Source organism: Methylobacterium variabile, from assembly GCF_001043975.1.
Classification (GTDB): Bacteria; Pseudomonadota; Alphaproteobacteria; order Rhizobiales; family Beijerinckiaceae; genus Methylobacterium; species Methylobacterium variabile.
Window position 1 is genome coordinate 1 of record NZ_LABY01000143.1, and the last position, 41,958, is coordinate 41,958.

General features: G+C 67.2%; 54 protein-coding genes and 2 pseudogenes. 51 read left to right on the forward strand and 5 right to left on the reverse strand.

From position 1 onward, the window contains the following. The 3 genes and pseudogenes from VQ02_RS19725 to VQ02_RS34800 all read right to left on the reverse strand — a co-directional run. Nucleotides 1-473 (reverse strand): annotated as a pseudogene (locus VQ02_RS19725) (hypothetical protein); the annotation flags it as partial. Next, the gene (locus VQ02_RS19730; RefSeq protein ID WP_048445922.1) at nucleotides 473-772 is read right to left on the reverse strand and encodes a hypothetical protein; all 300 of its coding nucleotides are present in this window, start codon (nucleotides 770-772) and stop codon (nucleotides 473-475) included. The gene VQ02_RS19730 and the pseudogene VQ02_RS19725, both read right to left, overlap by 1 nt. 78 nt (nucleotides 773-850) lie before the next feature. Continuing rightward, nucleotides 851-1,522: a LexA family transcriptional regulator gene (locus VQ02_RS34800; RefSeq protein ID WP_053080452.1), complete on the reverse strand. Its 672-nt coding sequence runs from the start codon at nucleotides 1,520-1,522 to the stop codon at nucleotides 851-853. An 88-nt stretch (nucleotides 1,523-1,610) separates the two neighbouring features. Here VQ02_RS34800 and VQ02_RS37320 point away from each other — a divergent pair, with 88 nt between their 5' ends. Next, entirely contained in the window at nucleotides 1,611-1,850 is a 240-nt protein-coding gene (locus tag VQ02_RS37320) for a hypothetical protein (protein WP_157080719.1), read from the forward strand. 141 nt (nucleotides 1,851-1,991) lie between these two features. Here the strand turns inward: VQ02_RS37320 and VQ02_RS19740 are convergent, their stop codons facing one another. Next, nucleotides 1,992-2,252: a hypothetical protein gene (locus VQ02_RS19740; RefSeq protein ID WP_048445923.1), complete on the reverse strand. Its 261-nt coding sequence runs from the start codon at nucleotides 2,250-2,252 to the stop codon at nucleotides 1,992-1,994. Between the two features lie 113 nt (nucleotides 2,253-2,365). Between VQ02_RS19740 and VQ02_RS19745 the strand changes: the two genes are divergently transcribed. From VQ02_RS19745 to VQ02_RS39340, 38 genes are all read left to right on the forward strand, one after another. After that, a complete protein-coding gene (locus tag VQ02_RS19745) occupies nucleotides 2,366-2,692 on the forward strand; it encodes a hypothetical protein (RefSeq protein ID WP_048445924.1) in 327 nt (108 codons plus the stop codon). A gap of 1 nt (nucleotide 2,693) precedes the next feature. After that, entirely contained in the window at nucleotides 2,694-2,831 is a 138-nt protein-coding gene (locus tag VQ02_RS37325; protein WP_157080720.1) for a hypothetical protein, read from the forward strand. Next, on the forward strand, nucleotides 2,828-3,247 hold the full coding sequence (locus VQ02_RS19750; RefSeq protein WP_048445925.1) for a hypothetical protein: 420 nt from the start codon (nucleotides 2,828-2,830) through the stop codon (nucleotides 3,245-3,247). Before VQ02_RS37325 ends, VQ02_RS19750 begins: the two co-directional genes overlap by 4 nt. A gap of 10 nt (nucleotides 3,248-3,257) precedes the next feature. After that, entirely contained in the window at nucleotides 3,258-3,422 is a 165-nt protein-coding gene (locus tag VQ02_RS37330) for a hypothetical protein (protein WP_157080721.1), read from the forward strand. Between the two features lie 261 nt (nucleotides 3,423-3,683). After that, on the forward strand, nucleotides 3,684-4,094 hold the full coding sequence (locus VQ02_RS19755; protein WP_048445960.1) for a hypothetical protein: 411 nt from the start codon (nucleotides 3,684-3,686) through the stop codon (nucleotides 4,092-4,094). A gap of 249 nt (nucleotides 4,095-4,343) precedes the next feature. Continuing rightward, nucleotides 4,344-4,694, forward strand: coding sequence for a hypothetical protein (locus VQ02_RS19760; protein ID WP_048445926.1), 351 nt, complete (start codon nucleotides 4,344-4,346; stop codon nucleotides 4,692-4,694). 41 nt (nucleotides 4,695-4,735) lie between these two features. Next, complete coding sequence (locus VQ02_RS19765; RefSeq protein WP_048445927.1) at nucleotides 4,736-5,689, forward strand: DUF2303 family protein; 954 nt, start codon at nucleotides 4,736-4,738, stop codon at nucleotides 5,687-5,689. Between the two features lie 56 nt (nucleotides 5,690-5,745). Further along, complete coding sequence (locus tag VQ02_RS19770) at nucleotides 5,746-6,126, forward strand: VRR-NUC domain-containing protein (RefSeq protein WP_053080453.1); 381 nt, start codon at nucleotides 5,746-5,748, stop codon at nucleotides 6,124-6,126. Between the two features lie 3 nt (nucleotides 6,127-6,129). Then, nucleotides 6,130-6,558, forward strand: a complete 429-nt coding sequence (locus tag VQ02_RS19775) for a hypothetical protein (protein ID WP_048445928.1) — start codon at nucleotides 6,130-6,132, stop codon at nucleotides 6,556-6,558. Next, nucleotides 6,549-7,226 carry a hypothetical protein gene (locus VQ02_RS19780; protein ID WP_048445929.1) on the forward strand — a complete coding sequence of 226 codons (678 nt, stop codon included), beginning with the start codon at nucleotides 6,549-6,551 and terminating at the stop codon, nucleotides 7,224-7,226. Before VQ02_RS19775 ends, VQ02_RS19780 begins: the two co-directional genes overlap by 10 nt. Nucleotides 7,227-7,231: 5 nt before the next feature. Then, a complete protein-coding gene (locus tag VQ02_RS19785; protein ID WP_048445930.1) occupies nucleotides 7,232-7,489 on the forward strand; it encodes a hypothetical protein in 258 nt (85 codons plus the stop codon). Further along, entirely contained in the window at nucleotides 7,486-8,580 is a 1,095-nt protein-coding gene (locus VQ02_RS19790; RefSeq protein WP_048445931.1) for an ATP-dependent DNA helicase, read from the forward strand. The genes VQ02_RS19785 and VQ02_RS19790 overlap by 4 nt, the downstream gene beginning before the upstream one ends. Beyond that, nucleotides 8,577-9,155, forward strand: coding sequence for a hypothetical protein (locus tag VQ02_RS19795; protein ID WP_048445932.1), 579 nt, complete (start codon nucleotides 8,577-8,579; stop codon nucleotides 9,153-9,155). The genes VQ02_RS19790 and VQ02_RS19795 overlap by 4 nt, the downstream gene beginning before the upstream one ends. Then, nucleotides 9,152-10,573, forward strand: coding sequence for a primase-helicase family protein (locus VQ02_RS19800; RefSeq protein ID WP_157080722.1), 1,422 nt, complete (start codon nucleotides 9,152-9,154; stop codon nucleotides 10,571-10,573). Before VQ02_RS19795 ends, VQ02_RS19800 begins: the two co-directional genes overlap by 4 nt. Nucleotides 10,574-10,851: 278 nt before the next feature. After that, the gene (locus VQ02_RS19805; protein WP_048445933.1) at nucleotides 10,852-11,271 is read left to right on the forward strand and encodes a Ros/MucR family transcriptional regulator; all 420 of its coding nucleotides are present in this window, start codon (nucleotides 10,852-10,854) and stop codon (nucleotides 11,269-11,271) included. 159 nt (nucleotides 11,272-11,430) lie between these two features. After that, nucleotides 11,431-12,180 (forward strand): KOW domain-containing RNA-binding protein, encoded by a 750-nt coding sequence (locus VQ02_RS19810; protein ID WP_048445934.1) that lies wholly within the window; start codon nucleotides 11,431-11,433, stop codon nucleotides 12,178-12,180. Nucleotides 12,181-12,385: 205 nt separating this feature from the next. Next, nucleotides 12,386-12,649: a hypothetical protein gene (locus VQ02_RS19815; RefSeq protein WP_048445935.1), complete on the forward strand. Its 264-nt coding sequence runs from the start codon at nucleotides 12,386-12,388 to the stop codon at nucleotides 12,647-12,649. Further along, complete coding sequence (locus tag VQ02_RS19820) at nucleotides 12,646-13,887, forward strand: terminase large subunit domain-containing protein (protein ID WP_063838498.1); 1,242 nt, start codon at nucleotides 12,646-12,648, stop codon at nucleotides 13,885-13,887. The genes VQ02_RS19815 and VQ02_RS19820 overlap by 4 nt, the downstream gene beginning before the upstream one ends. Beyond that, the gene (locus VQ02_RS19825) at nucleotides 13,884-15,449 is read left to right on the forward strand and encodes a DUF1073 domain-containing protein (RefSeq protein WP_048445936.1); all 1,566 of its coding nucleotides are present in this window, start codon (nucleotides 13,884-13,886) and stop codon (nucleotides 15,447-15,449) included. Before VQ02_RS19820 ends, VQ02_RS19825 begins: the two co-directional genes overlap by 4 nt. Nucleotides 15,450-15,455: 6 nt before the next feature. Beyond that, entirely contained in the window at nucleotides 15,456-15,956 is a 501-nt protein-coding gene (locus tag VQ02_RS19830) for a hypothetical protein (protein WP_048445937.1), read from the forward strand. Between the two features lie 138 nt (nucleotides 15,957-16,094). Beyond that, a complete protein-coding gene (locus tag VQ02_RS39330; protein ID WP_048445938.1) occupies nucleotides 16,095-16,370 on the forward strand; it encodes a hypothetical protein in 276 nt (91 codons plus the stop codon). Nucleotides 16,371-16,576: 206 nt separating this feature from the next. Beyond that, entirely contained in the window at nucleotides 16,577-16,873 is a 297-nt protein-coding gene (locus tag VQ02_RS39335) for a hypothetical protein (protein WP_245239793.1), read from the forward strand. Between the two features lie 79 nt (nucleotides 16,874-16,952). Further along, nucleotides 16,953-17,762: a phage head morphogenesis protein gene (locus tag VQ02_RS19845; protein ID WP_245239794.1), complete on the forward strand. Its 810-nt coding sequence runs from the start codon at nucleotides 16,953-16,955 to the stop codon at nucleotides 17,760-17,762. Nucleotides 17,763-17,849: 87 nt separating this feature from the next. Further along, nucleotides 17,850-18,575, forward strand: coding sequence for a hypothetical protein (locus VQ02_RS38760; protein WP_209437037.1), 726 nt, complete (start codon nucleotides 17,850-17,852; stop codon nucleotides 18,573-18,575). A 21-nt stretch (nucleotides 18,576-18,596) separates the two neighbouring features. Beyond that, nucleotides 18,597-19,997, forward strand: a complete 1,401-nt coding sequence (locus VQ02_RS35855) for a DUF2213 domain-containing protein (RefSeq protein WP_167350773.1) — start codon at nucleotides 18,597-18,599, stop codon at nucleotides 19,995-19,997. A 27-nt stretch (nucleotides 19,998-20,024) separates the two neighbouring features. Next, a complete protein-coding gene (locus VQ02_RS19855; protein ID WP_048445941.1) occupies nucleotides 20,025-20,537 on the forward strand; it encodes a structural cement protein Gp24 in 513 nt (170 codons plus the stop codon). A 26-nt stretch (nucleotides 20,538-20,563) separates the two neighbouring features. Next, nucleotides 20,564-21,664, forward strand: coding sequence for a major capsid family protein (locus VQ02_RS19860; protein ID WP_053080455.1), 1,101 nt, complete (start codon nucleotides 20,564-20,566; stop codon nucleotides 21,662-21,664). 2 nt (nucleotides 21,665-21,666) lie between these two features. Then, on the forward strand, nucleotides 21,667-22,149 hold the full coding sequence (locus VQ02_RS34805) for a hypothetical protein (protein WP_053080456.1): 483 nt from the start codon (nucleotides 21,667-21,669) through the stop codon (nucleotides 22,147-22,149). 9 nt (nucleotides 22,150-22,158) lie between these two features. After that, the gene (locus VQ02_RS19870) at nucleotides 22,159-22,791 is read left to right on the forward strand and encodes a hypothetical protein (RefSeq protein ID WP_048445942.1); all 633 of its coding nucleotides are present in this window, start codon (nucleotides 22,159-22,161) and stop codon (nucleotides 22,789-22,791) included. Between the two features lie 2 nt (nucleotides 22,792-22,793). Continuing rightward, the gene (locus tag VQ02_RS19875) at nucleotides 22,794-23,231 is read left to right on the forward strand and encodes a DUF4054 domain-containing protein (protein WP_048445943.1); all 438 of its coding nucleotides are present in this window, start codon (nucleotides 22,794-22,796) and stop codon (nucleotides 23,229-23,231) included. A gap of 1 nt (nucleotide 23,232) precedes the next feature. Continuing rightward, the gene (locus VQ02_RS19880) at nucleotides 23,233-23,676 is read left to right on the forward strand and encodes a hypothetical protein (protein WP_048445944.1); all 444 of its coding nucleotides are present in this window, start codon (nucleotides 23,233-23,235) and stop codon (nucleotides 23,674-23,676) included. Between the two features lie 2 nt (nucleotides 23,677-23,678). Next, nucleotides 23,679-24,083, forward strand: a complete 405-nt coding sequence (locus VQ02_RS19885; protein ID WP_048445945.1) for a hypothetical protein — start codon at nucleotides 23,679-23,681, stop codon at nucleotides 24,081-24,083. After that, on the forward strand, nucleotides 24,080-24,805 hold the full coding sequence (locus tag VQ02_RS34810) for a phage neck terminator protein (protein WP_053080458.1): 726 nt from the start codon (nucleotides 24,080-24,082) through the stop codon (nucleotides 24,803-24,805). The genes VQ02_RS19885 and VQ02_RS34810 overlap by 4 nt, the downstream gene beginning before the upstream one ends. A 9-nt stretch (nucleotides 24,806-24,814) precedes the next feature. Then, a complete protein-coding gene (locus VQ02_RS19900) occupies nucleotides 24,815-26,788 on the forward strand; it encodes a DUF3383 family protein (protein WP_053080459.1) in 1,974 nt (657 codons plus the stop codon). 26 nt (nucleotides 26,789-26,814) lie between these two features. Beyond that, nucleotides 26,815-27,243, forward strand: coding sequence for a phage tail fiber protein (locus VQ02_RS19905; RefSeq protein WP_048445946.1), 429 nt, complete (start codon nucleotides 26,815-26,817; stop codon nucleotides 27,241-27,243). Between the two features lie 10 nt (nucleotides 27,244-27,253). Then, nucleotides 27,254-27,736, forward strand: coding sequence for a hypothetical protein (locus VQ02_RS19910; RefSeq protein WP_048445947.1), 483 nt, complete (start codon nucleotides 27,254-27,256; stop codon nucleotides 27,734-27,736). Between the two features lie 8 nt (nucleotides 27,737-27,744). Further along, a complete protein-coding gene (locus VQ02_RS39795) occupies nucleotides 27,745-27,867 on the forward strand; it encodes a hypothetical protein (protein WP_280818954.1) in 123 nt (40 codons plus the stop codon). Between the two features lie 245 nt (nucleotides 27,868-28,112). Next, the gene (locus tag VQ02_RS39340) at nucleotides 28,113-30,530 is read left to right on the forward strand and encodes a phage tail tape measure protein (RefSeq protein ID WP_048445948.1); all 2,418 of its coding nucleotides are present in this window, start codon (nucleotides 28,113-28,115) and stop codon (nucleotides 30,528-30,530) included. A 7-nt stretch (nucleotides 30,531-30,537) separates the two neighbouring features. Here VQ02_RS39340 and VQ02_RS37345 read toward each other — a convergent pair whose 3' ends face one another. Then, a complete protein-coding gene (locus VQ02_RS37345) occupies nucleotides 30,538-30,945 on the reverse strand; it encodes a hypothetical protein (protein WP_157080723.1) in 408 nt (135 codons plus the stop codon). A gap of 53 nt (nucleotides 30,946-30,998) precedes the next feature. Between VQ02_RS37345 and VQ02_RS19920 the strand changes: the two genes are divergently transcribed. The 12 genes and pseudogenes from VQ02_RS19920 to VQ02_RS19975 form a co-directional block, all read left to right on the forward strand. Continuing rightward, the gene (locus VQ02_RS19920) at nucleotides 30,999-31,766 is read left to right on the forward strand and encodes a hypothetical protein (protein ID WP_048445949.1); all 768 of its coding nucleotides are present in this window, start codon (nucleotides 30,999-31,001) and stop codon (nucleotides 31,764-31,766) included. A gap of 5 nt (nucleotides 31,767-31,771) precedes the next feature. Then, entirely contained in the window at nucleotides 31,772-32,089 is a 318-nt protein-coding gene (locus tag VQ02_RS19925) for a phage baseplate plug family protein (protein WP_048445950.1), read from the forward strand. 234 nt (nucleotides 32,090-32,323) lie between these two features. Beyond that, nucleotides 32,324-33,064, forward strand: a complete 741-nt coding sequence (locus tag VQ02_RS19930) for an antA/AntB antirepressor family protein (RefSeq protein ID WP_083469328.1) — start codon at nucleotides 32,324-32,326, stop codon at nucleotides 33,062-33,064. A gap of 64 nt (nucleotides 33,065-33,128) precedes the next feature. Then, a complete protein-coding gene (locus VQ02_RS19935; protein ID WP_048445951.1) occupies nucleotides 33,129-33,992 on the forward strand; it encodes a baseplate hub protein in 864 nt (287 codons plus the stop codon). Then, nucleotides 33,989-34,666: a hypothetical protein gene (locus VQ02_RS34815; RefSeq protein WP_053080461.1), complete on the forward strand. Its 678-nt coding sequence runs from the start codon at nucleotides 33,989-33,991 to the stop codon at nucleotides 34,664-34,666. The genes VQ02_RS19935 and VQ02_RS34815 overlap by 4 nt, the downstream gene beginning before the upstream one ends. Next, nucleotides 34,666-35,016: a contractile injection system sheath initiator gene (locus tag VQ02_RS19945; RefSeq protein ID WP_048445952.1), complete on the forward strand. Its 351-nt coding sequence runs from the start codon at nucleotides 34,666-34,668 to the stop codon at nucleotides 35,014-35,016. The genes VQ02_RS34815 and VQ02_RS19945 overlap by 1 nt, the downstream gene beginning before the upstream one ends. Before the next feature lie 9 nt (nucleotides 35,017-35,025). Beyond that, the gene (locus VQ02_RS19950) at nucleotides 35,026-36,462 is read left to right on the forward strand and encodes a baseplate J/gp47 family protein (protein WP_048445953.1); all 1,437 of its coding nucleotides are present in this window, start codon (nucleotides 35,026-35,028) and stop codon (nucleotides 36,460-36,462) included. Continuing rightward, nucleotides 36,459-37,469 carry a baseplate wedge 1 family protein gene (locus VQ02_RS19955; RefSeq protein ID WP_053080462.1) on the forward strand — a complete coding sequence of 337 codons (1,011 nt, stop codon included), beginning with the start codon at nucleotides 36,459-36,461 and terminating at the stop codon, nucleotides 37,467-37,469. The genes VQ02_RS19950 and VQ02_RS19955 overlap by 4 nt, the downstream gene beginning before the upstream one ends. A gap of 2 nt (nucleotides 37,470-37,471) precedes the next feature. Continuing rightward, the gene (locus VQ02_RS19960) at nucleotides 37,472-38,665 is read left to right on the forward strand and encodes a hypothetical protein (RefSeq protein WP_048445954.1); all 1,194 of its coding nucleotides are present in this window, start codon (nucleotides 37,472-37,474) and stop codon (nucleotides 38,663-38,665) included. A gap of 8 nt (nucleotides 38,666-38,673) precedes the next feature. Then, nucleotides 38,674-39,087, forward strand: a complete 414-nt coding sequence (locus tag VQ02_RS19965) for a hypothetical protein (RefSeq protein ID WP_048445955.1) — start codon at nucleotides 38,674-38,676, stop codon at nucleotides 39,085-39,087. An 8-nt stretch (nucleotides 39,088-39,095) separates the two neighbouring features. Next, entirely contained in the window at nucleotides 39,096-39,758 is a 663-nt protein-coding gene (locus tag VQ02_RS19970) for a hypothetical protein (RefSeq protein WP_048445956.1), read from the forward strand. A 7-nt stretch (nucleotides 39,759-39,765) separates the two neighbouring features. Next, nucleotides 39,766-41,958, forward strand: a pseudogene (locus VQ02_RS19975) (collagen-like protein); the annotation flags it as partial.

Sequence of the window (41,958 nt, forward strand, 5' to 3'; positions counted from 1 at the left end):
GCGGCGGCCCTGGCGGCGGCCGCATCGCGCTTCGCCGCTTCCAGTGGCCCGCGGACGGACGGCGTCGCGGCGAAATCCGTGATATCCGGCAGATTGGCGAGCGCGTCAGCCTGGGCGGTCAATCCGGCGAGCCGCAGCCATGCGGGGGTATGAACCCTCACCATCCAGTCGGCGGCCATCGTGGCGCGGCGATTGGCGAGCGCGTCGGATCCGCGGGTGCCGACCGTCCTTGGCACGAGGGGCAGCAGCAGAACGGTCCGCTCGTCGTCGGGGAGGTCGTCGTTCCAGGAGCGCATGAAGGCGCCGATGACCGGGCAGACGCACTCGGGATGATCTGACCAGGGCTCGCCAGCGATATACGCGGCCATCTCCATGGCGCAGGCGCCGTCATCGGGCGTGTCGTGCGAGCCCTTACCGAGAACGGTGAAGCGATCGAGCCGGCTGGGATCGATGAGGGGGTTGAGGGCAGCCATCACAGCACACCCCCGACGTACAGGGCGACAACCCGCACCGCCGCGCCGAGCCCGACGACGCCGCCCACGGCAGCGGTCGCAACCGCGGCGTCCGAGATGAGGCGGTCGAGCCCGCGGATCAGCGCGTTGCGCGCCTCACGCCGGCGGGCGGCGGCGTCGATGTGGGGGATGCGGTCGCGGCGGTCGCGCTGGGCCCGGGCGTCCTGCAGGTCGAGGTGCGGGAGCGGGCCGTTCAGGCCGGCGTGGAGCGAGCGGTAGCGGGCGAGGTCGGCGTCTTGGGCTGCGAGGATGTCGGGCATCGGCGGTGCTCCATCGGGAACACCGCGAACGTAGGCTAACGCCTACCGACCGTCAATCCTGAAATTGGCTATCGCCTATCAGAGTGGCGAGTATCGTCCTACGACCAACCCGACGATCTCCACGCTGTCGTAGCCGTCGGCGTTGGGGTCGCGCGGGATCACGATCGGCTCTTGGAATTGCGGATCAGTGGAGCGCGGCGTGAGGTGGATTTCGGTTAGCCGAACCACAACCTCTTTGACCGTTAGTTCAACCAAGTCTCCGTCGCGCTGCCGCTGGACCACGACAAGATCAGCATCCTGGATGCCGACACGGGCCTGCCAATAAGGGACGGTAATAACGAAATCGCCGTCCTCGATCCGCCGACGATTCATCGACGGGCCGGACACTTTGTACGCCGTTTGTTCCAAATCGGGGTAGCGACAAGGGACGTAAGGCACTGGCTCTGATTCGACCTGCGGGGGAGCGTCTGCCGAGAACCATAGGCCGGCGGCAACGGTTCCCGCAACCCGTGCGAGTCTGACCTCCGCAGGCTGTGGTTGAGCGCTCGATGTCGCGCGACCCAACAGTATCTCGTCCAACGACAGGTCGTGCTTGCTCGCCAGCTTCTGAAGGGTTGAGGCCTGCGGGTCCTTCCCTTTCACGATCTGCTGAACGGCAGCCGCATTCAAGTCGGCGCTGAGCGACGCCGATTTCATATTCAGGCCCTTCGCCACCAAGGCGGCGTGCAGCCGTTCGCGCCAGTTATCCATAGCCTCGTGATGGCGCTGGGGTCGCCTACTGGCAAATGAGCGGACGCCTATTGACCTCGGTAGGCTAAAGCCTATTATTGCCCCCGCCATGACGACCTCTCACGATATCCTGGCCCTGATCCGGGCCGAAGCTGAGCGCATCGGCATCGCGCCGAGCACCCTTTGCCAGCGCGCAGTCCGGAACGCCGGGCTCGTGCGCAGGCTCGAAGCTGGCAAGTCGGTGACGGTGGACGTCGCCGCACGCCTCAAGTCATGGGCGGCCGATCAGCCGTCCGGCAGTGGCAATGGTCGCAAGCCGGCCGTGGATACGGCGGCGGTCGCGCCATGATCCGCCTCCTCCTCTCCTGGCTGGATCGGCGGATCGATGCGCGGATTGCCACTGCCCGGGCTGGGGGCGCGAGTGAATGCGCTCCCCAGTGCGAGATGGATGCGCCGGTTCAGTCCGGCCCCGTTGATGAGATCGGCCGCGTCAAGTTCGGTCGAGAGCTTCGTACTGATCGTTCGACAGCTTCCAGCCCGCCGTCTCCTGGCCGATTTCGGAGGCAATGACATGCAACATGTGTCTTGCCGCGCGAACAGCGTCGACATCGGAAATCGCGTTCTCAATCTTGAGCTTCGCGATGATGATGCCCTGACCTGTGTCGATCTCAAACTCGACCTCGCGCCCAGGGTAAGAGGGCTGGACGTTAGCTCGCGGCCCCATGGACTTGAGCCTGATAACGTTTTCCATTGTGTATTCTCGCCTTCCATCAGCGCCTCGACAACTCTGATGGTAGCGGCTCCGGTCGGCTTGTCCATGACAGGTCGACCGGACGCCTGCGCTTTCTTGACGGGAGCCGCGGCATGACCCGCCCCCACCCCACCACCGACCGCGGCACCTACATCGGCCTGTCTCGCACCGCGGCGGCCGACATGAACGCCCCCTCCGGAACACTCGCCAGAGCCCAGGACGAAGGGCTGCCGGTGCGAGCCCGGAACGACGAGGCTGAAGACGCGGCTGGAGGGGGCCAAGGCTTCACCGCGCAAGCCTCGGCATTCGTCACGGCGTCCGGAGCGGGGGAGGCGGTACCGGCCTACGATCCCGCTTCGGCGCCGGACGGCCGCCTCATCCTTCCGCCCGGCTGGCGCCTGAGCGCCGACGGCGACCGCCTCTCCCCGCGGAAGGCCTGAGATGCGCCTCGCCGCCATCCTCGTCCTTGGCGCCATTGCGCTCGGGCTCATCGCCTCCGCCGGGTGCTTCTCGAAGCGGGCCAGCGTGCCGAACCCGGCCAACGGGCAGGCGCGGGCGCTGTCGGAGGTGGCGCGATGAGCCGGCCCTGCTCCTACGATCACGACGCGGCGCGTGCCTGCGTCGCGGCTGGCGAGACCTACGCCCAGGTCGCGCAGCGCTTCGGCGTCACGCGATCGTCGATCAGCTGGCTGTTCCGGAAGGAGCCCATCGGCCGCCGACATCCGAGCCGGGTGAGTGACCGCGGCAACCGGCGCCTGCTCGCCGCGCTCGGCGTCGACGGCCGCGACCCGGTCCGCGTCGCACGTGAAGCTGCCGTGTCGGCCCGAGTCCGCGCCCTGCGTGCCGAGGCGCGCACCGGTGGAGCGCTTCTCGTCGGCCCGCTCACCATCGCCGCCGCCCACGCCGCCGGCCTGACCCTCGACGACATCGAGGAGGTCTTTGCGGTCCCGCCGGCCGAGGCCGCCCGCGTGATCGCTGCACACGGGGTCCGCTGAGATGGAGAAGATGACCTTCGCCATCGGCATCTTCGTGCTCTTCGTGACAGCCATCGGTGTCGCGGCCTCGCCGCCCCGCGGCGGCTTGCGGACTGCCGCTATCGGTGGTGCCGCTCTCGTGGCGCTGCTGATCTGGCTCTTCGTGTTCCGCCTGCTGTTCGGGGCCGCCGCATGAGCGCGGCCCGCCCGATTCCTCTCCCCGCCGCCAGCCCCCGATGGCTGCGGGCGAGGGCCGCCGACGCTCATCGCACCCTTCCGGGACTGCGTCGGCGGTCTTCCCTCTCGCGCGATCGTCTCCGCCTGCAAGCAGCCGACCGCGCCTGTGTAGTTCTGCGTATCTCCGTCCACCTCCCACATCTGCACCGCTCCCTTGCTGCCCCTAAGGAAAGCATGGGATTTTTTGCAGATGTGCAAAAAGTGTTTGCGGGTGACGCAAATGCCTGAAGCCGATGTGCTGCGCGCTCGTTCGATGGCCTCCGACCTCCTTTCCTGGGAGACGCGCGGCCCGGGCGACACCGCCAACGCCATGCGCCGGATCGCGACCCGGTACGGCGTCCCCTACAGCGCCCAGTGGGCGCTCCGGTACCGCCCGCCGAAGCGCGTGTGGTCCGACATCCTGAAGACCCTCCAGGCCGCGCACGCCGCCGAGCGGGAGCGCCAGTTGAGGAAGCTCGCCCATGACGTCGAGATCACCGCCCGGGTCGCCGGGGCTGATCACCCTGCGGTGGCTGCGGCTGAGGCTGCTCTTCGCGCGAGCGATGCGCCCGCCAGAGTGGATGCGCAGGCTCTGGACCCGCGAGCGCCGGCCCGAGGCCGCGGAACGGCGGAGGCGGTGAGCCGTGGCTGAGCCCTATTCCATCGACACCCGCGTCGAGGCCGTTCCGCTCGGCCTCGTCGTCGAGACCTCGACCGTGCCGGCGACGATCTCGCTGATAGCCGAGCCCGACAGCGTGATCCTGGCCGTCAGCGGCCCGGGTTCGCGCACGACTACCGGCTGCCGCTCTGGGCGCTCGAGCACTTGGAGCAGCAGGGCGCGCGGGCGGAGGCCGAGGCGCTCGCGTCAGCCGACGCCCCCTGATCAACCGAAGGAGCACACATGTCCCTGAAGCCGATACGCTCGTTCACCGACCTCGTCACGGTGCTCAACCGCGGCCGGTTCTCCGAAAAGCTCGACGAGCATCTGACGCACGCCGTCGAGACCCTGGAAGCCCTGCCCGATCAGAAGGGCAAGGCCACGATCACCATCACCCTGACGGTTGCCTACCAGGAGGGCCGGATCGAGGTGGTGCCCAACGTCAGGTCGAAGCTGCCCGAGGACAAGGGGTTCAGCGGCACGCCGTTCTGGGCCGTCGAGGGCGGGTTCTCCGTCCAGCATCCGAGTCAGTCCGACATGTTTGCCGGCCCCCGGGGCGTGAATGCCCGCGAGCGCGACCGCGACGTCGGCTGATCCGGTCCCGGCCCTCAACATCACCATCAGGAGAGCGCACCATGGCATCGATCCAAGGAACCCCCACCCTCGTTTCCGGCGAAGCCGAAGCCATCCAGAAGGTCGCCGATCTGGCGATCGCCGGCACCAAGCCGGAAATCGTCATGGTGCCGACGTCTGGGCTCGGCGACGGACTTCCGGCCCAGGTGCCGGCGCTGCTTAAGCCGGCGACTCCCGGTGGGCAGCCGGGGGCGCTTCTGCCGGTCCGCGACCTGATCGAAGGCTACCGCCTCGGTCCGGCCCGCCGCACCGGCACTGCCCGCGTCACGACCCTCGACGCTTTCATCGCGCTCGTGAATCGCCACAAGGACGCCGGCTCGGTCATCTTCGCGAAGACCGATTGGCCGAACCCGGCGCTCACCGCCATCATCGACTATCACTCTGAGACCAACGCACCCCGCCACGGCGAGCACCGCATCGCCTACGCCTTCCCGGTGACGCCCGAGTTTCAGGCCTGGATCGCCGCCAACGGCACGAAGATGGGCCAGGGCGAGTTCGCCCAGTTCCTCGAGGAGCACGCCGCCGAGCTGGCGGCCCCCTACGACGCCGAGGTCGTGACCTACGAGCGCCTGTTCAAGGCGAAGTTCGCGACGCCTAACGAGCTGATCGACCTCGCCCGCAGCCTCGAGATCCATGTCAACGCGCAGGTCAAGAACGCCGTCCGGCTGCAGAGCGGAGAGGGCGAGGTCGTGTTCCGCGAGGAGCACGTCAACGGCGCCGGCGAGAAGGTGACGGTGCCGGGCGTGTTCATGATCAGCCTGCGCAGTTTCGTGGACGGCGAGGCGGTTCGGATCCCGGCGCGGCTGCGCTACCGGGTCTCGGGCGGCGCGATCACGTGGTCCTTCCAGCTCTACCGCTGGGAGGACGAGCTGCGCGCGCGGGTGCAGCACGATCTGATGCGGGCGGCCGACGAGACAGGGCTGCCGTCCTTCGAGGGTGCGCCCGAGGGGCGCTGAACCCATCGCGGGCGGTTGTTGCACCGCCCGCCTCTTCCCCAGGCCGGAAGCTCCGCATGACCCGCCGCCGTCCCGAGCACGACATCCAGGTCAAGATCGTCAATCGCCTCCGCGGCGAGTTCGATGCGGTGGTGGCGGCCGTCCCGAACGGTGGTCGCCGCGGCAAGCTCGAGGCGGTCTCGCTGCTGGAAGAGGGTGTCGAGCCGGGGCACCCGGACCTGATCGCTTACGGCCGCGAAGGGCGAACGCTTCTGCTTGAGGTGAAGGCGCCGGGCGGCAGCTTGAGCCCGGTGCAGCGCCGCCTGATCCCGGACCTGCGCGAGCGCGGCTTCCCGGTTGCGGTGGTGCGCGGCGTCGCCGAGGCGGTAGCGGCGATGCGGGAGGCCGGGTTCGGCCCCCGCCGCGCCCCCACGCCCGAGCCGATGACGGAGTTCTGACGCATGGCCGCGCCGCAGACCCACGCCGCCGCACGCCGCCGAGCCGTCCCGCACCAAGCCGCCCTGCCGCTGTCGAGCGGCGAGCGGAAGCTGCGCGAGGACGAGCAGCTGTCGAAGCTCTACCGCGCCTACAAGCGGGCGCAGATCCAGGCGCTCCTCGACGGGCCGTTCGGCACGCAGGTGCGCGAGCTGGACCGGTTCATGCGCCGGATGGAACTGCAGGACGGGCCGAAGCTCGTCGAGCGCTTCCGCGAGGCCTTGGGCTGGATCGGGCTCATGGACATGGACAGCCGGTTCAGCCTGCTGCGCCTCGCCAGCCGCCGGATCGTCGCGCTGCGCGAGCGGCACGGGCTCGAGCCGTTCAACGACGGCGTCGTGGGCGACCCGCCGCGGACCTTCCACATCATCAAGGATCTTCTCGGATGCCGGTGAGAGCCGCGGGCCACACGGCCGTCATGGCAAGCCGGCGCGAGCCGCCGGACAGCCTTGAGTTCTTTCCCACCCCGCCCTGGGCGACCCGGGCGCTTATGCGCCACGTGCTGCCGGCGTGCCTCAGCGGTTTCCATGTCGCCTCAGTCTGGGATCCGGCTTGCGGCGAGGGCCACATGGTCGAGGTGCTGCGAGAGGAGATCGCGTTCGTCCAGGCGAGCGACATATTCGACTACGGTCGAGGCTACCCGGTGGCCGACTTCCTCGACGTCGGCACGGCCACCAGCACGCCTGTCGACATGATCGCGACCAACCCACCGTTCCGGCCGGCTGCCGCCTTCGCGACGAAGGCGATGACCCTGGCGCCCGTGGTCGCCCTCCTGCTGCGCACCGCCTGGATTGAGGGCGTCGAGCGCTACGAGACCCTGTTCCGCGACCGGCCGCCGACCCTCTTCGCCCCGTTCGTCGAGCGCGTCCCGATGACCAAGGGGCGGTGGGACCCGAAGGCCAGCACTGCGACCAGCTACGCGTGGTTCGTGTGGGTGCGTGATCGGCATCCGCTCGCGCCGTTCTGGATCCCGCCCGGCTGCCGGCAGGCCCTCACCCACACCAGCGACGCCGTGCGCTTCGGCGCTCGCGCGCCGGCCCCGCTCCTCTCGGCCGCGGAGTGAGCACCATGCGCACCTTCCGCGACCTCATCATCTTCAACCCGGGCACCGCCGGCATTTTCACGATGGGCGGGGACGCCGTCCGGCTGACGGCTGCGATCAAGGCCGTCCCCGGGGCGCGCGAGGCTGCGGTGGCCCTCGGCGACCCGTTCAACCGCGCCCGGCGCGAGCGGGCCCTTGCGATCCTCGAGGCGCTGCCAGCGCGGCAGCAGGAGAAGATCCTGTCGGCCTATCGGAAAGCGAAGCGCGACGAGGTGGCCGCATGACGTGGTCGCCGCAGCAGGACGACGCGCTGAAGGCCGTCGGCGCCTGGCTCAAGAGCAAGAGCAAGGCGCCGTATTACCTCGGCGGGTTCGCCGGGACCGGCAAGACCACGCTCGCGCGTCATCTCGCCGAGGGGGTGAAAGGCGACGTGCTGTTCGCCGCGTTCACCGGCAAAGCCGCGCTGGTGATGCAGAAGAAGGGGTGCCTCGGCGCCTCGACGATCCACAGCCTGATCTATCGGCCGAAGCCCAAGCGCGACGGCGGGGTGACCTTCGTCCTCAACGAGGACAGCCCGGTGGCTGAAGCGGCCCTCGTCGTGGTCGACGAGTGTTCGATGGTGGGACCGGAGCTCGGCCACGACCTGATGAGCTTCGGCCGCAAGGTGCTGGTGCTGGGCGATCCCGCGCAGCTCCCACCCGTCGACGGCGCCGGCTACTTCACCGGCCGTGACCCGGACTTCATGCTGACCGAGGTCCACCGCCAGGCCGCGGACAACCCGATCATCCGCATGTCGATGCAGGTGCGCGAGGGTGGCCGTCTCGACCTCGGCAGCTACGGCGAGAGCCGGGTCATTCCCCGCGGTGCGCTCGGGCGGAAGGTGGTGCTCGACGCCGACCAGATCCTGGTCGGGCGCAACCAGACCCGGCGCGGCGTGAACGCGAAGGTGCGCACGCTGCTCGAGCGCAACCCCGCTGGTCCGGAGGTCGGCGACCGCCTGGTCTGCCTGCGCAACAACAAGGACAAGGGCCTACTGAACGGTGGGCTTTGGGACGTGGCCGAGACCGGGGCCGATGACGGCGTAACGGTCGAGATGGCGGTGACGTCCGAGGACAAGCCGGACTCGGACCCGCTGCCGGTCGAGGTCCGGACCGAGTTCTTTCACGGCCGCGAGGACAGCCTGACCCCGCGCGAGCGCCGCGGCCTCGACGAATTCACCTACGGCTACGCGCTCACCGTCCACAAGAGCCAGGGATCGCAGTGGGACCGCGTCGTGCTGTTCGACGAGGGCGACGCGTTCCGCGAGCACCAAGCGCGCTGGCTCTACACCGGGGTGACCAGGGCGGCCGAGCAGGTCGTGGTGGTGCGGTCATGATGCGCGGCTACGAAATCCTCGAAGAGCAGCGCCGCGGGCAGTTCCCGACCCAGGAGCACGTCGAGTGGTTCGCGAGCCGCGGGATCGCGTCCATGGACATGTTCATGACGTGGGACGGGTTTGCGCATCCCCTGCGGCTCGACCGCGTCGTGTTCCTGCGCAACGGCCGGTTCGAGTTCGAGCGCCATCTGCGTCGCGATCGCGAAGGCGTCGTCACGGCCTACACGGTCGTGATCCGGAACGACCGCGGGTTCGTCGCAGACATCGCGGCGTGGCACCCGAAATCCGACAGGCTGGCGACCTGGCTCGGGCGCTGCGCGATGCTCGGCGAGGACGACCTGTACGCGGCGCGGCTGCGCGAGGCGCTACGGGTGCACCTGGACCCGATCGGATGGTTCAGGGAGCGGCGACAGGGCGTCGTGATCGTCAACGAGGCCGCAGCGCGCCCGCTGCTGCTCCAGGCCGGGCCGCTGCACACCGCCTCCGTCGGGCACGGCCGCGCGTTGCTCGCCATGCTGAGCGAGGTCCGACTCCCGACCGTCCTGGCGGACGACACGACGGAGGATGCGGCATGAATAAGAGTGTCGTCCGTGTACTTCCGACAGGCAAGGTCAAGTCGGCTGATGGAGAACCGCGACATCTCGGGTTCGACATCGTGACCATGAACGAAGAATACGCTCTCATTTTAATTGGATCAAAGTCGCTCGTAATGCATCAACTGCCGGATGCACCCGCCGATCAACGTGTTCGTATCCTCTCGATGAGCGCATTTCAGGATTGGTTCTCGAACAAGTTCACGGAGGTACGGACGGCCGACGGCGACGTGAAGATGGTGACCTGGGCCAACGCGTGGCACCGAAATCCCGATCGGCGGCAGTATCGCGGTATTGAGTTTCATCCGAACCCGGACGGCGTTGCCGGCACGGCGGGCTACTACAACACGTGGCAGGGATTCGCGCACAGGCCGGTGGCGAAGCCGCATGGCTACGGCGTGTTTCGCGATCACCTCCTCACCAATGTCTGCGGCGGTAATCAGAAGCTCTACGACTGGGTGTTCGCATTTTTCGCCCACATGTTTCAGCGCCCACGCGAGCGCATCGGCGTTTCGCTCGTGTTCCGGGGCAAGATGGGCTCGGGCAAGACCAAGGTCGGCGAGGTATTCGGATCCCTGCTCTCGGTTCATTACCTCCTTGTAGACAGCCCCCGCTATCTCGTTGGGCAGTTCAACGCGCACATGACGTCTCTGCTCTTGCTGCAAGCGGACGAGGCGGTCTGGGCCGGGGACAAGAACGCCGAGGGTCGCCTGAAGAGCCTCGTCACCAGCAGCGTGCAGATGATCGAGGCGAAGGGCGTCGACCCGATTCCGATGAAGAATTTCGTGCGGCTGATCCTGACCTCGAACGAGGATTGGGTGATCCCGGCCGGCAAGGAGGAGCGGCGATTCTGCGTCCTCGATGTCGGCGACCGCTGCATGCAGAACAGCACCTACTTCGCAGAGATGGATGCCGAGCTCGACAACGGTGGCCGAGAGGCCCTGCTGTCGGATCTGCTCTCGTTCGACCTCTCGAAGGTGGACCTGCGACACATCCCCAAGACCGGCGCGCTTCTCGAGCAAAAGATCCACTCGCTCGATCCGGTCGACGCGTGGTGGCTCGACCGGCTCGCATCCGGATCGCTGCTTGAAGATGATGGCGAATGGCTGACCGAGGTCGGATGCACGGCCCTCTATCGCAGCTACATCGCGGCAGCCGATCGCATCGGCGTGAAGCGCAAGAGCGACCCCAACGCTTTCGGCACCCGGCTGCACAAGCTCGTTCCCGGCCTGGCAAAGCGACGGCCCCGCGCTGTCGCGCCGCGGTGGAGAGACGAGGAAGATGGGGGAAGCAAAAGACCATGGCTGTATGTCATGCCATCCTTGGCGCATTGTCGCGAGGCCTTCCAGGACCAGGTTGGCCAAGCCGTCGAGTGGCCTGACGAAGATAAGCCGCCCTGATTGGTCCAGGCGATCTTGGACCGGGCTCAACGGCTTGGACCAGATAAGTCATTGAAAACAAAGGGTGGTCCAAGCGGTCCAAGCGGTCCAAGCAAAAAACGCCCCCGCGCGCGTGCGCGCAACGGATCGGCCGCATGCATGCTGCCTGCAAAAATCCGGAAAACCGTTTGGACCGTTTGGACCGCCTGGACCTCTATTTAATATCAATGACTTATCTGGTCCAATCAAAAAAATATAGATTGGACCACTTGGACCACTATCGAACCAGGAGCACACCGATGCCCGACACTACCCCCCTCGACCTCGTCGCCCTGACCGGCGACCTCGTCCAGGCCTACGTCGCCAACAACTCGTTGCCCGCGGCCGACCTGCCCGGGCTGATCGCCTCGGTGCACACCGCCCTGTCGGGCCTCGGTGCCGTGGAGTCCGAGCCGGTGAAGCTCGAGCCCATCATGCCGATCCGGAAGACGGTCACTCCGGACCACCTGATCAGCCTCGAGGACGGCAAGCCGTACCGGACCCTGAAGCGGCACCTAGCGGGGCGCGGCCTGACGCCTGACGAATATCGCCGCAAGTGGTCGCTGCCGGCCGACTACCCGATGGTCGCGGCGAACTACGCGGCGCAGCGGAGCGAGCTCGCCAAGGCCTCGGGGCTGGGGTCGAGCCGGAAGCTTCGGGCGGTGCCCGCCGCGGCCTGACAGGGCCAAGAACCGGCCTAGCTCGGCCGTGGGCGGGCGTTTGCGGTCTGTGACCTACGATGCCGCATCACGGCCCGGAATGCCCGCCAGCGGGCAACCTCGTGGAAATTTGGGCTGGCGCTTCGGCGCCGGCCTCATCCTGCAGCGTGGAGGCGTACCGTGACGAAGAATCAGCGCAACCGCCGCAAGGCCCGCCGGCAGCAATCCGTGAAGCACGCCCAGACGGCCGCGCGCCACGATCGTGAGAAGGCCATCAAGCGGCGGCTGCGGGCCCGCGAGCGGGTGATCCTGCCCTCAGGCCGGGAATGGCTCGCCGTCGAGGCTTACCCGCTCAGCGGCTCGCGCTGTGCCCGTGCTCTGACAGCCGCTGGTCTGCCGGTGTTCGAGGCTCGGGAGAAGGTGCGCGAGCAACGCGAGGGTGGGCCACCGCGCGTCGCCATGGTGCCGGTGATGCGTCGGGTGCTGTTCGTTGGCCTGCGCAGCTGGTCCGACATGCGGCTGATCGAGGAATGCCGGCATGTGTGGCAGGTCTTCGGCGCCAACGGTGGCGGCCTCGGATGGGTCCACCGCGAGCAGTTCCGTCAGGCGTTGCTCGATGCCGACATCTGGGGTGATCGGGCGGTACCGTTCATCGCCCCGGGGCCGATGCAGGAGTTCGCTGACCACGTCTGCGACTACAAGCGGTGGGATCCGCTGACCGAGACCTCACACGTCGTCACCGGTGATGAGGCGCTGGCTCTGCTCTACGGGGCGGGCGACCGTGTGCGGGTCATCAGCGGGCCGTTCGCGTCGTTCCCGGGTGTCGTGGAAGCGCATGATCGGAAGACCGACCTCTACACCGTCGGCGTCAGCATCTTCGGGCGCGTTACACAGGTTCCGTGTGAGGAACGCCATCTCGAAGCGGCGTGATACTTGCAAGGATCCGTTCTGCGCTATACGTTGCGCCTCAGGCAATCCAGCTCCAGCGTAAGGGGCCTTCCCTTCGCGAAAGACGCGCCCCGGTTGGGGCCCGCCCGGCGGCTGCCGGCAGCTTGGACCCGGCCCACGCAGGTGTAGCACCTGGCGAGGCTGCCGGTTTACCTATGTCGATTTACTAAAGTAGCGAGAAGTAGCAATGCGCGGTGCCAAGCCCGGCGAGCGCCGCGGCGGTCGCGTGAAGGGCGTTCCCAACAAGACGACGGCCGATGTCAAGTCTGCCATCCTGAAGGCGTTCGAGAAAGCCGGCGGGGTCGACTATCTCGCGAAGATCGCTGAGGAAGATCCGAAGACGTTCTGCGCCCTGCTTGGCAAGGTTATTCCCCTGCAAGTCACTGGCGACGCCGATAACCCGATCGCCGTAGCCTTCACCTTCAAGCTTGATCGGCCCAAGCAGTCGTGAAGTTTGAGTACGAGCGCCCTTGGCTCGCCGACTATCAGCGCGAGGCTTTATTCGGCTCTCAGCGCTATGGCGTCGTCGAGGGTTCGACCAAGTGCGGGAAGACCGCTCCGTGCCTGATCTGGCTCGCCGAGCAGTGCATGTTCGGCGGCGAGGGGCGGAATTACTGGTGGGTGGCGCCGGTCTACACCCAGGCCGAGATCGCCTACCGCCGGATGAAAGAAGGACTGCCGCGCGAGATGATCCGGACGCACGATTCGGAGCGCTGGATCGAACTGCCCGGCGCGCGCCGGATGTGGTTCAAGTCGGGCGAGAAGGCAGACAACCTCTACGGCGACGACGTCTACGGCGCCGTCCTCGACGAGGCGAGCCGCCTGCGGGAGGAGAGCTGGTACGCTGTCCGCTCGACGCTCACCGCGACGCGAGGGCCGGCGCGCATCATCGGCAACGTGAAGGGCCGCAAGAATTGGGCGTTTGCCTTGGCGCGCAAGGCCGAGGCCGGTGCGCCGGACATGTCCTATAAGAGGATTACCGCCTACGACGCGATCCAGGCCGGCATCCTCTCGCAGGCCGAGATCGATCAGGCCCGGGCGGATCTGCCCGAGGCGGTGTTCCGCGAGCTCTATCTGGCCGAACCGTCCGACGATGGCGGCAATCCGTTCGGTCTCAAGGCGATCGGTGACTGCGTCGGCGCTCTATCCGGCAGCGCCCCGGTCGCATGGGGCTGGGATCTCGCCAAGTCCGTCGACTGGACTGTGGGCATCGCGCTCGACATCGACGGGCGGGTCTGCCGGTTCGAGCGGTTCCAGAAGCCGTGGGACGCCACCATGGAGCGCATCGGCGAGGTGACCGGCTCCGTGCCTGCCCTGGTCGACTCCACCGGCGTCGGCGACCCGATCCTGGAACTGCTGCAAAAGCGCTCGGGCTCGAATTTCGAGGGCTTCAAGTTCACGTCGGAGTCGAAGCAGCGCGTTATGGAGGGGCTGGCGGTCGCGATCCAGAAGCAGGAGATCGTGATCCCGGCCGGTCCTATCCGCAGCGAGCTTGAGAACTTCGAATACGAGTACACTCGCACCGGCGTGCGCTACACCGCGCCTGAGGGCTTCCACGACGATTGCGTGTGTGCGCTGGCTCTGGCGGTGAGCCACAAGGCGCACGCCCGCCATCCCCTCAAGATCACCTCTGCCGCCCTGGCCGCCGCACGCCAGCGGCCGCCCCTTCGCTTCGGGATCCGGGTATGAGGCGTTCCACCCGCCGCCAGCGCGCCAAGGCCCGGCGCCAGGCCGCGCCGCAGGTCTCGGTGACCGAGGCCATGCTGAAGGTCGGTCACGAGATCCTGGCGCGGGCCAAGGCCAAGAAGGCCGCGCAGCCCGTCAACCCGTTCAAGCCGGCCGAGCACCCGGCCGGATTCATGCCCGACGGCGGGCTGGCGATGGACGACGCCCTGACCGATGTCGGGTCGTGGGCCGCACAGGTCTCGAGCGATTTCGCCGGCTCGGACTGCCAGCACTTCCTCGGGTTCGGCCCGCTCTCGCTTCTGGCGCAGCGGCCGGAGTACCGGCGGATCACCGAGGTGATCGCGACGGAGGCGACGCGGAAGGGCATCAGGATCACCGCCAGCGGCCCGGACAAGGCCAAGCGGGTCAAGGCGATCGAGGCCGAGTTCAAGCGCTTCCGGGTCATGGACCTTATGCGGAAATGCGCAGAGCAGGACGGCTTCTTCGGGCGGGGTCACTGCTACGTCGATCTCGGCGAGGTCACCCGTGACGAACTCGCCACGCCGATCGGCACCGGATCGGACGGGGCCAGCCGCACCAAGGTCCAGAAGGGCTCCTTGCAGGGCTTTCGCACCATCGAGCCGCTGTGGGTCGTGCCGACCGGCTATAACGCCAGTGACCCGCTCGCCCCGAACTGGTATCGGCCGACCGCCTGGTTCGTGCAGGGCCGCAACATCCACGTCAGCCGGCTGCTCACGTTCATCGGCCGCGAGGTACCGGATCTGCTGAAGCCGGCCTACAGCTTCGGCGGCCTGTCGCTGACGCAGATGGCCCGGCCCTACGTCGACAACTGGCTGCGCACCCGGCAGTCGGTTTCGGACCTCGTCAGCGCCTTCTCGGTGATGGTGCTGGCGACTCGGATGGGCAACGCGCAGGGCGCCGTCGGCGAGGACTTCTTCAACCGGGTCGAGCTGTTCAACCTGACCCGCGACAACCGCGGCGTCTGGGTGGTCGACAAAGAGACGGAGGACATGAAGAACGTCAGTGCGCAGTTGAGCACGCTGGACGTTCTGCAGGCCCAATCGCAGGAGCACATGGCCTCGGTGAGCGGCATCCCGCTCATCAAGCTTCTCGGCATCCAGCCGGCCGGCCTGAACGCCTCGTCGGAGGGCGAGATCCGCGTCTTCTACGACTGGATCCATGCCTACCAGGAGGCGCTGTTCCGGCCGAACCTGACCACTATCCTCGGGCTGGTGCAGCTCAACCTCGACGGCGTGGTGGATCCCGAGATCGGGTTCGAGTTCGAGCCCCTGTGGTCGCTCTCGGACAAGGAGCGGGCCGAGGTGGCGAAGCTGGAAGCCGAGACGGATCAGCTTCGGATCGACAGCGGCGTGATCGCCCCGACCGAGTCCCGCAAGCGCCTCGCCGACGACGCCGACAGTCCCTACCACGGCCTCGACCCGGACGACGTGCCCGAGACCGAGGAGAACGACGAAGACGACCTCGGCGAGGGCGACGACGGCACATCGCCGACCGTCCGCCGCCTGTTCGACGCCGCCCGGGCGCAGCGGGTGGCCGCGGAGTAGCTGCCCATGCGGCGCATCTACGGATACGGGCTCGGAGCGTTCGCGCTGGCCGCGACCGCCGTCGGGGCGCAGCAGTACCAGAATTGGGTCGGGCCCAACGGCGAGCAGATGCCGGGCTTCGTGCTCGGGTGCCCGACCGGGGTGGCGCGGCAGGTCGTGCCGTGCGGCGGCATGGGCGCGCCGCTCAACGTGATGACGGCGCCGTTCGTGCGCGCCGTACCGGATCCGATCATCTTCGATGGGGTCACGACCACTCCGAAGCAGTTCGCGGTCACGAAGCCGGCGACCGCCACCACCTACCGGTTCGTGAACCCCTGCGACGTCGACATCCGCATCCGGCGCGTCGGCAGCATGTCGGAAACGGTCACGGCGACGACTGGCATTCGGTACTTGGCCCGGACGAGCGAGGTGGTGGGCACGAGCAACCCGAGCTTCGTGTCGATCATGGCGGTGTCCCCGCCCTCGTCGCCCTGCGCGCCCGAGTTGCTGTACGGGAACGGGTCGTGATGCGCGCCGCGCTCACTGCCGCCCTGCTCCTGGCGCTCGCGCCGGCGCCGCTCGTTGCCCGGGGTATCGGCAGCCCTGGCATGGGGCCACCCGGCCCGGCCGGGGCGCAGGGACAGCCTGGGTCGAAGGGGGAAGCGGGTGCGCAAGGTGCAATGGGGCCCGCCGGACCAGCAGGCCCGCCTGGAGATCCGGGAGCAGCTGGCCCGGCAGGCCGAGATGGAGCGCCTGGTGTTCAAGGGCCCCCGGGGCCGCCGGGCGCAGCCGGCGCGACCGGGCCTGCTGGGATGGCTGGTCCGACAGGAGCGGCCGGGCCCAGGGGTGAGGCCGGTCCCGCTGGCGCTACCGGGCCAGCCGGCTCACGTGGTGATACGGGACCAGCAGGAGCACCGGGCGCTGCTGGCGCGCAGGGAGTAGCAGGGGCGAAGGGGGACACTGGTCCCGCCGGATCGCCCGGGCCGACAGGCGCACAGGGTCCGGCGGGTTCGCAGGGTCCAAAGGGCGAGACAGGCTCGCAAGGCCCACAGGGTGCCACCGGGCCCGCGGGGCCGCAAGGCTCGCCCGGCCCCGCCGGCACCTCCGCCCCGGTCTACGGCACCGCCGGACTCATCTCCGGAGCCAAGGTGTGGGTCGGCTCAACCACCACCGACACGAACGGGAACTTCAGCCAATCAATCGCCGCCGCCGGCTGCACGGCGGCGCCTATCAGCGTCCAGGTGCAGGCCGTCTCCGCCGACCAGACCGCAGCCGCGACGCTCTGGCCGAACGTCGTGACCCGGACAGCCAGTACGATCACCGGCAGCGTGACCAAGCCGAACAACGCGACGGTCAATCTGCTCGGACTCGCCAGCCTGACGCTCGTCCCGAACGCGAAGGCGGGCGCGGGCATCACGGTTCTGATTGAGGCCGTCTGCCAGTAGCGCCGCGCCCCCTCAACCGGCATCCTGCCTCGTCACAGCGAGGCGCCCATGATCGATCTGCCCTGGAACGAGCTATTCGGTGAGCCTGTACCGGACCCGACCGCGCCGCGCCGAGACGATCCTGCGGCCGGTGCACCCGAACGCGGGCCTCGAGGCGGAGTACCGCCGGAGGCTGACGGCCCTGATCGACGAGATGGGCCGCTCGCTGACCTACTGGCTGAGCGCGGCCTACCGCGGCAACAGCCCGGAGATCGCCGAGGATGAGCTTCCGGCCGAGACGATGCGCCGGGCCATCCGGCGTCTCGCCCGGCGCTGGCAGGCAAATTTCAACGACCTCGCCGACGACCTGGCGGCCCACTTCGCGAAGTCGGTCGGTGAGCGCAGCGACGCGAACCTGAAGGCGGCGCTGAAGAAGGGCGGGTTCACCGTCGAGTTCAAGATGACAAGGGCGCAGCGCGACGTGCTCAACGCCGCGGTGCACGAGAACGTCAGCCTGATCCGGTCCATCCCGCAGCAGCACCTCGCCCAGGTTGAGGGCATGGTGATGCGGTCGGTGCAGACCGGGCGTGACCTGGGGCAGCTGGCGGACGACCTTCAGCAGCAGCTGGGGGTGACGAAGAAGCGGGCGGCGCTGATCGCCCGGGACCAGAACAACAAGGTCACCGCGGCGCTCACCCGTGCCCGTCAAGTTGAGATGGGTCTGACCGAGGCCGTCTGGCGACACTCGGGCGGCGGCAAGCACCCCCGCCCGAAGCACGTCAAGGCCAACGGCCAGCGCTACGATCTCCGCGTCGGCCTGCCGATCGGTGACAAGGGACAGAACGTCCTGCCTGGCGAAGAGATCGGGTGCCGCTGTATTGGTCGAGCCGTGATCCCCGGCTTTGCTTAGGAGCTTGTTCGATCTATAATGAGCGAGGCCGCGAAGGTGTTGGAGCACCAACGCAGCCTCTGACCAATCAAGCGTTGGAGCGCTCGAATGGCTACACGGGATGTACCCTATCAAGGGCAGGGTGTCAGCAGGGTGCAGTTGGCCGCAAACCGCGAAGCGGGGCTAAAACGCTGCTTTGTCTGTGGGTCGACAAAGCCCTTCACAGATTTCAGTGCAGATCGCAGTAGATCTGACGGGCGGCAACCCCGGTGCAAAGCGTGCTACGCGGCCTACAGCGCAGCGCGATCAGGGCCTAAGCGACCTCGACTGACCGATGAGCAAAAGGCCGAAAACCGTCGCAAGCTCGCAAGGCGCTATCGTGAACGCAATAAAGAAAATCTGAGAGTAACATCGCGCGCTTGGTACGATGCCAACAAGGAAGGGTTTGCTGAATACCAAAAGAAATGGCGATCTGAAAACATTGAGCGCCATAGGGCGGTGCAGCTTGAATGGCGGAAGGCAAATGCCGACCGCATCGCTGTCCGCAATAAAGAATACGCATCAGCCAACCGGGCCAAGTACCTTGCGCATACCCGCTCCCGACAAGCGCGAAAGATGCAGGCTACGCCAGTCTGGGCGGATCTGAAGAAGATAGAAGCGATATACGCGGAGGCCGCCCGCCTGACAGCGGAGACCGGCGTACCGCACCACGTCGATCATATCTACCCGCTACGCGGGAAGACGATGTGCGGTCTTCACGTTGAGAACAATCTTCAAATCCTCACGGCAGTCGAGAATTTGTCTAAGGGCAATAGAGTCGACGATCCCGGTTGAGGTGCATCAAGGATATGTCACGTGGCCCGGCAAGACGCGCTAGCTTTTGATCGGGGAACTTCACGCGTCTACGACGCGGACGGGCACCTGCACGTAAGGCGGACCCCGGTTAGCAAGGCCAACGTTTGCGAGTATCTCGGGAGTGAGATCCCTGGCTGCGCTGATCTTGGCCTTGATCCAACCCGCCGCTATAAGCTTCTGCGAGATCCAGAAGAACTTGCAAAGGCGGCGGCAAGCTTTAACAACAAGCCCCTGCTCTACACGCATCGGCCCGTCTCGGCAGACGATCATGATCATAAGATCACGGTTGGTACCGTCTCAAATCCAGAGTTCGAATTCCCCTTTCTGTATACCGATCTGACGTGTTGGGACGGAAGGGCGATTGCGACTGTAGAAGACGGGTCGCAAAAAGAACTATCAAGCGCATATCGCTATGTGCCTGATATGACGCCCGGTAATTTTCAGGGCGAGCGATATGATGGCCGCATGACGCAAATTGATTGCAACCATGTTGCCTTCGTAAAGAGGGGCCGAGCCGGCCCTGATGTCGTTGTTGGCGACTCACATAAAGGTTTTGTCATGCCCACGCGCAATCTGTCGCCGGTGGCCGCTCTGGTGCAGAGCGCGCTTATGGCTCGTTACGGATCCAAGCTCGCCATGGATGGCAGCGTTGATCTTGGCCCGGTGGTCGCCGGCCTCACGCCGAAGAATTTCAGGGCGATGATGCCGGCTGTCATCCTCGGCGCCATGAAGGCTCTGCGGGGAAAGCTGGCCCAGGATGCCGATCTCAACGCGGTCGCCGAGGTCATCGAGGCCCTGGCGCCGATCGTCGAGGCGCTGGAGGAGCCGGTCGCGTCCGCCGACCCGATCGACGACCCGGAGGCCAAAGACGAGGGCGACGCCGATCTGCGCGCCATGCTGAAGGCCAAGGGCCTCTCCGACGAGGAGATCGACCGCATCTGCGCCATGGGTGGCGCGCCGGTGATCGACGAGAAGGACGGCGACAAGGACGACGCCAAGAAGGCGATGGACGCCGCGATCCGCACCGCGGTCGCCGCCGCGCTGAAAGGTACCGTGTCCAAGCCGGCCATGGACGCGGCGATCGCCGAGGCGACCGAGAAGGTGCGCACCGAGACCACCGCCCGTCTGGCCGCAATCGACGAGGCCCGCCGCTTCGTCCGCCCGTGGGTCGGCGAGCTCCCGATGGCCTTCGACAGCGCCGAAGCCGTCGAGCGCCAGGCCCTGACCGTGCTCGGCAAGGCCCACGCGGGCAAGCACCGCGACTCGCTGCGCGACATCATCGAAGCGTGCCCGAAGCCCGGCGATGGACCGAAGACCAAGCCCCGCCCCGCCATGGATGCCGCCGGCGCCCAGTCCTTCGCCGAGCGCTTCGGCACCGCCCGCATCGGCCGCGCCGCCTGATCGGCCACCGACACAGGAGACGAGACGATGTCCTTCCCCAAGACTGTCAGCTACGCGCCGGCGCCCGCCGTCGAGGGCGACTTCTGCGACGCCAATCCGCGCTCGACCGTCAACGCTGGCCCGGGCGGCCTCGTCGTCGGGCCGGCCGGCGCGATCATCGGCCGGTTCTGCTGGGCGACCTCGCCCAACGACGCCGACGGCGCCCCGGCGACCATCACCAACTCGGGCACCGGCGCCCCGACCGGGTTCCTGCACCGTGAGCAGCAGGGCCTGATCACGCCCTTCCTGGCCGAGTCCGGGATGGCGATGCTTCCGGGCATGCCCGCCACGCTGTTCAAGTCGGGCGGGTTCTGGGTGCGCAACGCCGGCGCGGGCGCGGCGGCCTACGGCAACAAGGTGTTTGCCAGCAACACGGACGGCTCGGTCAGCTTCGGCGCGGCCGGTGCCACGGTGGCCGGCTCCACCGAGACCAAGTGGTTTGCCATGTCCGTCGGGGCAGCGGGCGAGCTCGTGAAGATCTCCGCCACGCCGAACGGCTGATGCGGATCGGCAGCGGAGACACACAGATGAACGCGATGACGCCCATTGAGGCACGCACCCAGTTCGAGGCGGACCGAGAGGCCCTTGCGGACCTCGGCATCCACCTTGATCACGTCCAGGGCTATGCCACGGCCGAGATCCGCCGCGACTACACGATCGCGATGGACGCCCTGCCGGCCCTCCAGACCGCGGCGACCAGCGCCATCCCGGCGATGCTCACCACCACGATCGACCCGCAGGTGATCCGGGTCCGCTTCACCCCGACCAAGGCCGCCGAGATCTTCGGCGAGCAGAAGAAGGGCGACTGGCTGCAGGACACCGTGATGTTTCCGGTGGTCGAGCACACCGGCGAGGTGTCGAGCTACGGCGACTACGCCAACAACGGCATGGTCGGTGTCAACATGAACTGGCCGCAGCGCCAGAACTACCTCTACCAGACGATCTCCGAGTACGGGGAGCGTGAGCTGGGCCGGGCGGGGCTCGCCGGCATCAACCTCGTCGCCGAGAAGGACGAGGCCGCCGCCAACGTCATGGGGCGGTTCGAGAACAGCATCTACTTCTTCGGCGTCGCGGGCCTGCAGAACTACGGTCTGCTGAACGACCCGGCCCTGCCAGCCTCGCTCACCCCGGCCACCAAGGCGGCCGGCGGCACCGGCTGGCAGACCACCGGCGGCGCGCCGAACGCGACCGCGAACGAGGTCTACAACGACGCCCTCGCCCTGTTCACGCAGCTGGTCGCCCAGACCGGCGGCCTGATCAGCGCCGAAGACGAGATGGTACTGGCCATGTCGCCAAGCTCCGCCGTGGCGCTTGGCTTCATCAACCAGTTCAACCTCAAGGTCCGGGACGCGCTCAAGGCCGAGTTCCCGCGTCTCGAGGTCGTCACCGCGGTGCAGTACGGCAAGCAATCGGCCGCAAACCCGCAGGGCGTCGTCGCCGGCAACATGATGCAGCTGATCGCCAAGACCATCGACGGCCAGCCCACCGGCTACATGGCGTTCTCGGAGAAGATGCGGTCTCACAACCTCGTCACCGAGATGTCCAGCTACAAGAAGAAGTGGTCCGGCGGCGCCTGGGGCGCGGTGATCCGCATCCCCTACGCCGTCGCCTCCATGGTGGGGATCTGACCATGGGCGCGGCGCGTCTTCGGCGAGCGCAGGCGGCCACGGGCAACACCGCGACCGCGGCTCGCGACGTCGTCACCGTGGGCTGCAAGCTCCCGTGCGGCTTCATCATGCGCGAGTTCGCAGCGACCCCGGAGACCGAGCTCGTGATGGGCGGCGGCGCCCGAGAGGTGACCGTGCACCGGCCCACCGGCCAGCAGGTCACGATCCTCGGCACCGGCGCCCGCGCCGGTCTGCCGCCGCCGATCCTGGTCCGCGGGTTCCGGCTGACCCCCGACGTGCCCAAGGCCCTCTGGGATAACTGGCTCGCCGCCAACCGCGACAGCGACATGGTGCGCAACGGCCTCGTCTACGCCTCGCCCCAACAGCGCGACGTCGAGGCGTTCGCTCGCGAGCATGAGAGCGCCCGCACCGGCCTTGAGGGCATCGATCCCGACAACCCGGGCGCCCGCGTCCGGGGCATCCAACGTCTCGAGAAGGCCCGGTAGGAGGGCGCCATGGACGACACGAACCTGATCACCATCGGCTGCAGGCACGCGCCCGGCATCCGGCTCCGGGTGTCCGAGTGGTTCAAGACTCCGGGCCTCGACGAGCCGCAGCTGCGCGAGATCGCGATCTACGACCTCGCCGGCAGCGGGCAGCACAACGGCGAGCCCGGCAACGGCTCGCTCCCGGGCTACACCAAGATCCCGGCCGAGCACTGGGAGAAGTGGAAGGCCCTGAACGGCCATTCCGACCTCTACGCCTCCGGCACCCTGTTCGAGGCCAAGGGCGGCGAGGACGCCCCCGAGGCGCCGCAGCTCACCGCCGAGGAGGAGCGCGAGAAGGCGAACGCCGAGGCCCAGCGGCTGGCGGAGAAGCAGGCGCAGCTGGCAGCCGATGCCGCGGCGCGCGCTGCCGAGGAGGCGCAGGCGGAGGCGGATCGCGCAGCCAAGGCCGCGGCCGAGCAGCAGGCCACGGCCGGCCAGGGCGGCGGCGACGGCGATGAGCCGGCCCCCGACGCCGAGCTCGACAAGCTCAGCGACGACGAGCTCCGCGCCTACCTGCGCGATCGCGGCGTGGTCGTCGATCGGCGCTGGGGTCGCAAGACGCTGATTGTCGAGGCCGAGAAGCTGAAGGCCGCGGCCTGACCATGGGCGCCATCGCCACCTTCGACTTCACGGCGTGGCAGCGGCGCTACCCCGAGTTCGGTGCCGTGACGGAGCCACAGGCGCAGGACTACTTCACCGAAGCGACCCTGTACCTGCGCAACGACGGCACCGGGCCGGTGCGTGAACCGGCGCAGCAGCTGATGCTGCTCAACATGCTGGTCGCGCACATCGCAGCCCTGAACGGGGCGGGCGCGGACGGGCAGGCGCAGGGCGGCATCGTCGGGCGCATCACCAGCGCCACCGAAGGCTCGGTGAGCGTCACGGCGGCCGAGATGCCGAACGAGGGGTCTTTGGCCGCGTGGTTCCAGATGACGCCTTACGGTCTGAATTTCTGGTCGGCTACGGCGAACCTGCGCATGGCCCGCTATGTCCCGGGCCCGCGGCGCGGCTGCACCCACTACGGTCGAGGCGGCTGGTAGCATGGTCACCGTCAAGGGCGGCATGGCGCTCGAGCGGCGCCTGGGCGAGCTCGCCGCGAAGCTCGGGGACAGCCCCACCCTCTCGGTCGGGTTCCTGGAGGGGGCCTCTTATCCCGACGGCACCTCGGTCGCCATGGTGGCCGCGATCGACGAGTTCGGCGCGCCGGCCAACAACCAGCCGCCGCGGCCGTTTTTTCGTTCGATGATCGCTGACAAGTCGTCGGGCTGGCCAACCTCGCTCGCCGCGACGCTCAAAACGACGAACTACGACCCCAAGGCCGCGCTCGGCCTGATGGGCGAGGGCATCAAGGGCCAGCTCCAGCAGAGCATCCTAGACCTGACCTCGCCGCCGCTGAGCCCGAAGACGATCGCGCGGAAGGGCTTCGACAAGCCGCTGATCGACTCGTCGGTAATGATTAACAGCGTGGATTACGTGGTCGAGTGACGATGAACCTGCGCAGCATCGCGAACCGGTATACGTCACGTGTCAACCCGAATGTATCGGCCACGATCAAGCGCTCGACTGGTTACACGACGAGCCCGAGCGGCACCCGTATCCCGACCTATGCCGACTTGCCTGTGCGAGTGCAGGTGCAGACCGCGTCGAACGGAGACATTCAGAAGCTCGAAGCCCTGAACATCCAGGGCGTCCACCGGGTCATCTACATCTCGGCTGAGGTCGAGGCGATGATCCGCGTCGACAAGAAGGGCGGCGATCAGATCGTGTTCGAGGCCGGCGTGATGCCTGAGGACGACCAGGGCACGCGCTGGATCATCTCGGCGGTGCTTGAAGTATGGGGCCACGAGTGGCGCAAGTGCGCCATCACCTTGCAGAATTCCTACACCGCATGATCCCCGTCGCCGTCACCCCGAGCCAGGACGACATCTTCACGGTCCTCCGGGCGGTCCTGCTCCGGCTCGTCCCCGAGGGCGCCGAGGTGGTGCAGGGTCAGGACAACAACGTCACCGCGCCGCAGGCTGCGGACTACGTCGTCATGACGATCCTGCGCCGCGACCGCATCTCGACCAACGTGGTGACCTGGGCCGACTGCACGCTGGTCGGCTCGGCGAGCGGCACGGTCCTGACCGTCGAGCGGGTCACGCACGGCACGCTTGAAGCCGGCCGGCCGCTCTACGGAACCGGCATCAACCCGGACCCCATCATCGTCGCCCTCAACGGCGACGGCACCGCCACCCTCTCGGCGCCCGTCGTGTTCGCCTCCCGCCCTCTCGCCGCCGGCGCTCGCGCGCTGCGCCAAGCCACCCGGGTCGTGATGCAACTCGACGTGCACAGCGACGACCTCTCCCGGGCATCGGACACCGCGCAGGCCATCGCTACGGTGCTGCGCGACCTCTCCGGGGTGGACATGCTGCGTGCGAGCGGCCTGCCGATCACGCCGCTGCACGCCGACGACCCGAAGCAGGTGCCCTTCGTCAACGCCGAGGGCCAGTACGAGTCCCGCTACGTGGTCGAGGCCCACCTGCAGGCCGACCAGACCCTGCTGCTCCCGCAGCAATACGCCGACCGCCTCGATGTGGATCGGATCCCCGTCGACCTGTTCTTCGCTGCCTGAGGAAAACCCATGGCCTCCATCCCGGCGGACCAGATTGTCCGCGTCCTGCCGCAGGTCCTCAACGCCGGCGGCAACCCCCTCGCGTTCAACGGCCTGTTCCTGACCTTGAATCCGCGCGTACCGATCGGGACCGTACTCGACTTCCCGAACGACGGCTCGTCGGTCGAGGACTATTTCGGGCCGGGCTCGCAGGAGGCGGCCTGGGCGGACATCTACTTCCTCGGCTTCGACACCTCGACCCAGAAGCCGGACTCGCTGCTGTTCGCGCGGTTCACCGCCGCGGCGGCACCGGCCTACCTGATCGGCGGCCCGGTCAACACGCTGACCGTCGCCCAGATCCAGGCGATGCAGGGCGACCTGTCGGTGGTGGTCGACGGCTACCCGCACACCGCGTCGGGCCTCAATCTCTCGGGCGCCACCAGCTACTCGGCCGCGGCCGCGCTGATCCAGCAGGCGCTGAATGCCTCGCAGCCGGTCGCCGCCTCGGTCACGGGCGCCATCGCACCCGCCACAGCCGCCATCACGGCGTCGATCGCCGGCAACGTGATGACCGTGAATGCGGTCATGTCCGGTACGCTGGTGCCCGGCGCCGTCCTCACGGGCTCGGGCGTCGCGGCCGGCACCACGGTCACCTCACAGCTTTCCGGCTTGCCCGGCGGCCCCGGCACCTACGCCGTCAGTGCCGCGCAAGTGGTGCCGAACGCCAGCCTCTCGGCAGCCTACGGCGTGCTTACCGTCTCGGCGGTCTCGTCGGGCAGCCTGTCGGTCGGCCAGACCTTGACCGGCGCCGGCGTCTCGGCCGGGACGCGCATCACCGGGCTCGGCACCGGCGCGGGCCTGGCCGGCACCTACTACGTCTCGCCCTCGCAGACGGTCTCTAGCGGCACGCTGACGGCCGCCGCCACGCCGATCGCGGTCAGCTACGACGCGATCTCGGGCGGGCTCCAGATCACCTCCGGCATCACCGGCGGGGCCTCGTCGATCGGCTACGCCGCCGGCTCGCTGGCGGCGTCCCTGATGCTGACCCAGGGCGCGGGTGCGGTGATCTCGCTCGGAGCGGATGCGACCACGCCCGGTGCCTTCATGGAGGGGATCACCGACCTCACCCAGAACTGGGTATCGTTCGCGACGCTGTTCGACCCGGACGGCGGCTCCGGCGCGACCACGCAGAGGATGCTGTTCGCGACCTGGACCAACTCCAAGAACAACCGCTACGCCTACGTGTGCTGGGACCGCGATGCGAGCCCGACCGTCACCCTGCCGGCGACGACCAGCCTGGGCTACCTGCTTCAGCAGTCCGGGCTGTCGGGCACCTGCCTGGTCTACGAGCCGAGTGATCTCGGCCACGCCCCGTTCGTCTGCGGCGCCATCGCATCGATCGATTTCGCGGCACGCAATGGGCGCACCACCCTGGCGTTCCGGCAGCAATCCGGCCTCGTCGCCGGCGTCAGTAATGCGCGGATCGCCTCCAACCTCGCCGGTGATCCGCAGGTCGCGGGGAGCTACGGCAACGGGTACAATTTCTATGGTGCCTACGCGACGGCAAACCAGGGGTTCGTCTTCTTCAACCGGGGCACGATCTCTGGCAAGTTCCAGTGGATCGACAGCTACGTCAATCAGATCCGGCTGAACAACCAGCTCCAGCTGGCAATGATGAACCTGCTCGTCCAGACCAACAGCATTCCGTACAACGTCGAAGGGTATGCCATGGTCGAGGCCGCGTGGCTTGACCCGATCCAAGAGGCGATCAACTTCGGATCGATCCGCGCCGGCATTCCGCTGTCGAACCTCCAGAAGGCGCAGATCAAGAGCCAGGCCGGCCTCGACATCGCCGACACGCTGTTCCAACGCGGCTGGTACGCGCAGATCCTCGACGCCGCGCCGCAGGTCCGCCAGGGCCGCGCCAGCCCGCCGTGCCGGCTCTGGTACATGGACGGTCAGTCCATCCAGGCGCTGACCCTCGCCAGCATCCTCATCCAGTGATCGCCAGATCGTAAGGAGCACGAGACATGTCGATCACGTCCGCCAATGCCGTCCTGATGCTCGGCGTCAACAACGTCTTCTCCTCGCCGCAGCAAATCCAGGGCTTCGCGACCGACGATGCGTTCGATACCGAAGTCCAGGAGATCGGCGAAACGATGATGGGTGTCGACGGCTTCCTGTCCGGCGGCTTCGTCTACACCCCGGTTTCGATGGGCATCACGCTGATGGCCGACTCGCCGAGCACGAATTTCTTCGACTCTTGGGCGAACGCCGAGCGGGTGATCCGTGACAAGTACACGGCGTTCGGCACCATCTTCCTGCAGGGCACCGGCCGGAAGTACGCCATGACGAAGGGGTTCCTGATCTCGGCTCCCGTCTTGCCGGACGCCAAGAAGGTGCTCCAGCCGCGCAAGTTCACGATCCGCTGGGAGCGCGTGCTCCCGGCGCCAGTCTGAGGGCGCGGCGATGGCGCGGCGTGAGACGCGGGTCACCATTCCGTCGACCGACCCGAACAACCGCGACGGCGGCAAGGTCTTCCTGATCCGGGAGATGCCGGCGACGCAGGCCGAGGACTGGGCGATGCGGGCGCTCCTGGCGCTGACCGCGGCCGGCGCCGAGATCCCGGACGACCTCGAGGGGGCCGGCATGGCCGGTCTCGCCGTGATGGGGGTTCAGGCCCTGACCGGCCTGAAGCACGCCGACGTGAAGCCGCTGATGGACGAGATGTTCACCTGCGTGCAGGCCTGCCCGGACCGGCAGAACCCGAACGTGGTCCGGCCGCTGGTCGAGGACGACATCGAGGAGGTCCAGACGCGCCTCTTCCTGCGCAGGGAGATCTTGCAGCTCCACGTGGGTTTTTCGCTGCCCGGCGCCCCGTCGATGTCGACGTCGGAGACGCCGGGCCCGTCCGGGGCTGGAAGAATTACCCGAACCTCTCCCGCACGATAGCGGTCATCGTGTCGTCCGGGCGCGCGACGCTGCACGAGTTGCAAACCGTGTACGGCATCAAGGACGCTCACGATCTGCTCGAAGTGATCCAGATCGACGCGCACAATGAGCGCGCGGCGCAGAAGGAATAGTCCTTAGCGAACCCATTTCAGGGTTTTAGAGCGTTTCGGAAGAACTCACGTCCGAGCGCTCGAAATTTCTCAATTTTATCCTCCAAGGCCGCGTAAGAGCACAAGTCTTCTCCGCAAGACTGGCAGGTAACGGCGTCGTCCGGTTTGGGGTCGTCGGGGACGACCAAAATGGTTGGGCCGCATTTCGGGCACGAAGGTTTCAGGCTGAGTTCCATGTCCGCCTCGCCGATAGGGGTTAAAATCTAATGGTGCTGGTGCTTGACCGTTTCGTCTTCGAAATGGGCCTTGATCCGAAGGACTTCGTCAAGGGCCAGCGCGAGACGGTCACCTCGTTCCGCAAGACCCGCGAGGCCGTGGTCAAGGATGGCCAGGGCATCGAGACGGCAGCCGAGAAGGCGGCGGCCAGCGTCGACCGGCTGTTCCGGAACTTCGTCAAGCTGTTCGCGCTCGTCACCACCGGCCGCAGCCTGTCCGGGTTCGTGTCTGAGGTCACGAACGCCGACGCCGCGCTCGGCCGCCTGGCCACCAGCATCGGCCGGGCGCCGGAGCTGATCTCCGCCATGTCGAAGGCGGTCGAGCGCTCCGGCGGCGATGCGCAGGCCGCGGTCCGGTCATTCCAGTCCTGGTCCGAGCAGGTCGAGCGGATCCGCACGACCGGCGACTCGTCGATCCTGCCGTTCCTGGCCCGGCTCCAGGCTGCCGGCGGCAAGACGATCGACCTCAACAAGAAGAACGTGGATGGCCTGGCCGACCTCGCCGACAACCTGAAGGCGGTGGCCGAGCAGCAGGGTATCGCCAGCGCGACCTACTATGGGAAGAATCTCGGGTTCGACGAAGGCACGATCGCGCTGCTGGTCAAGGGCGGCGCCGCGCTGCGCAAGGCGATCCAGGAGAGCGAAAAGCTCGGCATCGCGACGAGCAAGGACACCGCGGCCGCGCAGGAGCTTCAGACCGCCTACCGCACGCTGACGCAGGAGGTCGAGAGCTTCGGGCGCACGATCCTGACGGCGATCTCCCCGGTGCTGGTGCAGCTCCTGAAGGACGTGCAGGCGGTCGTTCGGGCGATCAAGGAGTGGGTGCAGAGCAACGTCGTCCCGTTCCTGAAGGAATTTGCGAGCCAGATGGGGATCGCCGGGAGCGAGACCCTGACCCTGGTGCGAATCACCGAGGCGCTGTTTGCGCTGTGGCTGGGCTCGAAGGCCATCGCGTTCCTGCGGGTGCTCGGCACGATGCGTCTGCTGCTGACCGGCGGGCGCGTAGCGGCTGGCGGTGCCCTGGCCGGCAGCAGCGGCTTGCTGGGCGCCATCATCGGGGGGCTCGCCGTCGGCGGTACCATTGGCGCCGACAGGAGCACGCCGAACGCCGAGAAGCCTGGCCTGCAGAAGCACTGGGACGACGAGGCGTCCGGCGCTGCGCCCGGTGGGATGTGGGATGCCGTGAAGCGCGGCTGGAACTGGGGCAAGAGGAAACTGTTCGGGGGTGGCGACGCTGGTGCGGCTCCTGGGGCGGCCGGCGGGGGCGCGGGAGCAGCCGCTGGAAGCGGACCCGTTAGCACCCTGCCCATCGCGCCTGGCACCGGAGACGGTCACATCGCCTCCCGCGAGGAGCGAGCAAAGTACATCCGCGAGGCTGCTGTCCGCAACGGCATTGACCCCGATGTTGCGCTTCGCGTCGCGCAGAGTGAGGGCTTCAACAAGTACACGGGCGACCAGGGTCGGTCGCATGGTGACTGGCAGCTGTTCACTGGCGGCGGACTCGGAAACAAGGCCTTGGCCGAAGGAATTGATGTCCGCGATCCGAAGACCTGGAAAGAGCAGACCGATTTCGCGATGCGCGAGGCAGCCAGGGGCGGCTGGAGGCCGTGGCACGGGGCCGCGAAGGCGGGGATTGGCGATTGGCAGGGAATCACGCGGAAGGGGCCGCAGGCTGACGCCCCCGCGCCCGCAGCCCGAAACGATGGTGTCGACGCTCGATTGACGGACATTATCGAGAACGCCAAGAAAAGCCTGCCTGAAGGATACACCGCCAAAATCGTTTCAGGACTACGGCCTGGTGATCGTCGATTTCACGGCCAGGGTCTTGCATCTGATGTGGCGATCTACGACCCGCAAGGACGGAAACTGGGCAACTATCAAGACGCCTCGACATTTCGGCAATACGAACAATTCGCGCAGGCGGCCCGCCGCTACCAGATGCAGAAGTACCCAGAACTGGCCAAGGCCTTGCGATGGGGGGGTTACTTCGGCGGCCCAGCCGGAAAGTACGGCGCGCTGGACACGATGCACTTCGACCTCGGCGGCCACCGCGTGGGCATGGGTGGCGGATCGTGGGCTGAAGGCCTCACCCGTGAGCAGCGACAGATGTTCCCGGGTGCGAACTCGCAGGGCATGGGGCAAGATGCGCCGCGATCACCTTCCGCTCGGTTGTGGCGTGGATCGCCGGCTGCCGTGGCGTCGGTCAACCAAGCGCGTAATGCCCAAGCGGCCCAGATCGGCCGGCAGATGAACGACAATCGGTCGAGCACGACCACGACGAACAGCACCCGCATCGGCAGCGTCACGGTGCAGACGGCGGCGACGGATGCGGGCGGTATCGCGCGGGACATGGAGGAGGCACTGAAGCGGCGGTCGTTTGTCGCGGCGGCTACGACAGGACAGGCTTAGGTTTTAACTACTTGCATCTGTAGTAAGTAGTTATTTTGCGCGTCTTTGCATCTTGTACGGATAAAATATCTGACTCGATAGTAGAATTTATATCCCAAAGCTCTCGAACTCTCTCGGTCAGCCCTTCTCCTGAACAGGTAAAAGTAAGCTCGGTGGGGCTAATAATTTTGCCCCATTGGTTCCTGAAGATTTTTGCAGCCTTGACGCTACGCACGTCGCAGCCCGACTCAAATGCGAGAAAGGATTTTGCTGTTATCTGAACTACCCGATCGTCATCGTTCTGACCAACCCCTCGCCAAGCAGAAGCCGGGCAAGAAGTATAGGTTCCCCACACACCACGAAAACCCAGCGGGATCTCGGACGCAGCCGCAGTCCAAGTTGCAAATGACAGTACGGTGGCGATGGCGGCTCTCATAGTCACTCCTCTATGTGGACAAGTCTGAGGCGTACATATCTGTGCCCTTCCCCGTGAACGTTCCAGATGTCGACGGCGTCCCGCCCGTCACCTTCGCCCCTGGCTCGGGGGGCGACATCATCCTGGCGGCCGCCGACGCGATCGGCATCGGTCCGCTCTTCGGCGGCAACGGCGGCGCTCCGCAGTGGGGTCTCTATCGCCAAGGCCGCTCCGTCGTAGCCTGCGAGAGCGTCCTGGCCTTCGATCACAAGGTGGACTTCGCGGTCTCCGACCACCCCCTGGAGCGCGGCTCCTTCGAGTCCTTCAACAAGGTCGCAATCCCCTTCGACGTCCGGCTGATCTTCACGGCCGGAGGCACCGAGGCTCGCCGCGCGGCGCTGCTCAACTCCCTGCGTGCCATCGCCGGCGACCTGAACCTCTACGACGCGGTCACGCCCGAGACGGTCTACCGGGACGTCAACATCGTGCACCTCGACTACCGCCGCACCGCCCAGGCCGGCGCGGGCCTGCTCATCGTCGCCGTCTGGTGCCAGGAGATCCGCCAGACTTCGCCGAGCACGGGTGGATCGGGATCTTCGACCGCGACGCCGAGCGGTGCGGGCCAGGAGAATGGGGGTACCGTGCAGCCTGCTTCTCCAGGAACGATTAACGACACGAGTTTCGGGGCCAATGGCTTCGCAAGCACCTTCAATCCCAACAGCCCGGGTGCCGCCGGTGTGCCGAACGGCTCGTTCACTACTGCGCCTATCCCTGACACGACCGTTGGCCCCTCAGGCCTTGGCGACTTCCCGACCGCCGGGCTTGGTGATCCGATCGCGTAATCAAGATGCAGATCATCCCCCTGCGGCCCGTGCCGTCCCAGACGGTGATGGCGACGCTCGCCGACCAACTGGCGCAGATCGACGTCTACCAGAAGGCCTACGGGCTGCACCTCGACCTCTACGTGTCCAACGTCCTGCTGCTCGCAGGCGCCCTGTGCCAGGACCGGAACCTCATCGTGCGCAGCCGCTACATCGGCTTCGTCGGCGACCTGTGTTTCGTCGACACGCAGGGCACGGACGACCCGACCTACGAGGGGCTGGGGATCCGGTTCGGGCTGGCTTACATCGAGGCCGGCGAACTCGCAAACAGCCAAATTTCTTGACGAATTTTAACGATTTGTCAGCAGAATGCGCTGGCGTATGACAAATTTGTCACAAGTCATTTGAGAAATGAGACCGCGTAAGGCGCCCGCGACACCGGGGTGCTAGGTTGCAGCTCTCCGATCCTCCGCAAGGAGGTCGGCGGCGGGGCCCAGCCCTGGAAAAGCAAGCCCCGCCGCCCGTTCGCCGCCCTGGTTACCAGCCTGGGCAACTTCCCGATCGATGGAGAGACATCGATGAGCGACAGCACGAATACCCCGTTCCCTGCGGTGCGAGAAGGCGTGATCGGCGCAGGCCTCGTCCAGACCGCCGATGCGCGCGAGCTGCATGCGTGCTTGGGCGTCGGGCGCGACTTCACCACCTGGATCAAGAAGCGCATTGCGCAGTACGGCTTCGCCGAGCACGTCGACTACGTGGTGATCGATTCCCCCAATCGGGGGGACCAATCCGGACGCGGTGGCGACCGCCGGTCTGTCGAATACCACCTGACCCTCGACATGGCGAAGGAGCTCGCCATGGTCGAGAATAACGAGCGCGGCCGGGCCACCCGGCGCTACTTCATTGAGGTCGAGAAGCGAGCCCACGAGGCCGCGGCGATCGACATGAACGCGCTCGGCGGCATGGTGAAGCGCATCGTGGCGCGCCAGCTGTCCGAGGTCGTGCCGGCCCTCGTTCGCGAGCAGGTCGCGACCGGCCACAACGCGGTCATCCAGGGTGTCAGCGCCGGGCAGGTGATCGAGATGGCCGGCGTCACGGCGCGCAAAGGGCTGCGCGGGTTGCCCCGGTGGGTGTCGAGCCGACTCTACCGCTTCCACGCCACCAAGGGCGTCGTCGTGCGGCTCGCCAGCCTCGGCAGCCGGCAGGCCTACGTGTTCGACCCGATGGTCAGCCGCGAGTGGCTGATGGAGGGCGGCAAGGCCGAGATCGAGCAGAAAGTCGCCGAGCGGCGCGGCCAGGGCGTGCTGCGGCTCGTCTGACGCGCGCACTCACACGCAAGGCAGGGGCGGCGATGCCGCCCCGCCCTAGAATTTCTGAGGTCCGATGACCTTCAGCCGCAAGTGCATCGACGTTTCGATCTCGCTCGCCTCCGGCTCCTACGCCGCGGGCGGCAACAAGGCCGACATCAAGGGCCACCGCGTCGTCGCCCTGATCCGCAAGCCCGGCGGTGCCGACATGGCGCAGCTGGAATGCGCGATCTACGGGCTGCCGCTGAGCGTGATGAACCAGCTGACCACGCTGGGCACGCAGTTCAACCTCTTCTCGAAGAACGTCATCACGCTGAAGGCCTACGAGGAAGGGCAGCAGCCGGCGATGGTGTTCGAGGGCAATATCAACGTGGCATTCGCCGACATGCGGGCGATGCCTGAGACTTGCTTGCGGGTGTCGGCACTTGCGGGCCTGTTCGCCGCGGTGAAGCCCGTTGACGTCACGAGTCAAAAGGGGGCGACCGATGTCGCCAAGACCATGGAGCAGATCGCCAAGAAGGCGGAACTGAAGTTCGAGAACAACGGCGTCGACACGAAGATCGTCAACCCCTACTTCCCCGGCTCCGCTCGCCAGCAGGCTCACGAGCTTGCTCGCGCCGCCGGCATCAGCTGGATCATCGACAACGGCACGCTGGCGATCTGGCCTGCCGGCAAGACGCGGAAGGGTCAGTCGGTCGTGATCTCCCCGCAGACGGGGATGGTCGGATACCCGGCCTATACCCAAGCAGGGATCGACGTGACGACGCTGTTCAACCCGGCGATCCAGTACGGTCGGCAGGTCGAGGTGCAGTCCGACCTGAAGCCAGCATGCGGCTCGTGGTCGATCATCAACCTGGATTACGCTCTTGAGGCCGAAGTCCCGAAGGGCAAGTGGTTTACGACGTTGACCCTCAACCGGATCATGGGGCCTTCATCATGAGCGGCGACAGCGACGACAAGGACGTCGCCTCCCAGCTCAGTCTGACGGACGGCAACTCGCTCCTCAACCAGCATCGATACCTGTCTGATCAGGCGCAGGCTCAACACCGCACCCACTTCGTCGGCAAGATCGTCGCGGTGCACGGGGGCGGGCGCGACAGCCCGCCCACGGTCGATGTGCAGCCGCTGGTCAAGCAGATGGACGGGGCCGGCAAGAGCCGGTCGCACGGCACGGTCTACGGCATCCCCGTCACCCGCAACATGTCGGGCGACAGCGTCATCATCAACGACCCGAAGGTGGGCGACGTCGGCACCTTCTCGGTTCTCGACCGCGACCACTCCTCGGCGCAGGCCAACGACTGGGGCGAGGCGAACCCGGGCTCGAAGCGCCGCGGCTCGATGTCGGATGCCGTCTACCACGGCCCGCTCCCGCGCAAGGCTGACAAGCCGAAGCAGTGGATCCATTTCAAGGACGACGGGGTCGAGATCCAGGATCGCAACGGCAACACACTGGTCGGCGGCAAGGATGGCTGGAGCCTGAACGGTGTCGTGATCGACCGTGACGGCGCCATCAAGGCGCCCGGCGAGATCACCGCCAAGGCCAAGGGTAAATCGTCCGTGACGGTTTCCGGCCACAAACACCCCTCGACCGACAAGCCGAGCCCGGGCACCTGATGCGCTCGCTCCTTCTCGACACCGTGACCTGGGACCTTGCCCTCGACACCTCCGGCAGCATCGCCGTCGCGTCGAACCCCTACGCGATGGCGCAGGATGCCGCCTGCGCGATCCGCACCTACCAGGGCGAGGTCTACTACAACACCGCCGACGGCGTGCCCTACCGCGACCAGATCTTGGGGCAGCAGGTCCCGCTCTCCCTGGTGCGCGCCTACCTCGAGGCGGCCGCGCTGACCGTCCCGGGCGTGGTCCAGGCACAGGCCTTCTTCACCCGGTTCGAGGGTCGCCGCTTGTCCGGACAGGTCCAGATCACCGACCGCACAGGCGCCCTCTCCGCCGCGTCCTTCTGACGAGCATCCATGTCAAGCACCGCGATCCCGCGCCCGACCCTCGGGCCGACCGGCTATGTCGCGCCGGCCGAGAGCGCCTTGTATGCGGGCGCCATGGCCGACCTGCAGGCGGCGTTCGGCGGCGGGCTCAACCCGGGCCCGAAAACCCCGCAGGGCCAGTTCGCGACGAGCCTCGCGGCCTTGGTCGGCAACATCAACGACTTGTTCCTGTTCTACGTCTCACAGACGGACCCGGCCTACGCGCAGGGCCGGATGCAGGACGCCATCGGCCGCATCTACTTCCTGGAGCGCCGCCCGGCCCAGCCGACTGTGGTGCAGGCGGTCTGCATCGGGCTTGAGGGCGTCGCGATCCCGGCCGGCGCGCTGGCCCGAGCCGACGACGACAACCTCTACATCTGCCAGCAGAGCGGCACGATCGGGCCCTCGGGCGCCATCACGCTGCCCTTCGCCTGTGCGACGCCCGGCCCGATCGCCTGCCCGGCCGGCAGTCTCTCGACGATCTACCAGGCCATTCCAGGCTGGGACACGATCACGAACCCGCAGGACGGCGTGCTCGGCGCGGCGGTCGAGGGCCGGGCGGATTTCGAGATCCGGCGACGGCAGTCCGTCGCGCTCAACGCCCTGGGCTCGCTGCCGGCAGTGCGCGGCGCGGTGCTGAGCGTGGACGGCGTGCTCGACGCCTTCGTGGTCCAGAACGACTCGAACTTTCCGGCCACGATCGGCGGCTACACCCTCTCCGGCTCCAGCATCTACGTCTCGGTCGCCGGTGGCGAGGCCGACGCGGTCGCCCGCGCGATCTGGACGCGCAAGATGCCGGGCTGTGCCACGAGCGGCAGCACGACCGTCACGGTGCTCGACACCGCCTCCGGCTACAGCCCGCCCTACCCGGCCTACGAGGTGCATTTCGATTTCGCACGGCCCCTGCCAGTCCTGTTCGCGGTCGAGATCAAGAACTCGGCCCTCGTACCGGCCGACGCCACGCAGCAGGTGCGGGCCGCGCTCATCGGCGCATTCGCCGGCGAGGACGGCGGGCCACGTGCCCGGATCGGCGCCGAACTCCTGGCGAGCCGCTACTACGACCCGGTGCAGGCCCTCGGGCCTTGGGCTCGGATCGTGTCGCTGCGCATCGGCGCCTCGACCGCGCCGGCCGCGACCTTCGTGGGGGCGATCGACGGGACTGCCCTGCAGGTTGCCGGCGCGGGGGACGGCGCGCTTGAGGTGGGTCAGACGATCCTCGACGACAACGGCCTGGTGTTGCCGGGATCGCGCGTTGCGTCGTTCGCCACCGGCGCCGGGGGCACCGGGACATACACGCTCACCACGCTCAACCGGGCGATCGCCGGCCGCCGGCTCTACGCGGCGCGCCCTGACCAGTTCCGGGTGCCGGTCGGCATCGACCAAGTCCCGAGCCTGTCGGCCGCCGACATCGTCGTGACGCTGGTATGACCGGGCCCGCCTACCCTCCGGAGCACAACCGGAGCACGGCTCCTGGCGGCCAGCTGCCGGTCACGGAGCAGCTCGACTACTGGACGACCGTCCTCAGCCAGTTCGCCAACAGCCCGATCCTGACCGGGATCATCGGCGGCGGCGCGGCCGCCCTCGACCAGCGGCCCAACTTCGACGACTTCTACCAGCGGATCTGGAACCTCGACACGGCGGAAGGGTACGGCCTCGACGTGTGGGGCCGGATCGTCGGGGTCAACCGCGTTCTCAAGGTCGTGAGCGGTCGGTTCTTCGGGTTCGCCGAGGCGGTGATCCAGGGCGACGGCGCGATCGCCAGCCTCAACGACGCCTTGCTGAGCTTCGGCGACTGCTTGGGCTTCGCGGAGGCTCAACCCGGGTCGAAGTCCTACGGCTACGGCACGTTCCTGCCCGCCTCGCCGCAGCAGCAGGCCACGGCCGAGACGGCGGCGCAGTACGGCCCGTTCTACGACGGCGCAGTCACGACGGAGAACTTCCGGCTCGGCGACGAGGCGTACCGCCGGCTGATCTACGCCAAGGCAGCGGCGAACATCTGCGACGGCTCGATCCCGGCCATCAATGCCATCCTGATGCGGATCTTCGCGGGGCGCGGCAGCGCCTACGTCACCGAGCGGGTGCCGGACCCCTACTTCGGTTTCGCCGAGGCTGCCTCCGTCCGCCCGAACTACGTCCGCGGTCTCAACACGCTCGTCGACTACCCTGGTCCCTACATCGGCTTCGCCGAGGCCCAGCCGGGCGACGAGGGCCTGAACACCGCGCCGCTCTACAGCGGGGCTGCGAACGGCAGTCCGTCGCCCTCGCTCAGCGCCGAGTGCGCGCCGTTCTACGCCGGCCAGGCGAACCCCTACGCGGCCATGACCTACACGTTCGAGTTCGCCCTGACCCCGGTCGAGCTCGCGATCGTCCAGCAGAGCGGCGTCCTGCCGACGCCGACCGGCGTGGCGGCCTCCGTCATCATCCTCCCGAGGTAGCCATGCAGCAGTCCCAGGCCCCCGATAAATTCCCGATCCCGTTCGCGAACGCTGCCGGGTCCGGCTACATCCGATCGATCCCGCAGGCCTCGCAGGTCGGCATCGCCAACGGCGCGGCGTCGCTCGAGACCGGCTTCCCGCCGCTCAACTTCCTGCCGGTCGGGAGCGGAGGCATCCCGCCGTACGGCCAGGACTTGAACGGCCTGTTCAAACAGATCACCCAGTGGTGTCGCTGGCAGGCGGCCGGGGCCCTCAACGTCTGGGACGGGGCCTTCGCTGGCGCGATCGGCGGCTACCCGCGCGGTGCGCTGCTCGCCTCGACCACGCCCGGCCTCGCCTGGATCAGCACCGTCGACAACAACTCGACCAACCCGGACGGCGGCACGGCCGCCAACTGGCGCGCGGTGATGACCGACGCCACCGTGCCCTCGACCGCCCTGGTGCGGGCGGGCAGCGATGTCAGCACCGTTGCCAACCAGATCGTCGTGCAGGACCCCACGCCGGGCCTCAACTCGCTCCAGAACTTCCAGATCTTCGAGATCATTCCGAACGTCGCGATCACCGGCCCGGCGACGGTCAGGCTGGGAAGCTTCGCCGCCGTGCCCCTGAAGCGCAGCGATGGCGGCGACATGCAGGCCGGCGACGGGCCGGCGGGCCAGCCCTTTCTCGCCGTGTATCTCAATGGCGTGATGCGGTGCCTCGGTCTGCGCACTTCGGAAGTCGTCGCCATCATCAACAATAGCATCGCAAACAACGTAACAATCTACAACACGCTATCCCAGGTCATCGGAACTGGTTTTTTCTACTCCAACTTCGGGGCTGTGCCAGACGTCATTCGTGACACGGGGGCCGGTGCAGAGTCGAACACCATCATCGGCGAGGTCAACCTCCCTGCGGGCTACATCAACATCTTCGCCACGACCACCGTGTCGGTTGGGCAGGACGCCCCCACCACGGCTGCCGGCTACCAGGTGAACATCTGGCTGTCCGAGGCCGGCGGATCCTGGCAGCGGCTGGAATGGTCCGAGGCAACCAAGCCCGACGGTCAGATCACGATCCAGCTCAACCGATCGGCGTTCCGCAGCATCGACAAGAGCAAGACTTACCGGATCCGCACGACCATCTGGAAGAACACCGAGACCGGCTCGGCTACCCCGCCGCGGTCTTCGCTGCAAGTTCAGGCTCTGAAGATCTGAGGCTCATCATGGCGCATTACATCAAGGTCGTGGACGGCGTCGTTGCGGTCGAGCAGGGCGGCCCGGATCATCTGTCAAAGGAGGAGATCTGCGGGGCGGACGCGATGCAGTTCGTCAAGGCTCCGCCAGCCGTGCAGGCCGGGTTCGTCCAGCAGAGCGACGGGTCGTTCGCCCCCCCGCCTCCGCCTCCCGCCGTAGCGAACCCGACCATCACGAGCAAGGCGGACCTGTTTCGGCGCTGCACCGATCAGGAAGCGGAGGCGATCGAAGCCGCCCTGGCAGCCCAGCCGGTCCGCAAGAGGCGGCTGTTCGAGACGGCGCAGTACATCTCCTCGGACGACCCCGACTTTGCCGACCTGCGCGCGGCAGCCGTCAAGATGTTCGGCGCCGATCGCGCCGGCGAACTGCTGGCCGCGTCCTGAGGCGTGCGATGCCGACCAGGATCCTCTCGATCCAGCCGCGCCGGCAGGACATCCGGACCTCCGCCTCGGAGGACTGGACCGACGTTTTTCCGCTCTACCAGGCCGGGCCGGCCGCGGTCGTGGCCGGGGCCGGCAACGCCGGGAACGGCGCGCTGACCGTCAGTGCGGTCGGCGCCTACGTCACCATCGGGCCGCACGTGGTCGCGGTCGTCGAGGCCGGAGCCCTCGTGGTGTTCAGCGTGACCGATCCCGCCGGCACGATCTTGGGTCGCGGCCTGGCCGGCACCACTGTTCAGGTCGGGGGGTTGAGCCTGACGCTGAGCCCCGGCAGCCAGCCATTCGCGGCCGGCGACGCATGGGGCGTCCAGCCGTCGGCGCCGCTCATCGACGACACTGGCATCGACTACGTGCTGCAGGTGCGGTCGAGCCAGACGTCGCCGGTGGTGACGCTCGAGGCCACCTCGCAGCCGCCCGGTGGCACGCTGCAGACCCTGAGGCCCGGCGCCGGCACCGGCCTGCCGAGCCTGATCGTCCCCTACACCATGATGAGCCCCGCCCGGTTCCCGCCGGGCCCGTACGTCTACGAATTGCTCGCCCTCGCCGATGGCCGCCGCAAGAGCGCGTACTTCGGCAACCTCGAGCACGTGGACGGCGTGGCCTACCTGCCCTGAGGCATCCATGCCCTTCATCGCGAACGGATCGGCCGGCGAGCCGATCATCTTGCCCGTGTCCGGTCAGCCCGGCCTTACCGGAGCTCCGGGCAAGGACGGCACGGACGGCCAACGGGGCGAGCGCGGCCTGCCAGGCGAGCAAGGCCCTGCCGGCGCCGGCTCGCTCATCAGCCGGACGGCGACGGTGTTCATCCAGCCATGGACCGCGCTCATCTCCGACGGGCAGGCCGGCTGCCGGCCGGCCGATCCGTCCGACCCGAGCCAGCGCCAGCAGGTGATCGCTGTCACGGCAGCGGGCGGCGCTGCCGGGGCGCAGGTGCAGGGCCAGAATGCCGGCGACTTGTTCGGACCCACCAACGGCTTCGTCCCCGGCGCCACGCTGTTCGTCGGCCCGGGTGGCGCACTGGTCCCGACGCCTCCCGACTCCGGCTGGCGTCAGCAGGTCGGCAAGGTCGTTTCGGACGGGCACATCGTCGTCGCCCTCGGCGAGGCGCGGATCATCGCGGCCGACACACCGATGCTCGCGGCGGGCGGCTTTGCGACGCCAGCCTTGCCCACTGACGTGCAGCAGGGCACCGCGGTCAACCGCTACCTCACTCCTGCCCGACTCGCGGACGTCGCGGCACCTGGCAACCCGGTCGGCGACGAGCTGGCCGCGAAGGCCGCCGTCACGGATACGACGAGCACTGCCCCCGGGAGCGCCGCGCCGCGCGTGTACAGCGACAAGGCGGCCGATTTTCCCGCAACGCCCTACGACTACCTGACCAATCCGGCGGATCGCGTCGCTGTCCGGACCGGCGTCAATGCGCCGGACACGGCAGCGGCCATGCAGGCGTGGCTCACCGCGCTGACCAGCTACTCTCCGGCGACGAGCGTCAGCGCGACGATCCCGCCCGGGGAGTGGTCGCTGTCCAAGGTCGCGCGGGCCTACGCCCGAAGCACCGGAGCGTATCGGACGATCACGCTCTACATCGACCCAGGCGCGAAGTTGATCGCAGGCCCGGCGAACTCCTACCGCTACAAGGTGCTTGGACCTTGGGACGTGGCGACCAACCCCACGCTCATCAGCTCGGGCAGCGGCCAGGTCGGTGATGCCTACGTCGTCATCTCGGCGCACGATAGTCTGAACATTGACAGCATCAGAAGCCTGAATGTTGGCGACACCGCTTATCGCGGCGTCAATGGGTGGCAGAAAATACTCGCCAAGCCTAAGTACCGGATGCAATCATGGGACGCTAACACGAACAAAGACGATGCGGGTAACACCGTTCTCATCTCCGGGGTGGGCGAAGAAGGCGACACAATTATCGTCGCTCGCGCCGGTAATACGATCGTCGACGGCGCCGGTGATTGGGGAGTCGGAGATGAGGCCTATTTCTGCTACGGAGCGTGGCGCAAGAAGCGCGTGCGCGGCGGCACCTTCAAAGGGGCATGGGACCCAAATACGCGCCAGCCCGCTCTCAACAACGCCAATGGCAGTGCCGGCGATTGGTACGTCGTCATCAGTGCCGGCACCGCGTTCGGTGGCGTTGATCTTGGAAACGGCAGCTTCACTGGGCTCGGCAACAACGTGTCTTGGCAACCGGGGGACAAGGTGTGGTGTCTTTCTCCTGGCATCTGGCACAAATGCTACGCGTCTCCGACCCCGCAAGGCACGATCACGCCTGATGGAAAGATCACGGAGCGTCGATTTACAACGACAACTGCAGATGGCGCGACCAACAAATACTTCCCACCCGAAGGAAAGACTGATTGGCCATTCGTCGGCAAAGGCGCGTACGGAGACACGTACACGATCACTGAGGATGTGACGATCCCTGGCGTAGGGTCCTTTGTCACGGGGACGCAGGTCTATTTCGGCCCGAACGGCCTGGAGATTATCGCCGCAGACCCCAACTGGAACCGTGGTCTGTTTCATTTGACGTTAGATGAGAAAACGGCGATCTACATTGAGGGGCGGTTCTCCCCGATCAGCCGCATCAACGGCAATGCAACGCCTGAGGTGTCGAACGGCATTGCACTCCGCGTCGACAGTCGCGCCCGTCCGGCCGCCGCAGGATACCTCTTTCAGGGCTCGATGTTCAGTGTAGAGACGTATTCTGAATGTGATCATCCTGACCAGGGGCAAGCACAGGTCAACGGCGGAAACTGGGAAGCTGTCGTACAGACGAACAACATTTTCTTGCCGATTATCCGCAAG

What these genes read in the sequence shown, in the direction of transcription:
- VQ02_RS19730 (WP_048445922.1), bottom strand. Translation starts at nt 772, where the DNA reads ATGCCCGACATCCTCGCAGCCCAAGACGCCGACCTCGCCCGCTACCGC.
- VQ02_RS34800 (WP_053080452.1), bottom strand. Translation starts at nt 1,522, where the DNA reads ATGGATAACTGGCGCGAACGGCTGCACGCCGCCTTGGTGGCGAAGGGC.
- VQ02_RS37320 (WP_157080719.1), top strand. Translation starts at nt 1,611, where the DNA reads ATGACGACCTCTCACGATATCCTGGCCCTGATCCGGGCCGAAGCTGAG.
- VQ02_RS19740 (WP_048445923.1), bottom strand. Translation starts at nt 2,252, where the DNA reads ATGGAAAACGTTATCAGGCTCAAGTCCATGGGGCCGCGAGCTAACGTC.
- VQ02_RS19745 (WP_048445924.1), top strand. Translation starts at nt 2,366, where the DNA reads ATGACCCGCCCCCACCCCACCACCGACCGCGGCACCTACATCGGCCTG.
- VQ02_RS37325 (WP_157080720.1), top strand. Translation starts at nt 2,694, where the DNA reads ATGCGCCTCGCCGCCATCCTCGTCCTTGGCGCCATTGCGCTCGGGCTC.
- VQ02_RS19750 (WP_048445925.1), top strand. Translation starts at nt 2,828, where the DNA reads ATGAGCCGGCCCTGCTCCTACGATCACGACGCGGCGCGTGCCTGCGTC.
- VQ02_RS37330 (WP_157080721.1), top strand. Translation starts at nt 3,258, where the DNA reads ATGACCTTCGCCATCGGCATCTTCGTGCTCTTCGTGACAGCCATCGGT.
- VQ02_RS19755 (WP_048445960.1), top strand. Translation starts at nt 3,684, where the DNA reads ATGCCTGAAGCCGATGTGCTGCGCGCTCGTTCGATGGCCTCCGACCTC.
- VQ02_RS19760 (WP_048445926.1), top strand. Translation starts at nt 4,344, where the DNA reads ATGTCCCTGAAGCCGATACGCTCGTTCACCGACCTCGTCACGGTGCTC.
- VQ02_RS19765 (WP_048445927.1), top strand. Translation starts at nt 4,736, where the DNA reads ATGGCATCGATCCAAGGAACCCCCACCCTCGTTTCCGGCGAAGCCGAA.
- VQ02_RS19770 (WP_053080453.1), top strand. Translation starts at nt 5,746, where the DNA reads ATGACCCGCCGCCGTCCCGAGCACGACATCCAGGTCAAGATCGTCAAT.
- VQ02_RS19775 (WP_048445928.1), top strand. Translation starts at nt 6,130, where the DNA reads ATGGCCGCGCCGCAGACCCACGCCGCCGCACGCCGCCGAGCCGTCCCG.
- VQ02_RS19780 (WP_048445929.1), top strand. Translation starts at nt 6,549, where the DNA reads ATGCCGGTGAGAGCCGCGGGCCACACGGCCGTCATGGCAAGCCGGCGC.
- VQ02_RS19785 (WP_048445930.1), top strand. Translation starts at nt 7,232, where the DNA reads ATGCGCACCTTCCGCGACCTCATCATCTTCAACCCGGGCACCGCCGGC.
- VQ02_RS19790 (WP_048445931.1), top strand. Translation starts at nt 7,486, where the DNA reads ATGACGTGGTCGCCGCAGCAGGACGACGCGCTGAAGGCCGTCGGCGCC.
- VQ02_RS19795 (WP_048445932.1), top strand. Translation starts at nt 8,577, where the DNA reads ATGATGCGCGGCTACGAAATCCTCGAAGAGCAGCGCCGCGGGCAGTTC.
- VQ02_RS19800 (WP_157080722.1), top strand. Translation starts at nt 9,152, where the DNA reads ATGAATAAGAGTGTCGTCCGTGTACTTCCGACAGGCAAGGTCAAGTCG.
- VQ02_RS19805 (WP_048445933.1), top strand. Translation starts at nt 10,852, where the DNA reads ATGCCCGACACTACCCCCCTCGACCTCGTCGCCCTGACCGGCGACCTC.
- VQ02_RS19815 (WP_048445935.1), top strand. Translation starts at nt 12,386, where the DNA reads ATGCGCGGTGCCAAGCCCGGCGAGCGCCGCGGCGGTCGCGTGAAGGGC.
- VQ02_RS19825 (WP_048445936.1), top strand. Translation starts at nt 13,884, where the DNA reads ATGAGGCGTTCCACCCGCCGCCAGCGCGCCAAGGCCCGGCGCCAGGCC.
- VQ02_RS19830 (WP_048445937.1), top strand. Translation starts at nt 15,456, where the DNA reads ATGCGGCGCATCTACGGATACGGGCTCGGAGCGTTCGCGCTGGCCGCG.
- VQ02_RS38760 (WP_209437037.1), top strand. Translation starts at nt 17,850, where the DNA reads ATGGCTACACGGGATGTACCCTATCAAGGGCAGGGTGTCAGCAGGGTG.
- VQ02_RS19855 (WP_048445941.1), top strand. Translation starts at nt 20,025, where the DNA reads ATGTCCTTCCCCAAGACTGTCAGCTACGCGCCGGCGCCCGCCGTCGAG.
- VQ02_RS19860 (WP_053080455.1), top strand. Translation starts at nt 20,564, where the DNA reads ATGAACGCGATGACGCCCATTGAGGCACGCACCCAGTTCGAGGCGGAC.
- VQ02_RS34805 (WP_053080456.1), top strand. Translation starts at nt 21,667, where the DNA reads ATGGGCGCGGCGCGTCTTCGGCGAGCGCAGGCGGCCACGGGCAACACC.
- VQ02_RS19870 (WP_048445942.1), top strand. Translation starts at nt 22,159, where the DNA reads ATGGACGACACGAACCTGATCACCATCGGCTGCAGGCACGCGCCCGGC.
- VQ02_RS19875 (WP_048445943.1), top strand. Translation starts at nt 22,794, where the DNA reads ATGGGCGCCATCGCCACCTTCGACTTCACGGCGTGGCAGCGGCGCTAC.
- VQ02_RS19880 (WP_048445944.1), top strand. Translation starts at nt 23,233, where the DNA reads ATGGTCACCGTCAAGGGCGGCATGGCGCTCGAGCGGCGCCTGGGCGAG.
- VQ02_RS19885 (WP_048445945.1), top strand. Translation starts at nt 23,679, where the DNA reads ATGAACCTGCGCAGCATCGCGAACCGGTATACGTCACGTGTCAACCCG.
- VQ02_RS34810 (WP_053080458.1), top strand. Translation starts at nt 24,080, where the DNA reads ATGATCCCCGTCGCCGTCACCCCGAGCCAGGACGACATCTTCACGGTC.
- VQ02_RS19900 (WP_053080459.1), top strand. Translation starts at nt 24,815, where the DNA reads ATGGCCTCCATCCCGGCGGACCAGATTGTCCGCGTCCTGCCGCAGGTC.
- VQ02_RS19905 (WP_048445946.1), top strand. Translation starts at nt 26,815, where the DNA reads ATGTCGATCACGTCCGCCAATGCCGTCCTGATGCTCGGCGTCAACAAC.
- VQ02_RS19910 (WP_048445947.1), top strand. Translation starts at nt 27,254, where the DNA reads ATGGCGCGGCGTGAGACGCGGGTCACCATTCCGTCGACCGACCCGAAC.
- VQ02_RS39340 (WP_048445948.1), top strand. Translation starts at nt 28,113, where the DNA reads ATGGTGCTGGTGCTTGACCGTTTCGTCTTCGAAATGGGCCTTGATCCG.
- VQ02_RS37345 (WP_157080723.1), bottom strand. Translation starts at nt 30,945, where the DNA reads ATGAGAGCCGCCATCGCCACCGTACTGTCATTTGCAACTTGGACTGCG.
- VQ02_RS19925 (WP_048445950.1), top strand. Translation starts at nt 31,772, where the DNA reads ATGCAGATCATCCCCCTGCGGCCCGTGCCGTCCCAGACGGTGATGGCG.
- VQ02_RS19930 (WP_083469328.1), top strand. Translation starts at nt 32,324, where the DNA reads ATGAGCGACAGCACGAATACCCCGTTCCCTGCGGTGCGAGAAGGCGTG.
- VQ02_RS19935 (WP_048445951.1), top strand. Translation starts at nt 33,129, where the DNA reads ATGACCTTCAGCCGCAAGTGCATCGACGTTTCGATCTCGCTCGCCTCC.
- VQ02_RS34815 (WP_053080461.1), top strand. Translation starts at nt 33,989, where the DNA reads ATGAGCGGCGACAGCGACGACAAGGACGTCGCCTCCCAGCTCAGTCTG.
- VQ02_RS19945 (WP_048445952.1), top strand. Translation starts at nt 34,666, where the DNA reads ATGCGCTCGCTCCTTCTCGACACCGTGACCTGGGACCTTGCCCTCGAC.
- VQ02_RS19950 (WP_048445953.1), top strand. Translation starts at nt 35,026, where the DNA reads ATGTCAAGCACCGCGATCCCGCGCCCGACCCTCGGGCCGACCGGCTAT.
- VQ02_RS19955 (WP_053080462.1), top strand. Translation starts at nt 36,459, where the DNA reads ATGACCGGGCCCGCCTACCCTCCGGAGCACAACCGGAGCACGGCTCCT.
- VQ02_RS19960 (WP_048445954.1), top strand. Translation starts at nt 37,472, where the DNA reads ATGCAGCAGTCCCAGGCCCCCGATAAATTCCCGATCCCGTTCGCGAAC.
- VQ02_RS19965 (WP_048445955.1), top strand. Translation starts at nt 38,674, where the DNA reads ATGGCGCATTACATCAAGGTCGTGGACGGCGTCGTTGCGGTCGAGCAG.
- VQ02_RS19970 (WP_048445956.1), top strand. Translation starts at nt 39,096, where the DNA reads ATGCCGACCAGGATCCTCTCGATCCAGCCGCGCCGGCAGGACATCCGG.